Origin of the sequence: Stenotrophomonas sp. SBJS02 (assembly GCF_020428325.2) — a bacterium.
Lineage (GTDB): Bacteria > Pseudomonadota > Gammaproteobacteria > Xanthomonadales > Xanthomonadaceae > Stenotrophomonas > Stenotrophomonas africana.
This window is the reverse complement of sequence record NZ_CP109812.1, coordinates 2,937,723-2,994,561: the sequence shown is the minus strand read 5'-3', so window position 1 is coordinate 2,994,561 and position 56,839 is coordinate 2,937,723. Positions and strand designations below refer to the sequence as shown.

Genomic DNA, 56,839 nt, shown 5'->3' with positions numbered 1-56,839 from the left:
CCGGTGCAGGTCTTCCAGGCGGGACTGCGCGCGCTCGATGCGATTGCCGGCCACGCGCAGGTCGTTGCGTGCCTTCTGGGTGGGGCGGGTCGCCAGGGTGGCGTTGGCGATATCGCGCCGCTCGCGCTGGCGCGACAGCTCCGCCTCGAGATCCTGGCGTTCCTGCGCATGCCATTGCTGGATCTTTGCAACGATGTCACGGCCCTGCTCGGTGCGCGCAGCGGCAAAGCCGTCGTCCATGGCCTTGGGCGTCTTCGGGCGCTTCTTGCCGGGATCGTGTGCGTACAGCTCCGCGAATTCTTCCAACGACAGGATGGCGCCGAACTCGCGGACCAGCTTGGCGTAGTCGGCGCGGATCAGGGCGGAATAGCACATGGATGTTCTGCCGGCATGGGTCGCAGCGGCTGCGACGTGGATGCGGCAGGATAGCCCGACCTACAGGGAGATACTGCATGAACAATTCCATCGCCTGCCAATTCCGCGAGGGCGTGCCCACGGTCGAGGACTACTGCCAGCTGCGTGTACTGGCGGGCCTCAGCGCCAAGAGCCAGGAGGCGGCAACGCGCGCACTGCCCAATACGCTGTTTGGTGTCTGTGCGTACCAGGGCAGCGAGCTGGTGGCGATGGGGCGCATCGTGGGTGATGGCGGTTGCCACCTGCAGGTCTGCGATATCGCCGTGCTGCCACGGCTGCAGGGACAGGGGCTGGGCAAGGAGGTGATGCGCCGCCTGGATGGCTGGATGCAGGCGAACCTGCCGCCGTCGGCATACGTCAGCCTGCTCGCCGATGGTGAAGCGCATCGTTTGTACGCGCAGTTTGGTTTCGCGCCCACCGCGCCGGCATCGATCGGAATGTATCGCCGGTTCTGAGGTGTGGTCGAGGTGAGGCCATCCATGCATGGCGCGGATCTACTGCAGGAGCCCGGTAGATCCATGCCATGCATGGATAGGACGGTTTGACGGCAGATCGCAGGCAAAGAAAAACCCCGGCCGAAGCCGGGGTTTCAAATAATTGGCGTCCCCACGGGGATTCGAACCCCGGTCGCCACCGTGAAAGGGTGATGTCCTAGGCCTCTAGACGATGGGGACGCACGAAAACTTCAAGTTGTAGATGCTTCGACGGCCTAATGTCGAAGTGGTGGAGCCAAGCGGGATCGAACCGCTGACCTCCTGCATGCCATGCAGGCGCTCTCCCAGCTGAGCTATGGCCCCATGAAACTCCGGATGATCTGCCGGGAGCAGAGTCCGTTTTGAAACTGGCGTCCCCACGGGGATTCGAACCCCGGTCGCCACCGTGAAAGGGTGATGTCCTAGGCCTCTAGACGATGGGGACGCACGAAAAACTTCAAGTTGTAGAACCTTCGACGGCCTAATGTCGAAAGTGGTGGAGCCAAGCGGGATCGAACCGCTGACCTCCTGCATGCCATGCAGGCGCTCTCCCAGCTGAGCTATGGCCCCGTGTTACCGAGCCGCCTATCATACCTGCGTGTTCACGTTTGTGGAAGTCTTTTTTGAACTTTTTTTCGTTCCGGTTCAACCGCAACCACGAGGGCAGGGGAACCGCAACGCCACAAGCTGAATGCCGGTAGGCGGTGAACAAAAAAGACCCGGTTATCGGCCGGGTCCTCGTTGTTCGTGATGAGTGGCGTCCCCACGGGGATTCGAACCCCGGTCGCCACCGTGAAAGGGTGATGTCCTAGGCCTCTAGACGATGGGGACGCAATTCTCATCAATGTTCTTTAGCGACCTTTCGACGGCCTAATGTCGAAAGATTGGTGGAGCCAAGCGGGATCGAACCGCTGACCTCCTGCATGCCATGCAGGCGCTCTCCCAGCTGAGCTATGGCCCCACGTCGCTGAGGAGCGAAATAATAGCCTTGCCCCAGGGGGTTGGCAAGCATTTGTTGCACTTTTCTTCACGTGCGCCGCAACGCCGTTATCGGTCGTCCATGCTTATGCATTGTCGTCGGTCAGTGCCGCCAGAATCGGGCACTGGTCCAGCGAGCCGTGGCCGGGGCAGGCGTCGACCAGCTGTGACAGCGCGGCGTGCATGCGCTGCAGCTCGGCCATCCGTCGCGCGATGTCCTGCAGGCGGGCCTGCGCAGTGTCGCGCACGCTGCCCATGTCCTGCTGATGGCGATCGCTGAGTGCGAGCAGTTCGCCGATTTCCTCCAGGCTGAAGCCCAGCGCCTTGGCACGGCGGATGAAGCGCAGCCGGCGCAGGTCCGGCTCACCGAAGATGCGGTAGCCCCCGGCCGAGCGGGCCGCTGTCGGCAGCAGCTGCTGCCGCTCGTAGTAGCGCACCGTGTCGATCGGCACGCCCGCCTGGCGGGCCAGTTGTCCAATGTTCATCGCGGATTCCTGCGGATGCTGTGGCCATTGTGAAGCCTTGAGTCTGGTCGAGGGTCAAGGCTTTGCGCCGATGTGCGCATTCAGCGCACTTTGCAACTTTCTTCATAGCCCTGCCGTCGGACCAGTTCCTACCCTTCGCCTGAACCGGCCATTCAATGGCCTGCAACGAACCGAGGAGGTGGTCAGTGGATGGAATCAGGAACGAAGGATTCGTCGAGGTCGCGGTGGTCGAGTACCCGGGAGGCGACCCGTCCGCGGCATCGGTGCTGGCGGAAATGGCCCACGTCGCCAATCGCCTCGCCCAGCAGCAGCGCCGACCGTTCAAGCGCGTACTGGTTACGCGCTGGATCGTACCGGCCAGCCAGACCGGCGTGCATCGCATTGCCGGTGCGGAAATGCTCGAAGCCGCCATTCCTGCGGTGATCGCGGTTCCCGGCCAGATCAGTCCCGGAACCTGCCTGCGTGCCGAAGAAGTCCTGCTGGACTGGCTGCGTGCCCACTACGACGGTGGCAGCCTGCTGGCGGCCGCCAGCGATGGGGTGAGTGTGCTGGCGCGTGCCGGCCTGCTGGCCGGGCGAACGGTCAGCGGGCCCGATCTGGTGCGGCATCCCGGATTGCAGGCGCAGTCGATGAGCTGGGTACCCAGTGAGCGTGCGCTGGTTGACGATGGCGATCTGCTGACGGTCGGCGGTTTGCAGGCCTGGCGATTCCTGGGCCTGCGGCTGCTGTACCGGCTGCACGGGCAGGGGGTGGCGAGCGCGGTCGCGCAACAGCTGGGCATCACCGTGCCAGCGGGCATCCAGCAGGATCTGGAGCGTTTCAGTGCCAATTTCGCCCATGGCGATCGCGATGTGCTGAAGGCGCAGCGGTGGCTGCATACCACTGCGGCACGAGGCGCCACCCTGGCGGCCATCTGTGAGGTTTCCGGGTTGGAGCCGCGCACGCTGCAGCGACGTTTTCTCCGGGCCACCGGTCTGCGCCCGATCGAGTACTGCCAGCGGCTGCGCATTGCCAAGGCCCAGACCCTGCTGCAACAGGGGGCCGGTATCGACGAAGTTGCCTGGGGCGTGGGCTATGCCGATCAGAGCGCTTTCCGGCGCCTGTTCCTTCGTATCGTGGGCATGACGCCGGCCAACTATCGTCGCCACGTCAGCAGCAAGCGGCGAGAGAGGCCTCTGATGCCCTCGGTCGCAGGCAGTCTGCGCGGGTTGCAGGCACCGTCGGGCGTGCAGTTGGGGCGAAGTGCCGCGTGATGCCTGATATCGGGCGGCGCTTGCAACCTGGGCGCGACGCTTCGACCATGCAGGCAGTGGACGATTGAGCAGGTGGATTGATGTCGAGTGTTGGACCGGTACCCATGCCGGTGGTGTTGATCCTCGTTTGCATGTTGCTGGCGATGGCTGTGGCCCGTCTGTGGCCACGGAGGGAAGACGAAAGACCGCTGCCATCGGCAGCAAGCATGGTGTTGGACATGCTGCTGATCGGCCTGTTGTGTGGCCGCCTCAGTTTTGTCGCCCTGAACATCGCGCTCTATCGCGAAGCTCCCTGGAGCATTCTGCAGATCGCCGACGGTGGCTATCACCTGGTGGTGGTGCTGGTGGCAGGACTGGCATGGGGTTTGTGGCGCTTGCGGCCGTGGCCCACGCTGCGTATGCCGGTGCTGATCAGCGCTCTGATCGGCGTGCTGCTCTGGGCGGGTGGCGGTCAGGTGCTGTCGGCCTGGCAGGAGCGGCAGATGCCATTGCCGGTGTTGCAGGTAACGGACCTTCAAGGCGGCGAGGTCGATCTGCAGGAGTTCCGGGGCAAGCCGCTGGTGCTGAATCTGTGGGCCACATGGTGCGGGCCCTGCCGGCGCGAAATGCCCGTGTTGGCGGCGGCACAGCAGGCACATGCCGATGTGCAGTTCGTGTTCCTCAATCAGGGTGAAACCCTGGATGAGGTCCAAGGTTTCCTCGCCAGCGAACGACTGGCGCTGGGCAACGTGTTGCTGGACGATGACACTGCCGCTTCAACTGTGCTGGGCGTGCAGGCCTATCCTTCCACGCTCTTCTTCGATGCCGACGGGCGCCTGCGTGAACTGCACCTGGGCGAACTGACTGCGGCCGGTCTTGAACACAAACTGCGCCGGCTGCGGTAGCCTGCCCGGGCATCTCACTACGGAGTTCCCATGTTGTCGACTTCCATGCGCATCGCTCCGGCGGTGCTGTTGCTGCCGGTCATGCTGGCATTGGCCGCCTGCAGCCAGGCCCAGACCCCACCGGGCAAGGCGGCCCCGGCAGCAACTGCTCCGGCTGCTGCGACCAAGGGCGACCGTCCTGCCGTGCTGAAGGGTATCGAGAAGCACGGTTTCGAGGTGGTTGCCGAGTTCGATGCGCCGGGTGGCCTGCGTGGCTTTGCGGGCGTGGTGGGTGGCCAGCAACCGGCCGCGGCCTACGTCACCGCCGATGGCAAGCACGTACTGGTGGGTAGCCTGTTTGATGCCGAGGGCAATGACGTCGCGGCCGAAGCCGTGGAGAAACTGGTTGCCGCGCCGATGTCGGCCAAGATGTGGACCAAGCTGGAGACCAGTGCCTGGGTGCGTGACGGCAAGGCCGATGCGCCGCGCGTGGTCTATACCTTCAGTGATGCCAACTGTCCGTACTGTCACAAGTTCTGGGAAGCCGCACGGCCGTGGGTCGATGCCGGCAAGGTGCAGCTGCGTCACATCATGGTCGGCGTCATCCGCGAGGACAGCCCGGCCAAGGCGGCGGCCATCCTCGCTGCACGTGACCCGAGCGCGGCGCTGCTGCAGAACGAGCACGATTTTGATCGCGGTGGCATCAAGGCGCTGCCGAACATCAGTCGTGAGATCGCCGGCAAGCTCGACGCCAACCAGGTGTTGATGATCGAGATGGGCTTCCAGGGCACGCCGGGCATCCTGTTCCAGGACGCACAGGGCCAGGTGCAGCGTCGAGCTGGCCTGCCGCAGGGCGCTGACCTGCAGACGGTGCTGGGCCCGCGCTGAGTTGCGCCTTTCATCGTGAATGACCCACGGGCCCGCATGGCAGCATGCGGGCCTGTTGCTTTCCGTGATCAGGAACGGTGTGCGGCCTGCGCATCATTTGTTCGTCGTCACGTCTGAATAGTGACTGACATCAAGCCTCGCGCCTTGATTCCAATCAAGGCCAAAAACGACAGGTGAGCTAGCCTTTGACGCATGGATTACAGCGTCAACGCGCGATGGATGTCGCGCTCGCCAAGCCCTGATCGGGGCCGGTCGGCTCAGCCATTCACGACACTCTCACCCTGTGCTTGTTACCCAGACCGCTGCGGTCGCCACCTCTCTGGCAGCGCGGCCTTGATGGCGTCGACATCGGTACAGGCAGGGCAGTGTCACGGTCCTGTTGTCTGTCATGCGCAGGCTGGCCGGTGTCGTCGACGCAGTATCCGCATTTCCAGCAACAGCGGCGCGAAGCCGGGGTGGCACAGGCGTGCGTCCCGTCAGCGCGAATCAAGTGTTCGTCCAGGGAGGATGCAATGCGCGTGGCGGTACTGAGTCTGGCCTGCTTGACCGCACTGGCGATCACGCCGGCGTATGCACAGACAGTCGACAAGGAGGACGCACAGGCGCTGCGTCGTGAGATTGCGGCCATGCGCCAGGCGCTGGAGGGCATGCAGCAGCGGTTGGATCGCCTCGAGCAGCGCGATGGAACTGTTGGGCCCGCCACTGCGCAGGCGCCCGCATCCGTGGTCGCGCCCGCCAGCACTACCCATCTGCTGCATCCCACCCAGGTGCCGGGCGTGGCACAACCCGTACTGCCGCAACGCGAATCGGTGGCCGATCCGTCCACCGCCGCATCGCGACCGGACAGTGCGGCTGGTCCGACCGATCCTGACCTGAAGGGCTTCTTCGCCATTCCCGGTACCGACACGGTGATCCGCATCGGCGGCTACGCCAAGCTGGATGCCATTGCCGATTCGCGTGCAGCGGGTGACGAGGATCAGTTCATTCCCTCGTCGATGCCGGTGGGTGGCAGCCATCGCGATGTTTCCAACTTCAACATCCATGCCAAGCAGACCCGCTTCAGCTTCGAGGCGCGGCGCCCGACCACGCACGGCAACCTGCGCTTCTACCTCGAGAACGACTTCTTCGGCAGCAGTGACGGCTACGAATTCCGCCTGCGCCATGCCTATGGCCAGCTGGGCAATACCTACGCCGGTTACGGCTACTCCAGCTTCATGGATGCGGACAGCCTGCCCGACACTTTGGATTTCGCAGGGCCTGGCGGTGCTGGTTACCTGCTGGTGGCGGGCATTCACCACAGCTTTGCGATGGGCAAGGGCAACACCCTGACCGTCGCCGCCGAAGATCCGAAGACCGAACTGGCGGGTGCCAGCGATGAGCGGGCCGCGGTGAACCGGCTTCCTGATGTGACGGTGACGGCGCGTATGGAGCGCGAATGGGGCCACCTGCAGCTGGGTGCGGTGGCACGCAGCCTGGCCTATGACGGCGACGGCGAGCGTGACCGGCGCATGGCCGGCGGCCTGCAGCTCAGTGGTTCGGCATCGGCGGGCGAGCGCGACCTGGTGCTGTTTGGCGTACTCGGCGGGCGCGGCCTCAGCCGCTATACCGCCGACCTGACCGGCTCCGGGCTGGATGCGGTGGTCGGTGCCGATGGCCGCCTCGACGCGCTCGACCTGCACGGGGGCTTCGTCGGCTACACGCATTACTGGTCCGAGCTGTGGCGTTCGAACCTGATCTTCGGCCAGCTGACCCTGGAGCGGAATGCCGCGCTGGCGGCCGAGGCTTTCCGGCAGAGCCGCTACGGCGTGTTCAACCTGATCTGGAGCCCGGCGCCCTCGTGGACGATGGGCATGGAGCTGCTGTACGGCCGCCTGGAACAGCAGGGCGGCGCGCGCGGCGACACGGTCCGGGTGCAGGGGAGCCTGCAATACAACTTCATCAAATAGACGCCAGCGGTCGTACGCCAGCGTAACCCGTCCCCACGCCCGGCTGCACCGGGCTCATGCCTGTACAGGAGATTGTCATGGCAGAAGCAAAGAAAATCGGGGTGGTCGGAGCCACCTTCCTCGTCGCCGGCAACATGATGGGCTCAGGCGTGTTCCTGCTGCCATCCAGCCTGGCCAAGATCGGTACCGCCTCGATCTGGGGCTGGCTGATCACCACCGCCGGTGCGCTGCTGCTGGCCTTCGTGTTCGCCAAGCTGGGCAAGCTGGCCCCCAAGGCCGGCGGTCCCTATGCCTACGCACGTGACTGGTTCGGGCCATACATGGGCTTCCAGACCAATACCATCTACTGGTTCGCCAACTGGATCGGCAACGTCGCCATCCCGATCGCGGCGGTCGGCTATTTCAGCTACTTCTTCCCGATCCTGTCCGAGCCGCTGGTGCGCTGCATCGCGGTGCTGATCCTGGTGTGGGCGCTGAGCTTCGCCAACATGATCGGCCCGGCCTTCGTCAGCCGTGTGCAGACGGTCACCACCAGCTTTGCGCTGGTGCCGATCCTTGGCATCGCCATCTTCGGCTGGTTCTTCTTCGATGCCGACATCTTCAAGGGTGCCTACAACGTGTCCGGTGAGTCGAACTTCGGCGCGATCTCCAGTGCTGCAGCCCTCACCCTGTGGGCTTTCATTGGTGTCGAGTCGGCTTCGGTGACCGCTGGCGTGGTCGAGAACCCGGAAAAGAACGTGGCCCGCGCCACCCTGGCCGGTGTGTTCCTGGCCGCCGTCGCGTACATCGCCAGTTCCTCGGTGATCATGGGCATGGTGCCGAACTCGGAGCTGCAGGTGTCCGATGCGCCGTTCGCGCTGGCCGCGGCCAAGGCCGTGGGTGGCTGGGGCGGTGCGCTGGTCAGTCTGTGTGCCTTCATCGGTGCTGCCGGTTCGCTGGGCGGCTGGATCCTGCTGACCGCACAGAGTGCCAAGGCGGCCTCCGATGATGGCCTGTTCCCGAGCATCTTCAGCAAGACCAACAAGGACGACGTGCCGGTCAAGGGCGTGCTGATCGTTGCGGTGCTGATGACCCTGGCGGTGCTGGTCACTTCCACGTCGGAAACCGCGTCGGCCCAGTTCGACGTGATCACGTCGGCTGCCGTGGTGCTGACCCTGCTGCCTTACATCTACTCGTGCGTGGCCTGCTACTTCGTGGTCGAGCGCTCGCACACCCTCGTCCACACCGGTGCGTTCTGGACCCTGACCAGCCTGACCGTCGTGTACTGCCTGTGGGCGATCTACGGCTCGTCGGGAACCATCGTGCAGTATGCCTTCCTGTTCGTGCTGTTCATCACCGTGTTCTATCCCTTCTTCAGCGAGGAGCGCCGCCAGCAGCGGCAGCGCGCCCGCGAGGCATCGGCGATCAGCGCCGGCGCCCAGCGTTCCTGAGTTCGACAAGGAGAATCAACGTGTACTTCAAGTCCCTGGACTATCCGGTCATTGTCATCGACAACGACTACGAGTCGCCGCGCATCGGCGGCATCCTGATCCGCGCCCTGGTGGAAGAGCTGCGCAGCAACGACCAGCGCGTGCTGTGCGGCCTGAACCTGGACGATGCCCGCGCCGGCGCCCGCACCTACGTGGCGGCCTCGGCGGTGCTGATCTCGATCGATGGCAGCGAAGAGGTGGATGGCGAGTTCCAGCGCCTGACCGCCTTCCTGCGCGAGCAGAGCGCGCGCCGCGCCAACCTGCCGGTGTTCCTGTATGGCGAGCGCCGCACCATCGAAAAGGTGCCGAGCAAGCTGCTCAAGTACATCCACGGCTTCATCTTCCTGTTCGAAGACACCAAGAGCTTCATCTCGCGGCAGGTGATGCGCGCGGCCGAAGACTACATGAAGAATCTGCTGCCGCCGTTCTTCAAGGCGCTGATCCATCATGCGGCCGAGTCGAACTATTCCTGGCATACGCCGGGCCATGCCGGCGGCGTGGCGTTCACCAAGTCACCGGTCGGACGTGCATTCCACCAGTTCTACGGTGAGAACACCCTGCGCAGCGATCTGTCGATCTCGGTGCCAGAGCTGGGTTCGCTGCTCGACCACACCGGCCCGATCAAGGACGCCGAGGAAGAGGCAGCACGCAACTTCGGCGCCGACCATACCTTCTTCGTCACCAACGGCACCTCCACAGCCAACAAGATCGTCTGGCACGGTACAGTGGCCCGCGGCGACGTGGTGTTTGTCGACCGCAACTGCCACAAGTCGCTGCTGCATGCGCTGATCATGACCGGTGCGGTGCCGGTGTACTTCACTCCCAGCCGCAACGCGCACGGCATCATCGGCCCGATCAGCCTGGACCAGTTCACGCCGGAGTCGCTGCAGCAGCGCATCGCCGCCAATCCGCTGGCCAGCCAGGCCTACAAGGCCGGTTCCAAGCCGCGCATCGCGGTGGTGACCAATTCGACCTACGACGGCCTGTGCTACAACGCCGAGAAGATTGCCGACGAGATCGGCAGTGCGGTCGACTTCCTGCACTTCGACGAAGCGTGGTACGCCTACGCGGCGTTCCATCCGTTCTACGAGAACCACTACGGCATGGCCAAGGGCAAGCCGCGTGAGCAGGATGCGATCATCTTCACCACGCATTCCACCCACAAGCTGCTGGCGGCGTTCTCGCAGGCGTCGATGATCCACGTGCGCAACTCGGCACAGCGCAACCTGGACGCGGAGCGTTTCAATGAGTCGTTCATGATGCATACCTCGACCAGCCCGCATTACGGGGTGATCGCGGCCTGTGACGTGGCCTCGAAGATGATGGAAGGCGACGCCGGCCGCTCGCTGGTGCAGGAAATGCACGACGAAGCCATCGCCTTCCGCCGCGCGATGCTGCACGTCCGCGATGACCTGGGGCGCGACGACTGGTGGTTCAGCGTATGGCAGCCGACCAAGCTCGAGCGCAGTCTGGACAAGGGCGATACGCCGGCGCCGCTGGTGGCCAAGCGCGAAGAATGGTACCTGCAGCCGGACGCCCACTGGCATGGCTTCGAGAACCTGGTCGACGACTATGTGCTGATCGACCCGATCAAGGTGACCCTGCTGACCCCGGGTCTGGCGATGGACGGCAGCATGGGCAAGCTGGGCATCCCGGCAGCGGTGCTGAGCAAGTTCCTGTGGGGCCGCGGCATCACCGTGGAGAAGACCAACCTGTACTCGGTGCTGTTCCTGTTCTCGATGGGTATCACCAAGGGCAAGTGGAGCACCCTGGTCACCGAACTGATGGCGTTCAAGGAGTTGTACGACCGCAATGCGCCGCTGAGCCAGGCACTGCCGACGCTGGCCGCCGATTATCCGAATGCCTACGCCGGCTGGGGCCTGCGTGACCTGTGCGACGCGCTGCATGCGTTCAACCAGGAATTCGCGGTGGCCAAGGTGATGCGCGAGATGTACGTGGATCTGCCGACGCCGGTGATGACCCCGGCCGATGCCTACAACCACCTGGTGAAGGGCGAGATCGAGCGGGTCGACATCGAGCAGATCAGCGGCCGCATCGCCGCGACCATGCTGGTGCCGTACCCGCCGGGCATTCCGACCATCATGCCCGGCGAACGTTTCGGCGACAGCGACGAGCCGATCATCCAGTCGCTGCGTATCGCCCGCGAGCAGAACGCCCGTTTCCCGGGGTTCGAGTCGGACGTGCACGGGCTCATCATCGAGCAGGAGGGTGATGCGGTGTCGTACAAGGTGGAGGTGCTGAAGGCCTGACCGGCGACGGTCGGCTCCTTCGGAGAGCGATGGATACCGCGCGCGAGCAACGCATCCTGAAGTTCTCGATCGGGGTCACCCTGGCGGTGAGCGCGGTCGGCTTCGGCGGTGGCCTGCTGGTGGGATCGCAGGCCATCCTGTTCGATGGCGTGTACAGCCTGGTCGACGTCGCCCTGACCCTGGTGTCGTTGTCGGTGCTGCGGCTGGTGGCGCGGGAACAAAGCCCGCGCTTCCAGTACGGCTACTGGCACCTGGAGCCGATGGTCGAGGCACTCGGTGGGGTGATCCTGTCGCTGGCCTGCGTGTATGCGCTGGCCAACGCGGTGATTGGTTTGACCACGGGCGGGCACGAGGTGAAATTCGGGCCCGCGCTGTGGTGGGCGGCACTGCTGAGTGCCAGCAACCTGGCGATGGCCGCATTCGTCGCACAGCGTGCGCGACACCTGCGTTCCGCTCTGTTGTGGCTGGATGTGCGAGGCTGGCTGCTGGGTGGATTGATGAGCCTGGCGGTGGTGCTGGCCTTCGTGCTGGCGCTGGTCCTGCAGGGTGGTGAGTGGCACCACTGGGTGCCGTACCTGGATTCGATCGTGCTGGCGTTGATCAGCCTGGCGGTGTTGCCGGTGCCGGCGCGCAGTGCGTGGAAGGCCATGCGCGAAGTGCTGCAGGTGGCCCCGGACGATCTGGACCGGCGCGTGCAGCAGGTGATGCAGGCGTTCGTGGCCGAGCGCGGCTATGCCGGTTTCACCAGTCATGTGGCGAAGATGGGGCGGATGCGCTTCATCGAGATCCACGTGCTGGCCGACCCGGCCATGCCGTTGGGTTCAGTGGGCGAAGTCGATGCGATGCGCGACGAGATCGCGGTGCGGCTGGATGCGCGCGGCAGCACGTTCTGGCTGACCATCGATTTCACCGCAGACCCGGCGTGGACGTGAGCGGGGAACGGTAGAGCAGAGCCCATGCTCGGCTGCCATTCGCGCTGAGCAGCCGAGCGTGGGCTCGGCTCTACACGTGGGCACGATCGTTGCGCATGGCGGACCGGACTGTTGCAGCGGATCGGTTTGACCTCAACTCTGGTTGAGGTCGCAGACTGCTTCGCATCCCCCACGAGACATGCGGCATGAACCTGCTGACTACCCCGGACCTCAGTCATGGCCTGCTGGAGCTGTTCAATCCTCCCGGCCTCTACGACCCTTCCGCCAACGGGTACTCACACGTGGCCGTGGTGCGATTGCCGGCGCGGGTGATCCATATCGCCGGGCAGGGCGGTGAAGATGCCCAGGGCCGTCTCTCACCCAGCTTCGAAGAACAGGTCGGGCAGGCACTGGACAACCTGCAGACCGCGCTGCGCTCGGCGCAGGCAAGCCTGGCCGACGTGGTACGGCTGCGTATCCTGGTGGTCGACCACGACGAGGACCGGCTGGGCATCATCGCCCATCAGGTGCGGCGGCGCTGGCCTGACCGCGCGGCGCCCACCTGCACGCTGATCCCGGTGCCGCGGCTGGCGCTGGACGGCATGTTGTTCGAGATCGAGGCGGAGGCCTATGCCGCCTAGCGCAGGTAGTACTCCACTGGCACCACCAGTTCCTGTGGTGCCTTCAGTTCATCCGGAATGCGCGGCAGCGGCTGCGCGCGACGGAAGGTCTGCAGCGCTGCGTCATCCAGCATCGGCTGGCCACTGGACTGCTCCAGTCGCAGCGCCAGCAGGCGGCCGTCGCGGTCGATGCTGGCCCTGACCCAGGCGGTGCCTTGCTGCCGGCGCGAGCGCGCGGCGGCGGGGTAATAGCGATAGCGCTCCAGCCGCGCCATCAGGCGGGCTTCCCACTGGTCGCTGGCGGCGCCGGCCTGGAAGTCTGCCGGTGGTGCGTCTGGAGCGGGCGGCGCGGCCGTGATCGATGCCGGTGCGGGACTGGCATCGGTCGCGGCCGCAGGCGGGGCGGCCGGCAGCGGCTTTCGACCCGTCCCGCTTGTTTCGCTGGCGGCCAACTCGCCCTCGTGCGCGGCGGTGGGCTTCGGCGGCGGGGGCGACTTTGTCGGTTGCGACGCACGCGCGTGCTGCGCCTGGCTGGGGGTATCGGCCTGGCGCTCCTCCACGGGCTGCGGGGGCGTGGCCGGTGCCAGCAGGCGCAGGCTGATGCGCACGTCCTGTTCCGGTGGCGGGAGCATGGGCGGCGTCGCGACCCAACGCAACATCAGCAGCAAGGGCAGCAGATGCAGGCCGATGGTGATGGCAATCGCCTGCCAGTGTTGGCCGCGTTCACTCATCGGCCAGCACCCACAGCAGGTCGGCATCAATCGCATCGACGGTTTCACCCGGCGAGGCCAGTGCGATCACCAGCGCAGGCGTACCCGGTGACAGGTACCCCGGTACCCCGGTACCGCGCAGGACGTGCCACCGGCCCGCCACCAGCAGCGCTGCGCGGGCGCATCGACCAGTACCTGCGCCATGCGTGCGTCGCGGCCCTGCTGCACGGCCAGCATCCCATCCAGCATCGGTGCCCCGTCTGCATGCTGGGCCAGCACCACCGCCGACAGGCGCTGGCGGGCATCGGCCACCGGGAACTGCACGTCCTCAGTGGAGGCGAGCAGCAGGTTGACCTCGGCACGCGACAGGTTGCCGCCGAACAACGGCGTGCCTGCATCGGCAGCATCCTTGACCAGCCCGCCATACGCGGCCCACGGCCAGCGCGCATCCCAGTCCAGCAGCTCCTGCAGGCGTGCATCTTCGGCCCGGTTGCCCTTCGCCAGCCAGCGCTGCACCCGCTGCAGGCGTGGCTGGCGCTCGCTGGCGATCATTTCCAGCACCAGTGAACCCTGCGGACGCCGCCGCTGCAGGGCCTGCAGCAGCCAGCGCTGGGCGGCATGGTCTCCGGCGAGGTCATGGCGTTCACCCAGCAGCAGCCGCTGGGCGTCCCCCGCACGCGTCACGAATGCGGCTTCGTCCAAGCGCTGGCCGTTGGCCAGGTCGATCACCGTGCCAGGCATCCGCTGCGCGCTGGCCATTGCGGCCAGCGCGAGCAGGCACAGCGGCAGCCAGGGGCGGCTAGAACGCCACGTTGACGCCCATCGAGACGGTACGGCCACGGCCGTTGCCGCGGTCCAGGATCGGGCTGAAGATGCTGTCGATCGAGGCATTGTTGTCATAGGCTTTGTTCTGCAGGTTTTCGATGTTCAGCCACAGCGTGGTGTTGGCCTGGGGCTTGAAGCTGGCGTAGAAGTCCAGCAGCACGCCGGTGCCGCCGGTCTTGCGGGTCTGGAAGAAGTCGTAGCCTTCCTCGGTCGGCCCCGAGTACTCGGCGCGCAGGCCGGCCTGCACGCGCTGCTGCCGCCAGCGGCCGCCCACGTCCAGCGTCCAGTAGCGGTCGGGCAGGGCGGTGATGTCTTCCAGGTTGACGAATTCGATGGCGGGCGCACTGGTACGCGAGCGGGTCCAGCTCAGCGTGGCGTGGTAGCGCTCGCTGGCGTAGTGCGCTTCCAGCTCGATTCCGCGCATGCGCACCACGCCCGGGTGGTTCATCCAGCGCGTGGTGGTGCTGAAGTCCTCCACGTCCAGCGCATCGGTCCAGGCGGTGAGCTGCGGATCGCTGTCGATCGGTACCACCAAAGGCTCCACCTCCGGGGGGTGCACGATCAGCAGGTACTGCGGCTTGATGTAGTCGCGGATGCGGTTGTCGAAGCGGGTGACGCGCAGCTGCGCCAGATCACCGTCGGTCAGCAGCGAGGACGTGCTGAGGTTGGCGCCGAACTGCAGGTTGCGCGAGCGCTCGCGGCGCAGGAACGGATTGGCGCCAACGCCATCGGCATCGCTCATGCCTTCCAGTGGGATCTTTTCGAAGAACATCTCCTGCACACGCGGTGGGCGGGAGGTGCGCGAGACTTCGGCGAACAGCTGCAGCCAGCCAGTAGCCTGCCACGATACCGCCAGGCTGGGGCTGAGTACGCGCTGTGTGCGGCGCAGGTCGATGCCGCCGCCGTTGATTTCGGCGCACTGGCCGGGGACATCCGAGCACACCGGAACGTGGCCACGGATGCCATAACGATCCTGGCGCAGGCCTGCAGTCAACGCGTAGACGTCGTACTGAAGTTCCAGCGTGCTGAACACGCTGTCCAGCTGGCTGCGTCCCTGCGGGTTGGCACCGCGCAGGATGGGCGTATCGGCCACATAGATGTCGGACTGGTGCTTGATGCCGGTGTTCCAGCGCGCCTGCAGCGCGCCGACATCGAAGCGGCTGGTGTTGTCCACGGTCCAGCTGCTCAGGCTGCTGTGGGTGCGGCGGCCGATGTAGCTGGACGCCTCCACCGGCGGATAGAACAGCCGGGTCTTGTTGCTGGCAAAAGTCGCGCGCAGGTCGATCCAAGGCGAATAGGGCGTGTAGCGGTAGCTGGCGCGTTGGTTGCGCGCGGAAATCTGCCACGGGTAGTTGTGGTAGAAGTCGTTTTCGTAATGCATGTGGCTCAGGTCCAGCCGATGCTGGTCACTGGGCTGCAGGCGTGCTTTCAACAGCCAGCTGCTGGGTTGCTGGCTGCCCGGGTCGGCGGTGTTCTTCTGCCCACGTGCGGTGGCGTACTCGCTGCTGCGGCTGCTGCTGGCAGCGGCCAGCAGGCCGAACTGGCGGTCGCCCCCCTCTTCGCTGTGGCGCCAGGCACCGGCGAAGGTGCGGCCACTTCCGTAGCCGTTGTTGCCGTGGCGATAGCCTGCACGCAGGCCCCAGTCACGGCCCTCACCGAGCAGATCGTCGATATCCAGCGTGCGGAAGTTGGCACTGCCGGCCAGCGTGCCGGCGCCATCACCGCCGGCGACTGCACCGCGCTGCACGTCCACACCGGCCAGCAGGAACGGGTCGACATAGGCGAACGGGCCGCCTGAGCCATGCCCGGCATTGTTACGGAAGGTCTGGGTGACACCATCGATCATGGTGTTGACCCGGCCGGCACCGGTCATGCCGCGGATGTTGACCTGCAGGCCCGGCTGGCTGCGCGAATGGAAGCTGTGGGTGCCGGGCATCGAGCGCAGCAGGCTGTTGCCTTCCTGGCGTTCGGCCATCGCCACGCGCTCACTGCCGACCGAGGGCGCAAAGCCATCGCGGGTGGCCGGTACATATTGGCTGGCGCCGGCACCCGGTGCCTGGCCGTGCGCGGTAGTGCCCTGTACCCGCAGCGGACCGGTGCGGCGGCTGCCATCGGCGCGTTCGGCCGGCGCCGGTTCCAGAGCGGCACGACGCGCATCCACGAAGCGCGGGCGCAGACCGCTGCCCGCCAGCAGGCGCGTCAGGGCCTGCGCATCGTCGAAGTCACCGCGCAGAGCCGGCGCCGAATGACCGGCAGGCAGCGCCGCGCTGATCACCAGATCGACACCGGTCAGCCGGCTGTAGGCGTCCAGCGCGGCGGCCAGTGGCTGGGCGGGCAGATCGTAGCTTCGAGTGGCGGCCTGTGCGTGGGCGCTGTTTGGCAGCAGTGGGATGGTGCTGGCGCAGGCCAGCGACAGGGCGAGGACAAGAGGGCGGGGAAACAGCATCGGGGGCTCCAGGGGCTGACGCAGAGCGTCGTCATCCTGGGTAGACGCGGTGGTGGGCCCAATGTCAGGGTGCATCGCGCTGCTCCTCGCGCGGCGGCAACCACACCTGCATGCCCGCGCCGATACGCAGCACACGCACATGCAGCTGCGCGGCGAGCTGGTCGCGGTTGCTGGCGGCACCATCTGCATTGCCCAGTAGGGTGACCGGCCGTTGGCGAAGCCGTGCACCGACGATCCAGGTATGTCCGCCATGCCAACGGTCCAGCCCCTGGGTGACGTCGGCAAGCGGCGCCGAAACCCAATGCAGGCGCCGTTCGCGCCAGGCCAGGGTGCCGTCGTCTGCCGGATGTGCTGCAGCAGTCGCTTGTCCGTTGAAGCGTATCTGCTGCCCCTCACTGGCCTGCATGCTGGCGGTACCGCTTTCTACACGGACGCTGTGCTCGGTGACCGTGACCACGCTGTTGTCGCCCTGCACGGCCAGATCAAACGCGGTTCCCAGCGCAGTGACCGTGCCCTGTGGAGTGTGTACCTGGAATGGCCGGTCGGCATCGGCGGCGACCTTGAACCAGGCTTGCCCCCGCTGCAGCTGCAACTGGCGGCGCTGTGCATCGACGCGCACATGCACTTCGCTGCCCGGTGACAGCAGGACGTGCGAACCGTCTGGCAGGGCTTCGTCACGGATCTCGCCTGCGGCAGTGCGCAGTACCTGCGCGGCGGGTGGCGCGGCGGTGCGGCTGTACAGGCCGAGCGCGCACAGCAGCAGTACCGCAATGCCGGCCTCGCCCAGGCGCCGCCGCTGCCGCCGTTGCTGTTGCCGATGCAGACTGGGCAAGGTTGCACCGGCCTGCCATAGCTGCTGCAGATGCTGGTACTGCGCAACATGGCGCGGATCGGCCTGGCACCACTGGTCGAACGCGTTCTCGTCGCGGACGCCATCGTGTCCATCCAGCCACCAGCGTGCGGCTTCGCGCGCGATCGCGTCCTGGCTCATGCGCCGGGCACCTGCTGCAGGGCGACGAGGGCGCGCAGCAGATGGCCGTGCGCGGTCTGTCGGCTGATGCCGAGCTGGCGCCCGATCTCGGCCAGGGCCATCTGTTCCACACGTGCCAGCAGGAACACCTGGCGCGAGCGCGGTGGCAGCGCGGCGATGATCGCATCGAGATGGCGCAGCTGTTCGGCGTCGAGCAGGCGCTGCTCCGGTAGGGGTGCAGGATCGATGAGGGCGTGCAGCTGCGCCTCATCCAGCGCTTCCTCACGACGGCGCTGACGTTGCCGGAAGTGATCCGCGATCAGGTTGTGGGCAACGCGGTACAGGTACGCGCGGCCATTGCTCAGCAGGCCGCTGGTGGCGACCTTGACGACACGCAGCCAGGTTTCCTGGACGACGTCATCGGCGTCGCTGTGTTGCGGGAGTTTGCGGCGGACATGGGCGTGCAGCGGCCGGTAATGGGCCGCGCACAGCTGCGCGACATCCGTCGGTTCGACAGGCGTGGACACGGGGCGGGCGACAACTGGGAAAGGGAACAGCCCGCGGCGGCAAGGGCAGCGGCTGCACCTTACAGCAAAAGAGAATCATTTGCATCTTTGATGTGGTGCGCAGTGCGCAGGGGCCACCGCCGCGTCAGCACGGACGATAGTCGCAGTGGATCTGCAGGGCTTCGGTGGCGTTGTGATGCAGCTCGAAGCCGCACTGCTGCAGGCTGCGCTTCACCTGCGCGACGGCTTCGGAATGACGGGCAACGCGACGATCCTGCCAGCGCAGTGGGGTGAACACACCCAGGGGCAGCAGCCGCAGCCGCTTGCCGTGCAGTACCAGTGAGACATCGACATGACGGCCATCGATGTCGTGGCCGTTGGCACCGAAGATGGCATCGATCTCATCGCGGCGTTGCGGGTAGCAGGTGCGGAATGCTGCGATGCCGAGCCGTCGTACCGCGCGGCGGAAGCCACCGAGACGGCCGTGGCGGGGTTCGAAGCCACGGGTGAGCAGCAGGCGCAGCGCGGCAGGCAGCATCGCCTGCGCGTCGAGCAGGCGTTGCAGTACCTCTTCTTCCAGTTGGATGCGGGTGGAGGGCCAGCGCGGGGCGATGAGCAGTCCGTGGTGGTTGCCGCGTTGCAGGGTCAGCATGCGTGGAGCTTCGCACGCGGGCGAGCAGCCGCGGTAGTGCCGGCCGCTGGCCGGCAGATTCGGGTGCCGGCCAGCGGCCGGCACTACCATCGTCGTGTCAGATGTCGCGGTACTGGATCTGCGAAGCCAGTACGCGCAGGCCATCGGCAGTGCTGGACAGGATGCGCTCTTCGCCGACACCTTTCTGCCGTTTCAGCTGGAAGCCCTGATCGGCAGGCAGCTGTGCGGCGATGGCGTCCATGCGTCGCAGGGCATCGGGGCCGCTGCAGTCGAAGTGGCCCCAATGTGCGCCATCGCGGTGGATCTGCAGTCGGTAATTCATCGCGGTGTCTCCGGCAGGTCCTGCAGCCAATGGTCGAACATCGCGGTGGCGGCCGCAGCCAGCGGTGCGCCATAGCGACGTGCCTGCGCGCGCAGGTCGGTGGGATCGATGCCGGCCTGGGTCAGCTCCAGCGTGTGGCCGATCAGCCAGCGCTCGAACTGGCGGGCGTCCAGTTCCGGATGGCATTGCAGGGCCAGTGCGTGGTGGCCGATGGCGAACGCCTGGTGACGGCAGGCCGGCGTGCTGGCCAGGCGGCGTGCACCGGCCGGAAGTTCGAACGCCTCACCATGCCAATGCAGTACCGGAATGCCCTGCAGGCACTGCAGCGGTGAACGCTGGCCTTCATCGGTCAGCAGCAGTGGCGCAAAGCCGATTTCCTTGCCGCCACTGGGAGCAACGCTGGCACCGAGTGCTCGTGCCATCAACTGTGCACCCAGGCAGATGCCGAGAGTCGACCGCTGCTGCCGCAGGCGGCGCTGCAGCAGGGTGATGCTGTCGTTGACGAAGGGATAGATCTCTGTGTCATTGACGCTGATGGGGCCGCCCAGCACCACCAGCAGGTCAGCCGCTTCGGCCGGATCGAGTGCGTCTACACCAGCCTGCAGCACCTGCAGCTGCCAGCCCTGCGCCAGCAGCAACGGTTGCAGGGTGCCGAGGTCTTCGAAAGCCACATGTTGCAGGACGACCGCGTGCTTCATGCCGGGCCTCCACTGCTAGGCCAGTAGAAGCTGTCGGGGGTGGCACGTGCACCAAAGATGGCCTGGCCGACGCGGACCACGGTGGCACCTTCCTCGATGGCCACTTCGAAATCACCGGACATGCCCATAGACAACTGCGACAGGTCCAGGCCGGGCGGGGCGGTGCGTTGCAGCTGGTCGCGCAGTTCGCGCAGGCGCACAAAGCAGGCACGCACGCGCTCGACCTCGGGGGTGAAGATGGCCAGGGTCATCAGGCCGCGCACGTGCAGGCGATCAAAGGCCGGCAGCTGCTGCACGAAGGCCTCGACAGCATCGGGTTCCAGACCGTACTTGCTGGGTTCGGCGGACGTGTTGACCTGCACGAACACATCCAGCGTGCGGTCTTCCAGCTGCAGGCGCTGCTGCAGGGCCTCGGCTACGCGCAGGCTGTCCAAGGCCTGGAACTCGCTGGCAAAGCGCGCCACGTAGCGCGCCTTGTTGGTCTGCAGATGGCCGATCACCGACCAGTGCACGCCCAGGTCGGCCATTGTCTCGGCCTTGCGTTGTGCTTCCTGCACCTTGTTCTCGCCGAGTTCGTGGCAGCCGGCGGCCACCGCCATGCGGATGCGGGCTTCGTCGACGGTCTTGCTGACCGGCAGCAGGCGCACGCTGGCCGGATCCCGGCCGACGCGGGCGCACGCATCGGCGATGCGTTGACGCACCGTGACCAGGTTGGCGGCGATCTGTTCAACGGACTGGGCGACGGGCCAGTCGGCAGCGGCAAGGGGCATGCGGGCACCTCCAATGCAGGGCGGCCAGGGTGGGATACACTGGCACAGGACAAGATATATTTTGGCATAGGACAAAATGAAAATCACCGGGCACAGTGCCGAGTCGATCTTCGACAGCATCCGTGATGGCATTGGCAACGGCCGCCTGCCGGCGGGCAGCGTGCTGCCGCCGGTGCGTGAACTGGCCGAGCAGCTGGGAGTGAACCGCAACACCGTGGCTGCGGCCTACAAGCGCCTGGATGCGGCGGGCCTGGCCAGCACGGCGGGTCGCCGCGGTACGGTGGTGCGTGGCCTGCCGCCGACGCTGGCGCGCGAGGGCAGTACGCCCGGGCTGGCCCTGCAGGACCTGGCCGGTGGCAACCCGGATCCGCGCCTGCTGCCGAACCTGCGCCTGGCTCCGGCCGCACCTCGGCTGTATGGCGTGGGTACGGTCGACCCGAGGTTGCAGGCGCTGGCGCGCGCCTCGCTGGATGCGGACTGCCCTGAGGGCTATGCGCTGGAGCTGACCCATGGGGCGGTCGATGGCATTGAACGCCTGCTGGCGGCGTGGCTGCTGCCGGGGGATCGCATCGCGGTTGAGGATCCGTGCTTCCTCGGCAGCCTCAACGTGCTCAACGCCGTGGGTCATGCGCCGTTGCCAGTGGCGGTGGACGCGCATGGCATGCAGGTCGATTCGCTGCGACAGGCACTGGAGGCCGGTGCACGCGCGGTGCTGCTGACGCCGCGCGCGCACAACCCGACCGGCGCCAGCCTGGATGCGAAACGGGCAAGGGCGTTGCGCCAGTTGTTGGCGGCCTACCCGCAGGTGGCGGTGCTGATCGATGATCACTACGCGCTGCTCTCGCAGCAGGCCTATCACTCGGTGCTGCCGCTGGATGGCCGGCGCTGGGCGCTGCTGCGCTCGTTGTCCAAACCTCTCGGCCCGGACCTGCGGCTGGCCTGGCTGGCCTGCGATGAAGAAACCGCGATGCGGTTGCGGCTGCGATTGGCATCCGGTATCGGCTGGGTCAGTCACCTGCTGCAGGACGCGGCAACCTCGGTGCTGGCGTCGTCAACGCAGCGGGCGAAGATCGCCTCGGCAGGTGAGCGTTACCAGCAGCGACTGCGGTCGCTGCAGGAGCTGCTGCGCGCGCGCGGCATGCCGACGCCGCAGCCGATGGAAGGATTGAACCTGTGGCTGCCGTTGCAAACCGACAGCCATCCGCAGGTGCTGGCACTGGCGTCGCGCGGATGGCATGTGCGGGCGGGCGAAGTCTTCGCGGTGATGGCGCCGGGGCATGGCCTGCGTATCACCTGTGCGGCACTGGGGGCAGCGCAGCTGCGGCAGCTGGCCGATGACCTGGCGGCGGTGTGCGGTCTTTAGCGTCGCCCCATGCTCGACTTTGCTTCGCCTTTGTAGAGCCGAGCCATGCTCGGCTGCCGGTCATGTAGGGTCGAGCCATGCTCGACTGCCGTGCGTGTATAGGCGCTACAAAAGCAGATCAGGGCGCGGCATTGGCGCCGGGGCGCACGTAATAGGACTGACCGCTGTCATCGACGAACATCAGTTCCGGCTTGCCCTGCCAGGAGGTGAGCATGGCGCCGGTGTTGTTCTGGTGCTTGACCATCAGGCTGGCGCCGCGATCCGGGTTGGCCACCACCTTGAACACTTCGGTGGTGCCGGTGGCATCGTCCAGAGTCAACAAGGCTTCGCCGCCGCGGTCGCTGGTGCCGTAACCGCCGCGTTCGGAACCATCGGGGCCGAGCAGGATCAGGCCTGACAGGGCGGTGGCGCGCGGCCCCTGGGTACGGCCCTGGCTGAGCGGATCGGGAACCGGTGCGCCGAGGATCACCCGGGGCTGGCCGCTTGCATCGTGGATGACCAGCCCGCGTGCTTCGATGATGCGCTGTGGCGATTGGCTGCGATGCAGGCTCCAGGCGGTCCAGCCGGAAACCAGCAGGGCGAGGGTGGAGACCACCAGCGTGGTCAGCAGCAGTGCGCGGGGCATGGCGTCGTCCTTCCTTGGATGTGCCGACGATAGCGGATGCAAAAGGGGATGGGTAGAGTCGACTGTCAGTCGACTGCTGTTCGATCAGATCACGGAAATTCCCGCGCTGACGCGCGCAGGTCGACTGACAGTCGACTCTACCTCCACCTGGTCGACATCACCCAGTGGCCGTTACGCGGTGATTCCCGGCGTCAGTGGAAATCGCGGCTATGGCTGCGCAGTCCCTGCAGCAGCTCATCCAGGCAGTGCATGCGCTGCACGATGACATGCTGCACACCATCGACGCGTTCCAGGCGGCCATCGATCTGCATCAGCTGGGTATCGACCAGCACCCGGTGCTGGCGATCGGCCAGGTGCCGCCAGACCACGGCGTTGACCATGCCAGTCTCATCTTCGAGCGTGAGGAAGGTGACGCCGCTGGCGGTCTGCGGGCGCTGGCGCATGCGTATCAGGCCGGCGATGCGCACGCGACGGCCATGGCCATGCCCGGCCAGTTGTGCAGCGTCCAGACAGCCACGGCTGCGCAGCTGCGCACGCAGGAACGAGATCGGGTGGCGGCCAAGGGTGGTGCCGGTGCTGCGGTAATCGGCCTGCATGTCCTCCCATGCGCTGGGCAGCGGCAATGGCACGCGGGCTTCGGCGGTGGCGCGGGCCTGGTCGAACAGCGGCAGCCGGTTTTCCACGCCGGAGATATCCCAGCGTGCACGATGGCGATGGCCACTGAGCCCACGCAGCGCACCGGCATCGGCCAGCAGGCCCTGCTGGCGGCGATCCAGGGCGGTGCGCTGGCACAGGTCGCCCACATCGTCGAACGGGCGCCGCGCACGTTCGCGCATGATGGCCTGCACGGCTGCTTCATTGCAGCCTTCGACCAGGCGCAGGCCGAGCCGGATCGCCGCCGGGCCCTTGCTGAAATCCAACGAGCAGTCCCAGCCGCTGTGGCGCACGTCCACCGGCAACACCGTGATGCCATGCCGGCGCGCATCCTGCAGCAGCTGGTCGGGGCTGTAGAAACCCAGTGGCTGGCTGTTGATCAGGCTGGCAGTGAACGCGGCCGGGTGATGGCACTTCAGCCAGCAGCTGGCATAGGTGAGCAGGGCGAAGCTGGCCGCGTGGCTTTCCGGGAAACCGTAATCACCGAACCCCTTGATCTGCTCGAACAGGTGCTCGCCGTATTCCAGGCTGAAGCCGTTTTTCAACATGCCCGTCAGCAGCTTTTCGCGATGCGGTTCCAAGCCGCCACGACGCTTCCAGGCGGCCATCGAGCGGCGCAATGCATCGGCTTCGCCGGGTTCATAACCAGCTGCTTCCACTGCCAGCTGCATCACCTGTTCCTGGAACAGCGGCACGCCCAGCGTGCGTGCGAACACGCGTTCCAGCTGTGGTGGGTAGAGCGGATTGTCCGGGTCGTTCAACGCGTCCGGTCCCTGTTCGCGCAGGATCCGCCGCCGCTCAAGGTAGGGATGGACCATGTCACCCTGGATCGGGCCGGGTCGCACGATCGCCACCTCGATCACCAGGTCATAGAACTCGCGTGGCTGCATGCGCGGCAGCATCGCCATCTGCGCGCGCGACTCGATCTGGAACACGCCGATGGTGTCGGCGGCGCAGATCATGTCGTAGGTCGGGCCGTCTTCATCGGGGATCGCATCCATGCGTCCTTCATGCAGGCCATGCTGTTTCAGCATCGCCAGGCACTTGCGGATGGCGGTGAGCATGCCCAGCGCCAGGCAGTCGACCTTCATCAGGCCGGTGGCATCCAGATCGTCCTTGTCCCACTGGATGACGGTGCGGTCGGCCATCGCCGCGTTTTCTACCGGCACCAGGGTCGACAGCGGATGCTCGGAGATGACGAAACCGCCCGGATGCTGAGACAGGTGGCGTGGGAAGTCGATCAGCTCGGCGGTCAATGCCAGCAGCCGCCGCATCAAGGGTGTGTCCGGATCGAAACCGCGCTCGCGGAGGGTTTCCGGCAGTGGGATGTTGCCGCCCCAATGATCCATTGCCGCGCCCAGTTCGTTGACCTGGTCCATCGGCAGGCCGAGCGCACGGGCCACGTCGCGGATCGCGCTGCGGCCACGGTAGCTGATCGCCACCGCGGTCAGTGCGGCGCGTTCGCGGCCGTAGCGCTTGAACACGTACTGCAGTACTTCTTCGCGGCGCTCGTGCTCGAAATCGATGTCGATATCCGGTGGTTCATCGCGCTCAGCGGAGATGAAGCGCTCGAACAGCAGGTTGCTGCGTGCCGGGTCGATCTCGGTTACGCCCAGCACGAAGCACACCGCGGAGTTGGCCGCCGAGCCGCGGCCCTGGCAGAGGATGTCCTGGCTGCGCGCGAAGCGCACGATGTCCTGCACGGTGAGGAAGTAGGAGGCGTAGTTCTTCTGCCTGATCAACGCCAGTTCGTGCTCGATCTGTTTGCGTTGCGCCGGTTCGATGCCGCCTTTCCAGCGCCACGGGATGCCACGCTCGACCAGCACGCGCAGCCAGCTGTCCGGGTCGTGGCCTTCGGGCACCAGCTCGCGCGGATAGGTGTACTGCAGCTGCTCCAGCGTGAAGTGGCAGCGTTCGGCGATGCGCAGGGTCTCGGCCAGCAGTTCGGCGGGATACAGCTGGGCCAGCGCGGTGCGCGGGCGCAGGTGGCGCTCGCCGTTGGGAAACAGGCGCCAGCCGGCTTCGGCCACGCTGCAATGATGGCGGATCGCGGTCAGCGTGTCCTGCAGGGCGCGGCGGCGTCGCACGTGCATGTGCACATCGCCACTGGCGACCAGCGTCAGGCGGTGACGTTCGCCGAAGGCCTGCAGCTGCTGCAGGCGGCGTGCGTCGTCGTGTTCGTGGTGCAGTTCCACCGCCAGCCACAGGCGATCGCCGAAGCCGGCGCGCAGCAGTTCCAGATCGGTGGCCGCCGGTTGCCGGTCCAGCCATAGGCACAGCAGGCCGTCGGGCAGGCCGAGCAGGTCCTCGCGCAGGCAGCGGTACTCGCCCTTGGCCGCGCGCCGCCGGCAGGTGGTGATCAACTGGCAGAGCCCTGCATAGGCGGCCTGGTCGGTGCACAGCAGGGCCAGCTTGGGTCCGTCCTCGACCTGGAATTCGGCGCCGACGATCAGCGCCACGCCATGCGTCTTCGCCGCCTGCCAGGCACGCACGATGCCGGCCAGCGAGCATTCGTCGGTGATCGCCAACGCGCGATAGCCTTGGCCGGCGGCGCGTGCGAACAGTTCTTCGGCGATCGAAGCACCGCGCTGGAAGCTGAAGGCCGACAGGCAGTGCAGTTCGGCGTAGCCGGGCAGTTCGCTGTGCATGGCGGCTCAGCCGAACCAGCCGTGCAGCATCCACGGCGCATGTGGATTGTTGCGGTCACGGAAAGCCCAGCCGCGCTGGCCATGCGCTGTTTCCACCACGTAGTAGTCGCGGCGCGCGTCGGCCTGGTCCCACCAGCCCGATTCGATCCGCTCCGGTCCGGTGACGATGCGCAGCCTCGGATCACGCAGCGGTTGCGGCGCATCCAGCAACCAGCCGGGGCGCAGTGGCCAGTACGACGGGGGCTTGGCCGGTGGCTGGGTGCCACTGGCGCGTTCGGGGCGATGGTCGGCCTGCACCGCCAGCGGCTGCACGGCGTCATCACCCAGCCGCGCACGCAGGCGCTCGCGCAGCTGGTTCCAGGGCATCGCCTGCGCCGGCCGGGTATCGAACAGGTCGCGCGCGGCGGGCACGAATGGTGGCAGCTGCTCGGCCTGCAGGCGCAGTGCGCGGCTGCCGGCCGGCAGGGCGAACGCTTCCATGCGGTTGCGTGCGATCTCGAACAGCAGCGCAGGATCGCGTTCGGGGGCCAGCAGGCCGATGGTCAGCACGCTGGCCGGCAGCAGGTCGTGCTCGAAATGCAGGTCGAAGCGCTGCACGCCGCCATCGCGCGAACACAGGAAGGCGGCCAGGTCCAGCAGCAGGCGGCGCAGCGGGAACAGCAGGGCCTGGCTGGATTCGATCTCGTATTCGAATTCGATGCGCGCATCGAAACGGTCCGGTGGCTGGTAGTAGCGCAGCGGCGCGGTGGGCAGGCCGCGCAGTGCATCCAGCTGCTGCAGTACCTCCGGTGCGAAGCGCCGGGCCAGGCTGTCACGCGGCAGCTCGAGCACCGCACCCAGCGTGCGCAGGCCGGAACGGCCGAGCACGGTCACCGCGTCGCTGGGCAGGCCGCAGCGCGGCAAGGGTAGCTGCGCCAGTGCCGCTGGCAGTTGCTGTGCATCGATGCCGAGGCCGTCGTGGACGTTGGCCAGCACGCGCGCGGCCTGTGGGGTCGGTGCGGCCACCAGACGGTGACGGAAGCCGAGTTCGTGCAGTTCGTTGCGCAGCCGCTGCTGGATCGTCAGCCAGTCACCGAACAGGGCGCGGCTGGCGCCGATCTCCAGCACCAGTGCATGCGGGAAATCGAGGCTGACCTGCGAGCTGTAGGCGTAGGCCCAGCTGGCCAGCAGCTGCCGGGTGTGCTGTTCGGCATTGGGATCGTAATCGTGCAGGTGCATGTCCTGCACCAGCACCTGCGCAGCCGACAGCAGCATGCCCGGACGCAGCCCCGCTGCGCGTGCCGACGGGCTGACCGCACGCAGTACGCGACGCTGTGCCGGCCCCTGCAGCAGCACCAGTGGCCGCTGCGGATCCGGCTGCAGGCGCAGCACGCTGTCCAGCGCCAGCTGCGGCAACAACAGGCAGGCCCAGTGCATGGCGCGACCTCAGTGGGCGATGGCCAGCGGCAACGGCTGCGCCGGCGGCAGGCCGCCTCGGCACTTCAGCACCCGCACCTGGCCGTGGTCGAGCTGCAGGCGCAGGCTGGCCGGGGAGGGGTTGCGCGCTGCCTGCGCCTCGCGGAACAACGAAGCCCAGGCACTGGCCGCTGTCGGCGGCGACCTGCAGCCGGCGCAGGGCGCGATCGTCGGCCTGGTGCGGCCAGCACAGCACCGCCGCGCAGGCGGCAGAGCGCAGGCATTGTTCGGCGGCCCACAGCGCCTGCTTCGGCGCAGCGTGGATGATCTGCAGCTGGGCCAGATCCAGCCCGGCCGCGGCCCAGGCCGGGGCATGCGGGCGATAGGGGGGGGCGACCAGCACGATCGGGCGGTCGCGCTGGCTCAGCCTGGCCAGCGCTGGCCAGACCAGCGCCAGCTCACCGACGCCGGGCGCCGCCTGCAGTACCTCGCATAGCCCGCTGGTGGGCCAGCCACCGCCGGGCAGGCGTGCGTCCAGTGCCGGGTGGCCGCTGGCCAAGTGGTCGCTGGCCGGCCCCTGGCGGGCCGGGCCGCGCCACAGTTGGCGCCCGTCCAGCAACCGGTCGAGGGCGACGACCGCACCCATCAGCGGTCCTCCAGAGGAGGCGCCGGGTGGGCTGGAAGCGGCAGGAACGGGCGGAAACGGCGGGCATGGCGCGAGTATCGACAGGCCGGTATCAGGGGCTGAGACCGGACATGCTACTCGCCTTGTGAGTAGAATTACTAATGAAATCGGAGGGTCCGGTTTCAGGTTGCTGAAGGGGGTAAGGAGTGCCGACCAGGGTCGGCACCCACAGGCCCGGTTACGGGCGGACTGGCAGCGCCACCGGACGCAGCGGCGCGGCATCGCCACCGCGGATCTTCAGTGGGCCGCCGATGAAGGCGAACTCGTAGACCTTGTCGCGGGCCAGTTCGTCCAGCGCCACCAGCTCGATGATCGGCGCGCCCTGCTGGGCCAGCAGGTAGGTGTGCAGCGGCACGTAGTCGTCGGACACCTCCGAGGGGAAGGTCTCAAAGCTGAGGTTGTCGGCACCGACGATCATCGCGCCGCTGTCCTCGACCAGGAAGCGTGCCGCGTCCAGACCCATGCCCGGCGGGTTGGCCATGTAGGCCTTGGGCTGTTCGAACAGGCGCATGCGGCCGGTGCGGATCAGCACCACGTCGCCCTGCTGCAGTTTCACCTTCTGGCGTGCCAGCGCATCCTTCAGGTCCTGGCGGGTGACGCGGTAGCTGTCCGGCAGCATGTCCACGCCCTTGGCGGCGGCCACGTCGATCAGCACGCCACGCGCGATCAGCGGCGGGAACTTCTCGATGCCGGTGACATTCCAGCCACGGTCGCCAAGATGCTTGTCGGCCTCGAAGCCGTTCCAGATCTTTCCGTGGATGCCGAAGTGGTTCAGCGCATCGATGTGGGTGCCGGTATGGCTGTACATCGAGAACGCGGTGCCGGTGTAGCTGCGGGTGAGGTTCATGGTTTCACCCACGCCCATCGGATCATCCATCACCGTGCCGCGCGGGGTGTGGGTCATCCAGAACTGGTAGTGCGGGTCGCCGGCATCCTGCCAGCTGGGCATGCCGACGTAGTAGTCGGTGGCCAGGTCATAGGCCTTGCCGCCGCTGACCCGCGACAGGATCGCCGCACGCGAGGCTTCGGTGATCAGGTTGAGGCGGCCGATCTCGTCCTTCGGCCCCCAGGGGCTGGTGCCGACCTGCTGGCCGGAGGGAACGCGTTCGTGCGCGGACACGGTGGTGGAAGCGGTGGTGCCGGCCAGCAGCAGGGCCAGCGCGGTGACCAGGGTACGTGGGGTCATGGGGAATCTCCTTGCAGGGTGGGGGAGGGTGCGGCTCAGGCCGCGACCAGGTGCGCCAGGGCCTGGCGCAGGTGTGGCAGCGGCAGGGTCTGCAGGCGCAGGCCGTTGCCGCCGATCACGGTGGGTATGGAACGGATGCCGAGGGCAGCGGCTTCGGCGCGATCGACCTGCACGCGCTGGCGTACTGCGTCGCTGCGCATGTGGTCAGCGAAGGCGCCACGCGGGTGGCCCAGCGCTTCGGCGATATCCAGCAGGACTTCGGCGTCGCCGATGTTGCGGTGCTGGTGCAGGTGCGCCCACTGCACGGCATCGAACATCGCGCCATGGGCGTCGTTGCCACCGAGCATGCCGGCGGCCTGGCAGGCCAGTGCGCCGAGCCAGCCGGAGGGATACTCGAAGTCCTGCGCGCGCATGCCTTCGATATCGATGCGCGCGGTGTCTTCATGCGCGGCGCAGTCGGTCCAGTGGCGCAGGATGATCGCCTTGGCGCGCTCCATCGAGCCGAACACCTCGACCATCTGTGCGCGCGAGTCCTGCAGCACGAAGCTGCGGTGGCGCACCTGGATGCCGAGTTCGGCGGAGACCTGCTTCAGGCGCGGGGCCAGCACGAAGCACCAGCCGCAGACCACGTCGTGGAAGAAATCGACCACCGGCGCGGCGGTGGCGGGGGAAGGAACGGAAGACATCTGCCTGCCATCGGTGAGAGGGGAGGCGGCAGATTAGGCAGCGCGGCGTGGCCGAAACATCACGCCGCGGGCAGCTCAGTTTTCGCTGGCGGTTACGAATCCAGGCCGGCGCAACCGGGCAGCTCGGCGTGCAGGAAATCGATGAAGGCGCGTACCTTGGGCTGCAGATGGCGCGATGTGGGGTAGACCGCATGCACGAAGCGCGGCGGATAGCGGTGGTCGGGCAGCACCTGCTGCAGTTCGCCCTGGGCCAGTGCCGGCGCGGCCAGGAACGAGGGCAGGGCACCGATGCCCATGCCGGCCACCAGCAGGTCGCGCAGCAGCAAGCTGTTGTTGACGGTGACGCGCGCGGGCAGTGTGATGGTCACCTGGCCATCGGGACCGAGCAGCGGCCAGCTGCCGGGGGAGTCGGACAGGCTGTAGGCCAGCACGCTGTGCGCCTGCAGATCGTCCACCGCCTGCGGTGCCGGATGCTGCCGCAGGTAGGACGGGGCCGCGCACAGCACCTGCTGCAGCGACGCCAGCCGGCGCGCCACCAGGCGTGAATCATCCAGTTCGGCACGCAGCCGCAGCGACACATCGAAACCCTCACCGACTGCATCGAGCAGGCGATCTTCCATCACCAGGTCCAGCGACAACTGTGGATGCTGCTGCAGGAAGCGCGGCAGCAGCGGCGACAGTGTGCTCAGTGCGAATGACTGCGGCGCGTTCACGCGCAGGCGCCCGGCCACCTCGCCGCGCTGTTCGGCGATGCCGCGTTCCAGCGCTTCCAGCTCGTCGAGCAGGCGGCAGCATTCGCGGTAATAGGCGTGGCCGGTTTCGGTCAGGCTCATGCGCCGCGTGGTCCGCTGCAGCAGCACCACGCCCAGGTGCGTTTCCAGCGTGCGCAACTGCTTGCTCAGGCCGGCCGGCGACATGCCCAGGTCTTCGGCGGCACGAGCGAGCCCGCCGCGTTCGACGATGCGGCGGAAGGCGCGCATCAGGTTGAAGGAGTCCATGCCGGTCCCGGGCGCGATGAGGGCGCCATTGTAGAGCCGCGCCGTGCGTGGATACAGGAACACGGCGCCGACCAAGCTCGGCATCCACCCGCGGCACGCGCTTGCGCCGTTTGTTCAAGCCGCCAACCCGCATGCCACGCCAGCATGCAGGCCCCTCACTTTCCGGGTTGCCCATGAAGCACTGGATGCTCCGCCTGTATGCCCCACTGTTCCTGCTGGGTTTCGTTGCCACTGCCGTCGTCTGGGTCGGCCACTGTCACGGTGATCCGTTGTGGCTGCTGGCCTTGCTGGCCTTGCTGGCGGCCGCCATCGCGGTCTCGTTCGTCGCCGAGCGGGCCTGGCCGTACGATCCCGCGTTCAACCACGACCACGGCGACAGCCTGCGTGACACCCTGCATGCACTGGTCAATGAAAGCCTGAACCTGCTGTCGATCACGGCGGTGCCGCTGCTGGCGGCAATCATTCCATGGCAGGCCTGGCCGCTGCAGTGGCCATTCGCGCTGCAGGTGCTGCTGGCCATCGTCTGCGCTGATCTCGGCATCACCCTGGTGCACTACGCCAGCCATCGCATCGGCTGGCTATGGCGGCTGCATGCCGTGCATCACAGCGTCACCCGCATGTACGGCTTCAACGGCCTGATGAAACACCCGCTGCACCAGGCGGCCGAAGCGGTGGGCGGCGTAATGCCGCTGCTGCTGTTGGGCCTGCCGATGCCGGTGGCTGCGGTGCTGGCCTTCGCCATTGCCATCCAGCTGCTGCTGCAGCACTCCAACGTGGACATGCGTCCCGGCATGCTGGGACGGGTGATGGCATGGGCACCACTGCATCGCTTCCACCACATGCGCTACGGCACCGCCGGCGATGTCAATTTCGGTTTGTTCCTGACCGTGTGGGACCACTTGCTGGGGACCGCCTTCGATGCACCGGGCTACCGCCTGGGCCGGCCTGACCTGGGCATCGGCAGCCAGCCGGACTATCCGCACGATTATCCCGGGCAGCTGATGGCACCGTTCCGTGAACTGCCGCATGGCGAGGTGCCGGAGCTGCCGGAAGGCCTGCGCAGGCGTGGGTGATCGAGCGTGTCAGGTCGCGTGCAGCTGCAGGCCCTGAAGCTGCGCGGCACCGATGCCGAACATGCGGCGCAGGCTGCGTGACAGATGGGCGAGGTCGGCAAAACCGGCCGCATGCGCGCTGTCGGTCAGGTTGTGTCCGCGCAGATGATGCATGAGCGCGTTGCGCAGCCGTTGCCACAGTACCCAGCCGCGAAGGGTCACCGCCAGCTCGGACTGGAAACGCCGGTGCAGCTGGCTGGTCGACAGGTGCGCCGCTTCGGCGATATCAGCAGCCGGCACCGGGCCGGGCAGGTGCTCGGCGATACGGGACAGCGCGGCCTGCACGCGGCGGTCCAACGGCTGCGGGCGACTCAGCCTTGGCAGCCAGTCGTGCAGCTCCAGCGCGTTGCCCGGCAGCGCGAGCAGGTGCTGCCGGATCTGGTTGGGATCGGCATGCGCCGGTTCCAGGAACACCGTGCAGCCCGCTTCCGGCGCCGACAGGATTGCGTGCGGCTGGAATGACGGCAGCCACAGCCGTTGGCCCTGCTGCCGTACGCCGTCGATCTCGACCTGCCAGGGAGCGGCTTCGCTCAGCAACAGTTGATGGGCGTAGTGCGCGTGCGTATCGCTGCCACCAGCGTGGCCTTGCAGCACCGCCACGTGAGCATCCAGCAGCAGCGTGCCATTCCAGGGCAGGGCGGGAGAGGACATGGAGGGATTGTAGATCCACGTCATACGTGGATGAATCTCCATCGAAATCGAATATTCCGACAGTTGAACGAAGAGCAGCCGAGCATGGGCTCGGCTCTACAGCAGGCTGTGCAGGGAATTGTCGAAGGCGGGGTGGGTCCGGTTGCGGGGGCGTGAGCGCCATGGATGGCGCGACCGAGGCTACATGGACGTACTTGCGCCGTCCCCCGCAACCGGACCCACCCCGCCACCCCACAGGAGCCCAGCTTTCGCTTCTGCTGTTGCTTCGGCCGTTGCCTCTGCGGGTGCCGGGCGCAGCCCGGCCGTGCGTACCCTCACCGCCCGTGCGGGTCGGGCCGGTGATGCACGTACTCGACCACCGTGCCATCGGGATGTACCGCATTGAACGCCGCTCCGGTCGGTACCACCTGCAACGGGAAGATGATCTCGGCGCCAGCCGCGACCAGTTTGTCGTGATAGGGCCGAACGTCATCGACCAGCAGTGTCCCCGTGGTCGAAGTGAACGGCGCCAGCGCCGCCTCGCTGCCCTCGATCAGCAGGAACGCACCGACCATCGCCAGACGTAGCCCGGCCTCCGGAAACGGGAACCCCGCATCGGCCACCACGCCTTGCAGCTGCTCGTAGAAGGCCACACTGCGTTCCAGCTCACCGGGGGCCACGAACACCCGGATCAGCACGCGCGGCGCACGCTGGCTGGATGTATCGCAGCGGTCGCGCCAGAGATGGTCGAAGTCGCGGTGGACGGTCATGGGCTCGGTTCGTGGCCAGGGATCTCCATTATCGGCAGCCCCACGCGGCCTGCTGATGACCGCCGGTGATGGCCTGATAACTGCTGGCCGGGTTGCCCCTGTGACTTAGGTCCTGTTGACAGGTGTGAACGCCCTCGCACAATCTTCACAGGATTGGGTCGCCCTGCGCGGCCCGGACAGGCAGGTTGTCACGCCGGGAGGAGGGTCCCAGGCGCAGACCGGCCCGTCCTTCGGCCTGTGGGACGTTGCCTGGCAACCCCTGCGCGGCATGAACGCTGCACCCTTCGGCGGCACTTTCCCTGGACCGATTGCCTTGGCAACGGAATTACGCCTGCCGATGAAAACGTTTACAAAGCCGCTTGCACTGTCCCTGGCCCTGTCTGCCGCACTGGCCGCTCCGGCCTGGGCCGACCCCGCCGCGTTCACTGTGCTGACCCTGGAACAGGCGCCCAACGCCGAGGCGATGCCGGCCCTGGCCGCGCAGCTGAAGAGCCTGAACGTGGACGCGGTGAGCGTGCGCCAGGTGCAGCGCGGCATCGGTCAGGTCGATCCGCTGCAGGTGCTGGCCGATGGCCTGGGCTACGAGTACCGCTTCATTGCTGCCGGCAAGGATGATGGCCAGACCCAGCGCGGCCAGGCCGTGCTGACCCGGCTGCCGATCGCCGCTGAATCCGGCCCCGACCAGCCGGGCCTGAACTACCTGCGCCTGGATGATGGGCGCCACACGGTGGCGGTCTATACCGATGCCGGTGCAGGCGCCGCGCAGTTGCCGGCACTGGTCACCCGTTCGCGGCTGGGTGCACCGGCGGTGCTGCTCGGCGCGGTGGCCGGTGAATCGGCCAAGGCCGCAGGCTTCGATCCGGCGCGTGTGGCGCTGGAAGCCGACGCAAGCTATTTCAGCGATGGCTTCCAGGCCGCCAGCAGCGCACCGTTCAAGGTGGAAGGCAGCACCCTGCACGCCACCCTGCTGACCTTGGCTTATGCCGCCGACAAGCACAGCGAAAAGCCCTGGATGGACACCACCCTCAATGCCGACGCACGCGCTGCGCTGCTGTTGAAGGCGATGACCGAGGATGAGAAGTTCCAGATGCTGCACAGCTACTTCGGGCTGGGCAAGGACGGTGGCCCGTTGCCGGAAGGTGCGGTCGGTTCGGCCGGCTTCGTGCCGGCAGTGCCGCGCCTGGGCATCCCGTCGCAGCAGTCGGCCGATGCCGGCGTCGGCGTGACCAATCCCGGTGGTATCCGTCCGGGTGACTTCGCCACCGCCATGCCGTCCGGCCCGTCCACCGCCTCCAGCTGGAACCGCGAAGTGGCCTTCGCCGGTGGCGCCACGATGGGCCGTGAGGCATGGCAGCAGCGCTTCAACATCCTGCTGTCAGGCAGCGTCAACCTGCAGCGCGACCCGCGCAACGGCCGCAATTTCGAATACGCCGGTGAAGACCCGCTGCTGGCCGGTTCGATGGTCGGCGCGCTGATCCAGGGCGTGCAGAGCCAGCACGTGATCTCCTCGATGAAGCACTTCGCGCTGAACGACATGGAGACCCGCCGCAACTTCCACGACGTGCGCATCGGCGAACAGGCCATGCACGAGTCGGACCTGCTGGCGTTCGAAATCGCGCTGGAAGCCGGCCGCCCGGGCGTGGCGATGTGCTCGTACAACAAGATCAACGGCACCTACGGCTGCGAAAACGGCTACCTGATGAACCAGGTGCTGAAGCAGGAATGGAAGTTCCCCGGTTTCGTGATGTCCGACTGGGGCGGCGTGCACAGCGGTTCGAAGGCGGCGCTGGCCGGCCTGGACCAGCAGTCGGCCGGTGAAGTGTTCGATGCGGCGGTGTTCTTCGATGAGCCGCTGCGCCTGGCCGTGCACGGCGGTGTGGTGCCGCAGGCGCGCCTGAACGACATGGTGGCGCGCATCCTGCGCACGATGTTCCTGCACGGCAATTTCGACAACCCGCCGCAGCACCAGAAGGTCGATGCCGAGGCCGGTTTCGCCGTCGCCCAGCGGACGGTGGAAGAGGGCAGCGTGCTGTTGCGCAATGAAGGCAGCCTGCTGCCGCTGGCCGACAGCGTGAAGCGCATCGTCATCATCGGCGGCCACGCCGACAAGGGCGTGATCGGTGGCGGTGGTTCGTCGATGGTGGGCGTGACCGCCAAGGGCACCAACGCGGTACCGGGCGTGATGCCGACCACCTGGCCGGGCCCGGTGATCTTCCACCCGTCCTCGCCGCTGGAATCGCTGCGTGCGGCGCGCCCGGACGCGACCATTGCGTATGTGGATGGCACCAATGCCGCCGCTGCGGCCGAGGCAGCAGCACAGGCCGACGTGGCCATCGTGTTCGCTACCCAGTGGGCCGCCGAATCGGTGGACCTGCCGGACATGCAGCTGCCTGACAACCAGGACGCGCTGATCTCGGCGGTGGCCAAGGCCAACCCGAAGACCGTGCTGGTGCTGGAAACCAATGGCCCGGTGCGCACGCCGTGGCTGGCGCAGGTGCCGGCGATGCTGCAGGCCTGGTACCCGGGCATCCGCGGTGGCGAAGGCATCGCCGCGCTGCTGACCGGCCAGGTCAATCCGTCGGGCCGCCTGCCGGTGACCTGGGTGACGGACGAATCGCAGCTGCCGCGCCCGCACATCGACGGCCTCGGTTTCAAGCCGGCCAAGCCGTTCGGTGATGTGTTCGATTTCGATATCGAGGGCGCCAACGTCGGCTACAAGTGGATGGCGGCCAAGGGCCTGACGCCCACCTTCGCGTTCGGTCATGGCCTGTCCTACACCTCGTTCGCCTATGACAACCTGAAGGTGAGCGTGGAAGGCTCGCGCCTGGTTGCCAGCGTCGACATCCGCAACACCGGCAAGCGCGCCGGTGCCGATGTGGCCCAGCTGTACCTGAAGCTGCCCGCCGGCAGCACCACGCCGATCCGCCTGATCGGCTATGACAAGGTGAACCTGCAGCCGGGCGAACAGCGCCGCATCCGCATCGAAGCCGAGCCGAAGACCCTGGCCCACTACGATGCACAGGCGCGCCAGTGGAAGATCGACGGCGGCACCTACCAGGTGCAGCTGTCGCGCAATGCGGCCGAGCCACTGCAGACAGTGGACGTGCAGCTGGTGGAGCAGGTGCTGCGCTGATGCCTGAAGACACGGCCCGCACAGGGCCGTGTCTGTTTGTGCTGCTTCTGTAGAGCCGAGCCAACGCTCGGCTGATGAACAGTGAAGGCTGAGCCGACGAGCAGCCGAGCATGGGCTCGGCTCTACACCGGCGGGCTGACAAACCGGTCGCGCAGGAAATCGATCAGCTGCCGTATCTTCGGTGAGGGCTGCGCGCTGTGCGGGTAAACCGCGTACACGCTCTGCTGCGGGAAGCGGTGCTGGCGCAGTACCGGGCGCAGCCGGTCCTGGGCCAGGTCGTCCTCGATCAGCCAGCGTGGCAGCACGGTGACCCCGGCGCCGGCCACGGCGAAGGCACGCAGGCTGCTGGCACCATCTACGCGCACCACCGCATTGCCCGGGTTGGTGGCGAACAATGCGTCGCTGCCATCCGGCGCCACCACCGGTACATCGGCCAGGCGCGGGTAGCCGAGGCGGGGCAGGGCGCCCAGCTGCACCGGGTCATCGGCTGCATCCGCGGAGGGCAGCCGGGCCAGCAACGAGGGCGCGGCCACCGCGCACAGCGGATGCCGTTCCAGTTCGCTGGCATGCAGGCCTGAATCCGGCAGGCGGCCCAGGCGGATGGCCAGGTCGAAACGTTCGGGAATCAGGTCGGCCGGTGCCGGTGAGGTCGACAGGTGCAGCTGCAGCGCCGGGTGCCGCGCACGGAAGGCCTCCAGCGCTGCGATCAGGCGCAGCTGCGCGTATTCCGGAGTAGTGGTCAGGCGCAGCACGCCCTGCAGCTGATGCTGGTCGCGGCGCGCGGCATCGATGGCTGCCTGTGCGGCATCCAGTGCCTGCACGCAGTGCTGCAGGAACTGTTCACCGGCCTCGGTCAGCGCCAGATGGCGGGTACTGCGCAGCAGCAGGGTCACGCCCAGCTCCTGTTCCAGCCGCTTCAGGTTGAAGCTGACCACCGCGCGGCTGAGCCCGAGGCGATCGGCGGCGGCGGTCAGGCTGCCGGCCTCGACCACGGCGCGGAAGATATCGAAGCGGTCGAGGCTGACCATGGCGATCCATTGTCAAAACAGATTTGACAGTGTTGCAGCTGTCGTCGTGTTTTTCCAACAAGGCCCGCACGGCATGCTGGCGACTTCTCCGCTGGAGCGCCGCCGATGCCGTCCCCCCGCCTGCGCCATGAGGCGATCTTCCTGCTGGTGTTCGCACTGGATCTGGTCAACATGTTCATCGCCACGGTGGCCTATCCGGCACTGGCAGCGGAACTGCACGCTGATGTCGGTACCCTGGCATGGGTCGGCACCGCCTACATGCTGGGCCTGAGCGTGGTGATTCCGCTGGCGCCCTGGCTGGCTGCGCGCTGCGGCGAGCGTCGCCTGCTGCTGGTGGCGTTGCTGTTGTTCGCGGTTGCCGCTGCGCTGGCCGGCGCAGCACCGGGGATCGGCTGGCTGCTGGGCTGGCGCCTGCTGCAGGGGCTGGCCGGCGGCCTGCTGATTCCAGTGGCCCAGGCCGCGGCCTACCGCCAGTGCACGCCCGAGCAGCGTGGCGCGTTGACCCGGCGCATCCTGCTGGTGGCGCTGCTGGTGCCGGCACTGGCGCCCGCGCTGGGCGGGCTGCTGGTGCAGTGGTTGTCCTGGCGCGGCGTGCTCTGGGCCAGCCTGCCCGTGGCGGTGGTGGCGATCGGGTTGGTGCTGGCCTGGATGCCGACCGATGGCGCGCGCAGTGCGCCGCGCCTGCAGGCCTATGCGCTGTCCACCGCGATGCTGGCGCTGGGCGTGCTGCTGCTGGCGTTGACCTGGCTGGGTGAACCCGGCCATCGGGCCGCCGGTGCCGTACTGCTGTTGATCGCAATGCTGTTGGCGGCGGCCCACCTGCGACATGCACGGCAGCAGGCGCAGCCACTGCTGCGCTGGTCGCTGTTGTCCCATCGCGGGCTGCGGCTGGCGATGCTGATCTATCTGGCCGTACCCGGTGTATTCATCGGCAGCCAGCTGGTCAGTACCCTGCAGCTGCACCAGGCCGGCTACAGCGCGGCACGCATCGGCGCGTTGATGCTGCCGTGGGCGCTGGCCTCGGCCATTGCGATCACCGCCAGCAAGCGCCTGCTGGCTCGCTTCGGCCCGGCCACGCTACTGCGTGCCGGCATGCTGCTGCAGGCCAGCGGCCTGCTGTTGATGGCGCTGTTGCCGCAGCCGGCCTTCGCCTTGGCTGCGCTGTTGTTCGCGCTGATGGGCGCCGGTGGCAGCCTGTGCAGCAGTACCGCGCAGACACTGGCTTTCCACGGCGTGGAGGGTGAAGCGCTGGGCGATGCCAGTGCCCTTTGGAACCTCAACCGTCAGCTCAGTTTCTGCCTTGGTACTGCCGCCATTGCGCTGTTGCTGGCGCTGGCCATGCAGTGGCTGCCAGCACGCGCCACCAGCGTGGCGCTGGGTCTTGCCGCCGCAATGACGCTGTTGCCGATGGCGCTGTTGCGCCACTCGCACTCTGTTTCCCTTTCGCAACCCGAGAATGCCTGATGGATATCACCGCAGAACATGAAGTCCACCACCTGCACGACAAGCTGCAGGCCTGGTTCCGTGCCGATGTCGGCGCCGATGCGCTGGCGGATCTGATGGCGCACTTCTGTGCAGACTTCAGCATGGTCGGCATCGCGGGTCGCAGGCTGGACCGGAAGGCCGTGCAGGCACTGTTCGCGGGCGGTCATGGCGCGCGTCCAGGACTGCAGATTTCCATCGACGCCGTGCAGGCGGTGGAAGCGCCATCACCGCTGGCGGTGCTGCGCTATCGCGAAGGGCATTCGCTCGATAGCGGTCAGCTCACATGGCGCGAATCGTTGGCCGTGCTGCGGCAGGAGCAGGGTCGCTGGCGCTGGTTGGCGCTGCATGAAGTGCCGGTGGCCTGACCGGTAGTGCCGGCCGCTGGCCGGCAACCGCGTAACGCACCCCGGGATCATGAAGTTGCCGGCCAACGGCCGGCACTACTGGTCTTCGGTGAGCGCAGCGGCACCGGGGGCACATGTGCCATCAGTCCTGCCTGCATCCGCCCCAGAATGCAAAGCCCGCCCACACTTCACGGCTCGGGGCAGGAGTAGGCTTGAGGCTTTCCTGCCGGGAGGGGTTGTCCATGCATGTGCGTGCCGTCGCTGTAGCCATTGCCCTTTGCCTGTCCAGCACCGTGCTGGCCGCCGATACCCCGCCGATGACCCCGGACATCAGCGGCAAGCCCTTCGTTGCCCCCGATGTCGGTCGTGACTACGACAAGCGCGTGGTGATGGTGCCGATGCGTGATGGCACCAAGCTGCATACCGTGATCGTGGTGCCCAAGGGTGCCCGCAACGCGCCGATCCTGCTGACCCGTACGCCTTACGATGCCGCTGGCCGCGCCAGCCGCAGTGATTCGCCGCGCATGCGCGACCTGCTGCCGCAGGGCGACGAGGTGTTCGTCGACGGCGGTTACATCCGCGTGTTCCAGGACATCCGTGGCAAGTACGGCTCCGAAGGCGATTACGTGATGACCCGGCGCTGCGCGGGCCGTTGAACAACACCAAAGTCGACCACTGCACCGACGCCTGGGACACCATCGACTGGCTGGTGAAGAACGTGCCGGAGAGCAATGGCAAGGTCGGCATGCTCGGCTCGTCGTACGAGGGTTTCACCGTGGTGATGGCGCTGACCGACCCGCATCCGGCGCTGAAGGTGGCGGCACCGCAGAGCCCGATGGTCGATGGCTGGATGGGGGACGACTGGCTCAACTACGGCGCGTTCCGCCAGGTCAACTTCAACTATTTCGCGATGCAGACCGAGAAGCGCGGCAAGGGTACGCCGCTGCCCAGCCTCGGCTACGACGACTACAGCACGTTCCTCCGGATCGGTTCGGCTGGCGACTACGCGCGCTTCACCGGCGTGGACCAGCTGACCTGGTGGAAGAAGCTGGTCGAGCACCCGGCCTATGACGGCTTCTGGCAGGGCCAGGCGTTGGACGCGGTGATGGCGAAAACACCGTTGAAGGTGCCGACCATGTGGCTGCAGGGCCTGTGGGACCAGGAGGACATGTGGGGTGCCAACCACGCCTACCAGGCCATGGAAGGGCGCGACAGTGGCAACAACCGCAATTACCTGGTGATGGGCCCGTGGCGGCACAGCCAGGTGAACTACAGCGGCAGCGAGCTGGGCGCGCTGAAGTTCGACGGCGATACCGCGCTGCAGTTCCGCCGTGATGTACTCAAGCCGTTCTTCGACCAGTACCTGGTGGACGGTGCGCCGAAGGCCGACACGCCGCCGGTGCTGATCTACAACACCGGCGAGAACCACTGGGATCGCCTGAAGGGTTGGCCGCGCAGCTGCGACAAGGGCTGTGCCGCCAGCAGCAAGCCGCTGTACCTGCGGGCCGGCGGCAAGCTGGCATTCCAGGCGCCGGCGGCGGGCGAGGGCGACTTCGAGGAGTACGTGTCCGACCCGGCCAAGCCGGTGCCGTTCGTGCCGCGTCCGGTCCGCTTCGGTGACCGCGACATGTGGACCACCTGGCTGGTCAAGGACCAGCGCTTTGTCGATGGTCGCCCGGACGTATTGACCTTCATCACTGAACCGCTGACCGCGCCGCTGCGCATCGGCGGCGCGCCAGTGGTGCATCTGCAGGCCTCGACCAGTGGCACCGACAGCGACTGGGTGGTGAAGCTGATCGACGTGTATCCGGACCAGGAAGCGTCGACGCCGGAGATGGGGGGCTATGAGCTGCCGGTGTCGTTGGCGATCTTCCGCGGCCGCTACCGCGAGAGCTTCAGCGATCCGAAGCCGCTGGCGGCCAACCAGGTGCTGCCGTATCGCTTCGACCTGCCCAACGCCAACCACACGTTCCAGAAGGGGCATCGGGTGATGGTGCAGGTGCAGTCCAGCCTGTTCCCGTTGTACGACCGCAACCCGCAGACCTACGTGCCTAACGTCTACCTGGCCAAGCCAGGCGATTACCAGAAGGCCACGCAGCGGGTCTGGCATAGCGCGGCGCAGGCCAGTTACATCGATCTGCCGGTGTACTGAGGCGGAGAGGACGACGCCGGGCATAGCCCGGCAGCACGTGGTAGTGCCGGCCGCTGGCCGGCATCCGCGATGGGGCAGGAGCGTGTCGACCAAGGTCGACACCTACCAGAACACCAGCCTTCAGCCCACCTTCGAGGGGCCCGTGCGCCAGCGGCTGGGCACCAGGCCGAAACGCTTGCGGAATGCAGCCGCGAAGTTGCTGGGGTGGCGGTAACCGCTGGCGGCGGCGGCCTGTTCAACCGTCCATCCGTCCTCGCGCAGGCCCTGTTCGGCGTGGCGCATGCGTTGTTCGTGCAGGTAATCGAACACGGAGCAGCCGTACTGCTGGGCAAAATGGCGGCGCAGCGAGCTGGGGCTCATGCAGGCCAGCTGGGCCAGTTCGACCAGGCTGTGGGCATGGCTGGGGTCATCATGCAGGTAGGCACGCACACGTTCCAGCCGCTCGCGCTGGCCGGCCCGCAGCGTTCGTACAGGGTCGGTCTGCAGATCCTCGGCCTTCAGGCCAACGGCCAGCAGCTGCAGTGCGACGCCTTCGCGCCACAACGCGTCGATGCCGTCCTCCCATGGGCTGTCGAACAGCTGGCCCAGCACCGGCAGCAGGGTATGCGGAATGGCCCAATGGCGGCATTCCAGGTGGGTGTTGAGCGCGGTCTCCAGCTGCGGCAGATGGAACAGGTCCGGATCGATCTTGCCGGGCACCATGACGCTGACGCCGCGCATGCGCGTTTCGCCGGGATGCGTACCAGTCATCTCGACCTCCTCGCGGTGGTGTGCGGTCATCGCCGTGCCAGCGCGAAGGGTGAAACCAGCGCGTCGCGGAACGCGCACATCGACCTCGCCCAGCAGCATCACGCGGATGGCCAGGCCGGGACTCTGCTGGGCCGTGGCGACATATGGAAAGCGATTATGGACGTCGGAGGCGATCAGACTCATGCCGCCGCGCAGGAACTGCTCGTTGACCTCGCCATGGCCGGCCCACTGGTCGTCGCGCAGGTGTTCCGGGTCGGCGCGGTAATCGAAGCCATGACGGTGGCCGAAGCGGCGGTAATCGGCAAAAGTGAAATATCGGGACATCGCTCGGCACGTGCTTTGGAGGTGGACGCTGGCATTACCTCGCCCACGCGCTCTGCAACGCAGATGCAGATCCGGTCATTACCCGTGCAGACGTGCTGGAAGGCAGTGGCGTGGGCACTCCGGATGGTGGGGGAACACCAGATTGAATGGAATGTGTCGCAGAAACTGGAAACGTTTCACATTGTCGCCTCGATTCGCGCGCTTTTGATTTAAATAGGGTCAAAACGATTGACGATTACGGCCAAAGTGAAAATGCCGCCGAACATACGCCGGCGTTTTGCATGCATATCCGTACGCAATTCCATACATCAACTTGAGTTGAGGTTTCATGGCTGGAACGATCATCTGTAGGCGCGATGTCAGCCAGGTCATCACGGGCGCACGCGTAGGGTGGGGCAGTTGGCTGTTGCAGGCCACTTCGATACCCCCACTGATGGAGAACGCAGATGATTGACTACCAGCTCACCGGCAAGACCGCGATCGTGACCGGCGGCGTATCTGGAATCGGCCTGGCCGTGGCGCAGACGCTGGCCGCGTCCGGCGCGCGGATCTCGGTCTGGGACCTGAAGGAGGATGCGGTCGATGCGACCGTGGCGCAGTTGCGCGATGCCGGTGCGCAGGCCATCGGCATCGCGCTGGACGTCACCGACGACGCTGCGGTGGAGGCAGCGGTGCAGCGCACGATCAAGGAGCTCGACGGCCTGCATGTGGCGGTCAACAACGCCGGTATCGGTGGGCCAGCCGCCAGCAGCGGTGACTATCCGATCGATGGCTGGCAGCGCGTGATCGACGTCAACCTCACCAGCGTGTTCCTGTGTCAGCGTGCGCAGATCCAGGCAATGCGCGCTGCTGGAACCGGCGGCAGCATCATCAACATGGCCTCGATCCTGGGCCAGGTGGGCTATGCCGGTTCCACCGCTTATGCGGCGGCCAAGCACGGCGTGGTCGGGCTGACCCAGACCGCCGCGTGGGAGCATGCCGCCGACGGCATCCGTGTCAACGCGGTCGGTCCAGGCTTCATCAGCACACCGCTGCTGGAGAAGATGGACCCGAAGGTGCGCGCCACGCTGGAAGGCCGCCACGCCTTGAAGCGGCTGGGTACGGCCGAGGAAGTGGCGGCGCTGGTGGCCTGGCTGGCCAGCGACGATGCCTCGTTCGCGACCGGCGCGTACTACGCCATCGATGGTGGCTATCTGGCGCAATGATGCGGTGATCGCAGGCGACGATGACGCCGGGCATGCCTGGCGCTATCAGGTGAACGCGCTGTGGTGCCACCTTCACCGTTGTGCCACGGCTGCCGAGCGACGCTCCGGGAAAATCCCGGAGCTTTCCCATGGAACTTACCCAGGACGTCTCGATCCTGCTGCGCGTGGCCACAGCCATGTTGTTCGGCGGCGTGCTCGGCGTCGAGCGCGAGATGGGCAAGCACGCCGCCGGCCTGCGCACGCACATGCTGATCGCGGGGGCTGCCGCGTTGATCGTCGGCCTGGGCGACTCGGTGGCCGAGCACTTCCAGCAGGAGCGCTACCGTGACCTGCTGCAGGTCGACCCGGTGCGCCTGATTGAAGCAGTGGTTGCCTGTGTGGGCTTCGTCGCCGCCGGCACCATCCTGCGCGGCTCACGCGAGGACCAGGTCAGCGGCCTGACCACGGCCAGCTCGCTGATCATGGCGGCGGCCATCGGGATTGCGGTGGGGATCAGCAAGTACGTGATCGCCATCGGGGTGAGCGTGCTGTGCGTGCTGGTGCTGGCGGTGATGCGGCGGTTGGAGAAAAGGATTTCTTAGGGAAGCCCGAGTTGCCGGGCAGAGGCCGGCCCTACGGTGACCACCCTAATGGTCGTACCAATATGCCATCTAGCTCTATGGTCTAATAGGCTCTTCGTCGGAGTGGCGGTTAAATCCGCTGCAAGTGGTCTGATCGAAATCATTATTGGTAGTACCAATAATGGGTGACCACGGCGATCCACCGCCTGCGGTGGGGCACCTTCCGCATCCAGTCGAGAGTCTTCATGCAGCCCTGGCAACACCTGTACGACCCCGCCGGCAACCTGTGGTTGTCCAGCCTGATCGCGCTGCTGCCGATCGCGTTCTTCTTCGTTGCCCTGGCCGTGCTGCGCATGAAGGGCTGGCTGGCCGGCACGATCACCGTGGCCATCGCGCTTGGCGTGGCCCTGTTGTTCTACCGCATGCCGTTGACCCAGGCGCTGGGTGCGGCCGGCTTCGGCTTCGTCTACGGCCTGTGGCCGATCGCCTGGATCATCATCGGCGCGGTGTTCCTCTACAAGGTCTCGGTCAAGACCGGTCAGTTCGACATCATCCGGGCTTCGATCCTGTCGGTCACCGAAGACCAGCGCCTGCAGATGCTGATGGTCGGCTTCGCCTTCGGTGCCTTCCTGGAGGGCGCGGCCGGTTTCGGTGCGCCGGTGGCGATCACCGCGGCATTGCTGGTCGGGTTGGGCTTCAAGCCGCTGTATGCCGCCGGCCTGTGCCTGATCGTCAACACCGCGCCAGTGGCGTTCGGCGCGATGGGCATTCCGATCATCGTGGCCGGGCAGGTCACCGGCCTGGATGCATTCGAGATCGGCCAGATGGCCGGTCGCCAGCTGCCGTTCCTGACCCTCATCGTGCTGTTCTGGATCATGGCGATCATGGACGGCTGGCGTGGCATCAAGGAAACCTGGCCGGCAGTGCTGGTGGCCGGTGGCTCGTTCGCCATCGCGCAGTACCTGACCTCGAACTTCATCGGCCCGGAGCTGCCGGACATCACCGCTTCGCTGGCGTCGCTGGTCTGCCTGACCCTGTTCCTGCGCCGCTGGAAGCCGGTACGGATCTTCCGCTTCGATACCGAAACCAGCGCCGAGGCGGCCGCACAGGCACTGGAGGCGCCGCGCTACAGCGTGGGCCAGATCGCCAAGGCGTGGTCGCCGTTCCTGATCCTCACCGCGATGGTCACGCTGTGGAGCATCAAGCCGTTCAAGTCGCTGTTCGCGGCGGGCGGCCCGCTGGAAAGCTGGGTGCTGAAGCTCCCGGTGCCCGGCCTCGACCAGAGGGTGCAGAAGATGCCGCCGATCGTGGACGCGCCGCTCAGCTATGAGGCGGTCTATAAATTCGACTGGTTCTCGGCCACCGGCACCTCGATCATCCTCGCCGCAGTGATCGCGATCATCGCGCTGCGCATGCCGGCGCGGTCGGCACTGCAGACCTTCGGCGAAACCGTGCGTGAGCTGCGCATGCCGATCTACTCGATCGGCATGGTGCTCGCGTTTGCCTTCATCGCCAACTATTCGGGCCTGTCGGCAACGCTGGCGCTGGCATTGGCGCACACCGGTGACGCGTTCCCGTTCTTCTCGCCGTTCCTGGGCTGGCTGGGCGTGTTCCTGACCGGCTCGGATACCTCGTCCAATGCGCTGTTTTCGGCCCTTCAGGCAACCACTGCGCAGCAGATCGGCGTGTCCGACGTGCTGCTGGTGGCGGCCAACACCACCGGCGGCGTCACCGGCAAGATGATCTCGCCGCAGTCGATCGCCATTGCCTGTGCTGCGGTCGGCCTGGCCGGCAAGGAATCGGACCTGTTCCGCTTCACGGTCAAGCACAGCCTGATCTTCACTACGATGGTCGGCCTGATCACCCTGGCCCAGGCCTACTGGCTGACCTGGATGATTCCCTGAGCCATGCCGCGCGGCCTGACCCTCTGTTACGCGCTTCGGGCCACAATGGCGCCATGAGCACGCAACGTATTTCGGACAAGGTGGCCGCGCAGCTGCGCGGCCTGGTGCAGGAACAGCGGCTGCAGCCGGGCGACCGGCTGCCGGCCGAGCGCGCCCTGGCGGTGCAGCTGGGGGTCTCGCGCACCGCGCTGCGCGAGGCCATCGCGCAGCTGGCCAGCCAGGGTCTGCTGACCGCACGGGTTGGTGGCGGTACCTACGTGGCCGAACCTGCGGCGCGCGCGCGGCAGGCGCTGGATGAACCGCTGGCGCCGTATCTGCCGCTGTTCCAGGGCGACCCGGAGTATCGCTTCGACGTGCTGGAGATCCGTCACGCGCTGGAGGGTGCCACTGCATGGCATGCAGCGTTGCGTGCCACCGACGAGGACCGCACGCGCATCGCGCAGGCCTTCCAGACCATGATGGACGCGCACGGCAAGGACGACCCCACCGGTGAAGCGGAGGCCGACGCGGCCTTCCACCTGTCCATCGCCGAGGCCTCGCACAACCTGGTCCTTCTGCAGGTGATGCGCGGCCTGTTCGAACTGCTGCAGACCAACATCTCGCAGAGCCGCGAAAAGCTCTACACGTCGGCGAGGACCTTCTCGCCGCTGTCCGACCAGCACCGCGAGATGATGGACGCGGTGCTGGCCGGCGACCCCGAACGCGCGCGCGCCGCCGCGCATGCCCACCTCGAGTTCGTGCACACCACGCTGCGCACCCTCGATGACAACGAAGCCCGGCGTGCGCGGGCCTCGCGTCTACCTTCCCCACACGGTTGACCCCATGATCATCTCCGCCTCCACCGATTACCGTGCCGCAGCGCAACGCCGGCTGCCGCCGTTCCTGTTCCACTACATCGATGGCGGCGCGTATGCCGAGCACACGCTGAAGCGCAACGTTTCCGATCTGTCCGACATCGCGCTGCGCCAGCGCATCCTGCGCAACATGTCCGACCTGAGCCTGGAAACCGAGCTGTTCGGCGAAAAGCTGGCGATGCCGGTGGCGCTGGCGCCGGTCGGCCTGACCGGCATGTATGCCCGGCGTGGTGAGGTACAGGCGGCGCGCGCGGCCGACAGCCGCGGCATCCCGTTCACCCTGTCCACCGTATCGGTGTGCCCGATCGAGGAAGTGGCCCCGGCCATCCAGCGGCCGATGTGGTTCCAGCTGTATGTGCTGCGCGATCGTGGCTTCATGCGCAACGCGCTGGAGCGGGCGCAGGCCGCGGGCGTGACCACGCTGGTGTTCACCGTGGACATGCCGGTGCCGGGCGCGCGCTACCGCGATGCACACTCCGGCATGAGCGGCCCGAATGCCTCGCTGCGCCGTATCGGCCAGGCCATCACCCATCCGCACTGGGCGTGGGACGTGGGTCTGTTCGGCCGTCCGCATGACCTGGGCAACATCTCCACCTACCGTGGCAACCCGACCGGGCTGGAGGATTACATCGGCTGGCTGGGCAGCAACTTCGATCCCTCCATTTCCTGGAAGGACCTGGAGTGGATCCGCGAATTCTGGAAGGGCCCGATGGTGATCAAGGGCATCCTCGACCCGGATGACGCGCGTGATGCGGTCACGTTCGGTGCCGATGGCATCGTGGTCTCCAACCACGGTGGCCGCCAGCTGGACGGCGTGCTGTCCACCGCACGCGCACTGCCGGCCATCGCCGACGCGGTACAGGGCGATCTGAAGATTCTCGCCGATTCGGGCATCCGTACCGGCCTGGACGTGGTGCGCATGCTGGCGCTGGGTGCCGATACCGTGCTGCTGGGCCGCGCCTTCGTCTATGCGCTGGCCGCGCAGGGCGAGGCCGGCGTGGCCAACCTGCTGGATCTGATCGCCAAGGAAATGCGCGTGGCGATGACACTGACCGGCGCGCGCCGCATCGCCGACATCGGCCGCGATTCGCTGGTCAACCTGCCATGAATGGCCACGACGCCGTGCTGGCACAGTTGCGCGACGCAGTCGGCAGCCGCCATGTACTGACTGGCGACAAGGCCACGCGCCGCTTCCGGCGTGGCTACCGATTCGGCGACGGTCCGGTGCTGGCGGTGGTGCGCCCGGGCACCTTGCTGGAACTGTGGCACGTGCTGCAGGTGGCGGTGCAGGGTGGGGCGGCGATCATCCTGCAGGCGGCCAATACCGGCCTGACCGGCGGCTCGACCCCGGACGGCAACGACTATGGGCGGCCGATCGTGCTGGTCAGCACGCTGCGGCTGACCGGCATCCAGCTGTTGAATGAGGGCCGCCAGGTGCTGTGCCTGCCGGGCGCCACGCTGGACCGCCTGGAGCAGACGCTGGCCCCGCTGGGCCGTGAACCGCATTCGGTGATCGGCTCGTCCTGCATCGGCGCCTCGGTGCTGGGCGGCATCTGCAACAACTCCGGCGGCGCGTTGGTGCGCCGTGGCCCTGCCTACACCGAGCTGGCCCTGTACGCGCAGGTCGATGCGCAGGGCCAACTGCAGCTGGTCAACCATCTCGGCATCGCGCTGGGCGATACACCCGAGCAGATCCTGCAGCGCCTGCAGGCTGGCGACTACAGTGCCGCTGACGTGGGTGACGGCGACGGCCGCGCCGCCTCCGATCCACGCTACGCCGACGAAGTGCGCCGGATCGACGCCGATACCCCGGCGCGCTTCAACGCTGACCCCAGCCGCCACTACGAGGCTGCCGGTTCGGCCGGCAAGCTGGCGGTGTTCGCGGTGCGCCTGGATACCTTCGAAAAGGAGGCCGCCGAGGTCTTCTACATCGGCAGCAACCGCACCGACAGCCTCACCGCGATCCGGCGCCAGCTGCTGACCGGATTCGAGCGCCTGCCGATTGCCGGTGAGTACATCCACCGCGATGCCTATGACATCGGCGAACGCTACGGCAAGGACAGCTTCCTGCTGATCGACCGCCTCGGCACCGCACGTGTACCTGCCGCGTTCGCACTGAAGAGCCGCGTCGACGGCTGGTTCGAACGGCTGGGCCTGCGTGGGGTGACCGACCGGGTGATGCAGGTGCTGACCGGCCTGCTGCCTTCGCATCTGCCCAAGCGCATGGGCGAGTTCCGCCAGCGTTATGAGCATCATCTGTTGCTGAAGGTCTCCGCGCAGGATGCAGCAGAAACCGAGGCCTGGCTGCGCGACTTCTTCGCTGGCCACGAAGGTGGCTATTTCCACTGCACGGCGGAGGAGGGGCGCAAGGCGTTCCTGCATCGCTTCGCCGTGGCCGGTGCCGCGGTGCGTTACCGCGAAGTGCATCGCGACCAGGTGCAGGACATCGTGGCGCTGGACATTGCCCTCCGCCGAGATGATGCCGACTGGTTCGAGCAGTTGCCGGCCGATATCGACGGCCGCCTGCTGCACAAGCTGTACTACGGGCACTTCCTGTGCCACGTGTTCCACCAGGACTACATCGCGCGCAAGGGCGAAGACCCGATGGCGATCGAGCACGCGATGTGGGCGCTGCTGGACCGGCGTGGCGCCGAGTATCCGGCCGAGCACAACGTCGGCCACCTGTACCCGGCCAAGCCCGCATTGGCCGGGTTCTACAAGCAGCTGGACCCGAGCAATACCTTTAATCCGGGCATCGGCCAGACGTCGAAAGCCAAGGGCTGGGGGAGCTGCGACTGCGGATGATGTAGAGCCGAGCCTATGCTCGGCTGCTCTTCCCGACAAACAGCAGTCGAGCATGGCTCGACTCTACAAAGGTGATGGCGGGCAACGGTTACCATCGAAAGCCCAGCCGCAGGAGCCATCCATGCCCACCGCTACCGCCCGTGCCACCCTGTACGCTGCACTGCTGGCTACCCCGGTGCTGGTGCTGGCCCAAGGCTCGATCCTGCCGCAGCAGCGCGATGCCGCCGGCAACGTGATGGAGCCGCTGGGGCAGGTGCTGATCGCGAGTGAGACCGGGCCGTCGGGGCTTTATGACTGCACGCGGGACGGCAACTGGTGCGTGCGCGTGCAGCCGGTCGCCGAGGAGGGTGACCGGCCGAGCGTGCTGGAAGTGCTTGAGAAGGTGCCGGGCCAGGGCAAGCCGCACACCTACCACGTCAGCATCGACGTGCCGCAGGAAAGCGAGCTGTCACTGTGGCCGTGGATCGTGCGCCTGGCCCCAGGCGTGGGCAGCGGTGAACCAGTGACCGATCCGCAGCAGCGCACCCGCCAGAATGTGCTGGTGGGTGGCATCGTCACGTTCAGCACCATGAACTCCGGTGGAGGTGCTGACGCGTCCACCCTGCAGCTGGCACGCGTACGCCACCTGCAGGACGACATTCAGGTGGACGACGACGTGCTGACCGTGCCATGGCTGGGCAATGCGATGATCCGCGCCTGTTTCAGCGAGCAGGACGTGAAACAGCGCGCGGGTGCCTGCCACGACGAATACGGCTTCTCGGCGAAGCTGGCGCTGGATACGGCTGCCGAGGGCATGCCGGTGCTGCGCTACCAGACCGTGGCGACCCGGTTCCCTGCCGGCGCTTCACGCTTCGAGGATTCGCTGGCCAAGGGCCCGCTGAAGAAGCAGGATCTGCGCAGCGAGCAGGACCCGGCGTGCACCTACACGCGGCTGTTCCGCTTCGGGGAGGGAATGTTCCACCCTGACCAGGCGCTGCCGGACTGTGCCGGCTATACCGAACCCTGAAATGTAGAGTCGAGCCATGCTCGACTGGTCTTTGGATGGGCCGCGCGAAAAGCCAGTCGAGCACGGCTCGACTCTACAAGAGCGGTGGCGGCGCTTACTCGCAGCGGGTGGCGGTGATGATGTTGTCCTTGTCCACGAACACGCGCAGGCGGTCCTGGCGGATGTCCTTGGTGGTGATGGTGCTGGGGCCGATCGGGTTGACCAGGCCGGCACCGCTCTCGCGGGACAGGCGGCGGATGTTGGGTTCATTGGCTGGCTGGCCGATCGCCCAGCCGAGCTGGCTGGCGTCGCAGCGGCCGCTGCCTTTGACTTCCGGGCCAGGCGTGCTGACACAGGCCGACAGCAGCAGGGCAGAGGCCGGCAGCAACAGGGACAGACGGAATGCAGACATGCGAGCGCTCCTGCGCAGGGAAGATGGCGGGAACGATAGCACCGAGCGTGCGAAAGGCGTCAGCGTCCCGGTCATTGCCGGCACAGCGTGGTCATTGCATAGTGGGAGGAATGGCTGGCAGTACGCCAGCGGGCAGGCCGGGCCTTTCCGGCGCAGGTGTTGGATACGGTATGACGGCAGGCAGTTTCCGCGGCAAAGACAGGACGATGACGGCGCTGGTGTTGTCGTTGCTGGGCGTGGCGTTTGCCGCCTCCGCTGCCGATCCGGAACCCGCGCCGCTCGAAACCCCGGTATTCGGTGCCTGGCGCAACCTGCAGACCGAAGCGGGCTACGAGCCTGCGCAGCGCAACCTGGCGTTTGCCATGCTGCCGCAGGCGGCGACCCGAGGCGATCGTTTCGCCATCCTCGACCGTGAAGGCAAGCGGACGGTGTGCTGCCTGCAGGTGGCCAGTCCCTCGCTGGGCGTGGCTGCGCTGCGTGAGCAGTACCACCTGCCGCAGGCCTGGGTGACCGACCTGAGCAATGGCCGCAGCCCCGCACGCCCCTATGTGCCGCACGTCTATGCGATGCAGCGGGTGGACGAGCTGGCCGACTACAGCTTCGCCGATGTGCCTGGCGCGTACAGCGATCTGGGCGGGCTGCTGATTCCGGAAGGCGCCGCGCTGGAGGCCGACGGCAGCGCCGTGCGCCTGGGGGACACCCGCTACCCGCTGCATTTCCAGCGCCAGCCGCACGCCGACGACGACGGCGCGCTGGACCGCTACAGCCTGCAGGCCGGCGAGGGTGCCGCCCCGATCGTGGTTGAAGTGCCGTTCGGCACCTACTGATTGCAGCATTGCACTGGCTAGAATGCAGCGCGGCGCTGTCTGCCGTGCCTGCTCCGTGAGTCGTTTCCGTGTCCCTGCGCTCCTTCCTGCTGCCGTCCCTGCTGCTGTTGTCCGCCTGTGCCAGCGCGCCACCGCCGGCGCCGGCCCATTCCGATGCATTGTGGCGATTGATCGAACGTGACTGCCGGGGCGCCGAAGGTCCACGCGGCGACTGCCTGCGCGTGGAGACGGCCGCAGACCGCCGCGATGTGCTGGTCAAGGACGCGCACGGCGACTACCAGTTCCTGCTGATGCCGCTGGACAAGGTCAGCGGTATCGAGAACCGCCGCCTGTACCAGCGTGGTGCACCGAACTACTTCGCTGCAGCCTGGCAGGCGCGCAGCCACACCGAACAGGCCTTGCGGCAACCGCTGCCGCGCAACGTCGCCAGCCTGGCATTGAACTCGCCGCACGGCCGTTCGCAGCACCAGCTGCATATCCATGTGGATTGCCTGCGTGCCGACGTGCTGCGGGCGCTGGACACGCATGCTGCCGCCGTCGGCAGCCGCTGGGCACCGTTGCCGGTGCTGCTGCGCGGCCATCAGTACCAGGCCCGCCTGCTGCCGGGCGAGGAACTGACCGCCAATCCGCTCAATCTGCTGGCCTATGACCTCGCTGGCGTGGACGACGTGGGCCAGTGGAGCCTGGTCGTGGCCGGCCGGGACGCCGTGCAGGGCGGTCCGGGCTTCATTCTGCTGGCCACCCGCGTGGACGCCGGAACCGGCAACGAGGCCAGCGCTGAAGAACTGCAGGACCACGCGTGTTCGGTGCTGACCGGTGCCGGCAATGCGCTGGAGCGGGTGCGCTAGTCCAGCACGCGATGTTGGCCGCGCCACATCGGCGCGGTCAATGCCAGCAGCTGGCGATCCTGCCAGCCATCCAGATCCAGATGATGGTCGCGCAGCAGGCCTTCCTGCTCGAAGCCGAAGGCGTGCAGCGCAGTGGCGAACGGGTCATTGCAGTCTGGTGGCAGCATCACGAACAGGCGATGCAGGCCGACATCCTCGAACAGGAACGGGCACAGCGCCCGCAGCGCGGCGTCGGTATGCGGGTGCCAGTGCTGCAGCGACAGCAACTCGGCACTGCGCGCGTGCAGCGACTGCAGGCGGATATGCAGCTGATCCAGCACCGTGCCGTGTTCGTCGTCGAACACCCCCAGAAGCAGCTGATCGTTGTCCTGCTCCAGCCGTGAGCGATGCATGTGGGCGAGAAAGCGTGCCTCCTCGTCGATGTCGCCGGGTTGACGGCGGCCGCGCCGGCGGCGGTCATCGAACAAGCGCCAGCGTGGCAGATCGGTGCGTAGGAATGGACGCAAGGTGACCGGCGCCGCCTGCAGTTGCAGCAGATGGCGGCGCTGCACCGGGCGCAGCGGGGGAAGAGCGGGGGGAGGGTACGGGGTCGTCATCCCAGCAACGATGACCGTGCCAGCAGCGCCAGACCATTCAAAACATTGCAAAAACATGCCGGGCATCGGGCCGGCCCTGATTCGGTTCAGGCATAAGCCCATCAGGGCTGGTCATTTCCGTTGAAACCATCCATTCAGGACACTTTCGTTACGGGATCGTTATGCGCCGCTCAGGCCGCTGCTCCCGTACCACCACCACCCACTCCCCCAGGAAGCCCATGTCCGCCTTTCACAAGGCGCTGCGCCCGCGTCCGCTGGTGCTCGCGCTGTCGTCCCTGATGCTGGTCTCGTTGCCGGCCTTCGCGCAGGAAAGCGCACCCGTCTCACTGCAGGAAGTGAAGGTCACCGGCTCGCGCATTCCACGTGCCAGTGTCGAGGGACCGTCGCCGGTGACGGTGATCAGCCGCGAGCAGATCGACGCGCAGGGTTACCGCAACGCCTTCGATGCGCTGAGCGCGCTGACCGAGAATACCGGCAACGTGCAGGGCGAGGACTTCGGCAATACCTTCACCCCGGCCGCCAACACCATCAACCTGCGCGGGCTGGGCCCGAACCGCACGCTGGTGCTGGTCAACGGCCGCCGCCAGGCCGACTACCCGCTGGCCTACGAGGGCTCGGTGAACGTGGTCAACCTGGCCAACATTCCCAGCGCGCTGATCGAGCGCATCGAGGTGCTGGCTGCGGGTGCGTCGGCGGTGTACGGCTCCGATGCCATCGCCGGCGTGGTCAACATCATCCTCAAGGACCGCTTTGAGGGTGTGGACGTGAACGTGCGCGCCGGCGGCACCCAGCAGGGCGGTGGTGACAACCAGCGCGCGCAGGTGGTCGGTGGCAGTTCCGGCGAGCGTTGGGATGCATTGTTCGGCTTCGAGTTCGATGTGCGCAAGGCGATCCATGCGCGCCAGCGCGACTTCATGGATTCGCTGGATGATGACCCGGCCGGCAAGGCGCCGCAGGCGACCGCGATCGCCTATCGCCGCAATGCTGCCACCGGTCGCAACATCGATCCGGGCGTCAACGGCTGCGAGGCAGCGTCGGACATCTATGGCGGCAGTGTGTTCCGCGCCAACAACCCGCGCCAGGGCTGGTACTGCGGCAGCAATGAGGCAGCGGCCAGCTACTGGACGGTGCAGACCGAGAAGCGCAACCTCAACGGCTACGGCCTGTTGACCTTCCACGTCAACGAGACCACCGACCTGTTCGCCGATGTCGCCGTGGGCAGCGCGCGGATCTACAACAACACGCGTGCACCGACCTGGACCTCGGCCCGCAACTACTTCTACAACCAGACCACCGGCAACCTGGAAAGCTGGTATCGCCGCTTCGCGCCGGAGGAAATCGGCGGCCTGCCGCGCAATGCCAACCGCTTCCTGGAAAACTCGTGGTCGTTCAATGTCGGCGCACGTGGCCAGATCGGCGACAGTGGCTGGGACTATGAGGCGGTCTACAGCCGCTCGCGTTACGAGAACCGCACCCGCCGCCCGGTGCTGCTGGCTGGCATCAACGAATACCTGCTCGGCCCGAAGCTGGGCGTACGCAACGGCGTTGAGATCTATGCGCCCGACCCGGCACGCCTGTTCAAACCGTTGACCCCGAACGAGTACGAGGGGCTGTCCGACTACCAGGAAAGCCGCAATGCGGCATGGCTGCAGACCTTCAGCGCCAGCGTCAACGGCCGCCTGTTCGCGCTGCCTGGGGGCGACGCTGCATTGGCAGCGGTGGTCGAAGCCGGCAGCCAGGGCTACCGCAACCGCCCGGACCCGCGCCTGGGCAGCGGCGAGTTCTGGAATACCAGCGCCGGTATCGGTGCCGGCGGCGAGCGTGACCGCTATGCCGCAGGTGTGGAACTTCAGCTGCCGCTGCTGCAGTCGCTGACCACCACGCTGGCCGGTCGCTATGACCAGTACCGTGCTGGTGGCGAGCACATCGGCAAGGCGACCTGGAGCTTCGGCGTCGAGTTCCGTCCGGTCGAGAGCCTGCTGATCCGCGGTACGGCGGCGACCAGTTTCCGTGCGCCGGACATGAACTACGTGTTCGCCACCGAAACCCGCGGCTACAACCCGGGCATGACCGACTACTGGCGCTGCCGCACCGCAGGCCAGTCGTACGACAACTGCGACTACAACGGCCTGTCGATCGATTACAGCAACCGCGCCAATGCGCAGCTGCAGCCGGAATCTGCCAAGTCGTATGGCTTCGGCGTGGTCTGGTCGCCGCTGTCCGGCCTGGATTTCAGCGCCGACTACTACGACATCCGCATCGACAACGAGGTGACCAGCCTCGATACCAGCCGCATCCTGCGTGACGAGGCCGATTGCCGCCTGGGCCGCACGCTGGGCGGCGAAGCGCGCGATATCGGTTCACCGCTGTGCCAGGACGCGCTGTCGCGGGTGATCCGCAACCCGTCCAATGCGACCGTGCAGCCGGACCAGGTGACCCGTGTGCTGATCAACCCGATCAACGCCGCCTCCGAATCGGTGCGCGGCCTGGACCTGAAGGGCAACTGGCGTTTCGATGCCGGCCGCTACGGCCGCTTCACCACGCGCCTGGCCTACACCGTGGTGCTGGAGCACAAATACCGGCAGTTCTCCGATGATCCGGAGCGTGACATCCGCAACTCGCTGGATGACTACCAGTGGCGCAGCAAGGCCAACGGCAGCATCACCTGGAACAAGGGTGACTGGACCACAACGCTGTACGGCAACCGCTTCGGCTCGCTGCCGAAGACCGATGGCAGTGGCCGCATCGCGCCGTACATGACCTACAACGCCAGCGTGTTCCGCCAGTTCGGCGAGAACCTGTCGGTGGGCGTGATCGTCAACAACCTGCGTGACAGCCGCCCGCCGGCGGACAAGAACGGTGGCGGCTGGCCGTTCTACCCGGTCGGCAACTACGACCCGTATGGCCGCCAGTACTGGGTGCAGCTGGACTACCGGTTCCGCTGATCCGGCAGGCGAACGAAAGGCCCGGCATTGCCGGGCTTTTCTTTGTGCGATGCACGTGTGCGAAGGCGCGCGAGCTGGCATGCTTCGGCCATCAAGACCAAGGATGGCAGTCATGGGCGCAGGAAGAGCGTGTTTACTGGCGGGGGTGCTGTTGGTGACAGCGGGGTGCAGCGGTGACAATGCCGGGGCGGCCGTAGACAGTGCTGATGTTGCCGCGGCGCCGGTATCGGCAACAGCCGTTGCGTCGAAGGCACCGTTGGGCAACATGCCCGATGCGGGACCGGCGGCTTCGGCGCAGGCAGCAGACCAGACGCTCAGTGCTGCATCACCTGCATTGACCGCCCATGGCAGGAAGCCCACGACACGGGGGAGTCTGGACGGTGAAAACATGCTGATGAGTGAGGGTGCACTGTCCGACCAGGAGGCCGGCAAGGTCATCGGTTCCAGCAAGGCCTATGCTC

At 66.8% G+C, this 56,839-nt stretch carries 47 protein-coding genes, 6 tRNA genes and 3 pseudogenes (2 of these 56 only partly in view); 26 read left to right on the top strand and 30 right to left on the bottom strand.

The genetic code is table 11. The features are described 5' to 3' along the window. A protein-coding gene (locus tag FQS62_RS13900) for an SOS response-associated peptidase family protein (RefSeq protein ID WP_049443547.1) crosses the window boundary here: on the bottom strand, window positions 1–375 show its 5' portion. The gene continues 582 nt to the left of window position 1, outside the view; 375 of the gene's 957 nt are visible here — the first part of the coding sequence; its start codon is at window positions 373–375; its stop codon lies beyond the left edge, outside the window. Between the two features lie 77 nt (window positions 376–452). Here FQS62_RS13900 and FQS62_RS13895 point away from each other — a divergent pair, with 77 nt between their 5' ends. Then, a complete protein-coding gene (locus FQS62_RS13895) occupies window positions 453–869 on the top strand; it encodes a GNAT family N-acetyltransferase (RefSeq protein ID WP_049443549.1) in 417 nt (138 codons plus the stop codon). Between the two features lie 143 nt (window positions 870–1,012). On the opposite strand, the gene FQS62_RS13890 is transcribed toward FQS62_RS13895, so the two are convergent. The 7 genes from FQS62_RS13890 to FQS62_RS13860 all read right to left on the bottom strand — a co-directional run bounded on the left by FQS62_RS13890 (window position 1,013) and on the right by FQS62_RS13860 (window position 2,350). Next, window positions 1,013–1,088 (bottom strand) — tRNA-Glu (locus tag FQS62_RS13890). 47 nt (window positions 1,089–1,135) lie between these two features. Beyond that, window positions 1,136–1,211, bottom strand: a tRNA-Ala gene (locus FQS62_RS13885). Window positions 1,212–1,256: 45 nt separating this feature from the next. Continuing rightward, window positions 1,257–1,332: transfer RNA gene (locus FQS62_RS13880), tRNA-Glu, on the bottom strand. A gap of 49 nt (window positions 1,333–1,381) precedes the next feature. Continuing rightward, window positions 1,382–1,457: transfer RNA gene (locus FQS62_RS13875), tRNA-Ala, on the bottom strand. Between the two features lie 185 nt (window positions 1,458–1,642). Further along, a tRNA-Glu gene (locus FQS62_RS13870) sits at window positions 1,643–1,718 on the bottom strand. A 54-nt stretch (window positions 1,719–1,772) separates the two neighbouring features. After that, a tRNA-Ala gene (locus FQS62_RS13865) sits at window positions 1,773–1,848 on the bottom strand. A 103-nt stretch (window positions 1,849–1,951) separates the two neighbouring features. Beyond that, window positions 1,952–2,350, bottom strand: coding sequence for a heavy metal-responsive transcriptional regulator (locus FQS62_RS13860; protein WP_049449287.1), 399 nt, complete (start codon window positions 2,348–2,350; stop codon window positions 1,952–1,954). A gap of 185 nt (window positions 2,351–2,535) precedes the next feature. Here FQS62_RS13860 and FQS62_RS13855 point away from each other — a divergent pair, with 185 nt between their 5' ends. From FQS62_RS13855 to FQS62_RS13820, 8 genes are all read left to right on the top strand, one after another. Further along, window positions 2,536–3,603, top strand: a complete 1,068-nt coding sequence (locus tag FQS62_RS13855) for a GlxA family transcriptional regulator (RefSeq protein WP_049449285.1) — start codon at window positions 2,536–2,538, stop codon at window positions 3,601–3,603. A gap of 80 nt (window positions 3,604–3,683) precedes the next feature. Next, on the top strand, window positions 3,684–4,487 hold the full coding sequence (locus FQS62_RS13850) for a TlpA disulfide reductase family protein (RefSeq protein WP_208042859.1): 804 nt from the start codon (window positions 3,684–3,686) through the stop codon (window positions 4,485–4,487). Between the two features lie 30 nt (window positions 4,488–4,517). Continuing rightward, window positions 4,518–5,354, top strand: coding sequence for a thiol:disulfide interchange protein DsbG (dsbG, locus tag FQS62_RS13845; RefSeq protein ID WP_088480931.1), 837 nt, complete (start codon window positions 4,518–4,520; stop codon window positions 5,352–5,354). 512 nt (window positions 5,355–5,866) lie between these two features. Then, entirely contained in the window at window positions 5,867–7,300 is a 1,434-nt protein-coding gene (locus FQS62_RS13840; protein ID WP_099589154.1) for a DcaP family trimeric outer membrane transporter, read from the top strand. Between the two features lie 77 nt (window positions 7,301–7,377). Further along, window positions 7,378–8,730, top strand: a complete 1,353-nt coding sequence (gene adiC / locus FQS62_RS13835; RefSeq protein ID WP_049449277.1) for an arginine/agmatine antiporter — start codon at window positions 7,378–7,380, stop codon at window positions 8,728–8,730. 20 nt (window positions 8,731–8,750) lie between these two features. Next, window positions 8,751–11,039: an Orn/Lys/Arg family decarboxylase gene (locus tag FQS62_RS13830; RefSeq protein ID WP_049449274.1), complete on the top strand. Its 2,289-nt coding sequence runs from the start codon at window positions 8,751–8,753 to the stop codon at window positions 11,037–11,039. A 29-nt stretch (window positions 11,040–11,068) separates the two neighbouring features. Next, on the top strand, window positions 11,069–11,971 hold the full coding sequence (locus tag FQS62_RS13825) for a cation diffusion facilitator family transporter (RefSeq protein WP_088480934.1): 903 nt from the start codon (window positions 11,069–11,071) through the stop codon (window positions 11,969–11,971). A 185-nt stretch (window positions 11,972–12,156) separates the two neighbouring features. Continuing rightward, complete coding sequence (locus tag FQS62_RS13820) at window positions 12,157–12,591, top strand: RidA family protein (protein WP_049449270.1); 435 nt, start codon at window positions 12,157–12,159, stop codon at window positions 12,589–12,591. Here FQS62_RS13820 and FQS62_RS13815 read toward each other — a convergent pair. The 9 genes and pseudogenes from FQS62_RS13815 to FQS62_RS13775 form a co-directional block, all read right to left on the bottom strand. Continuing rightward, on the bottom strand, window positions 12,588–13,301 hold the full coding sequence (locus FQS62_RS13815; RefSeq protein ID WP_208042860.1) for an energy transducer TonB family protein: 714 nt from the start codon (window positions 13,299–13,301) through the stop codon (window positions 12,588–12,590). The two genes, FQS62_RS13820 and FQS62_RS13815, sit on opposite strands and share 4 nt — an antisense overlap. Next, a pseudogene (locus FQS62_RS13810) lies at window positions 13,294–14,039 on the bottom strand (ChaN family lipoprotein). The gene FQS62_RS13815 and the pseudogene FQS62_RS13810 overlap by 8 nt, the downstream one beginning before the upstream one ends. 40 nt (window positions 14,040–14,079) lie before the next feature. After that, window positions 14,080–16,551 (bottom strand): TonB-dependent receptor, encoded by a 2,472-nt coding sequence (locus FQS62_RS13805; protein ID WP_208043835.1) that lies wholly within the window; start codon window positions 16,549–16,551, stop codon window positions 14,080–14,082. 64 nt (window positions 16,552–16,615) lie between these two features. Continuing rightward, complete coding sequence (locus tag FQS62_RS13800) at window positions 16,616–17,542, bottom strand: FecR family protein (protein WP_099589159.1); 927 nt, start codon at window positions 17,540–17,542, stop codon at window positions 16,616–16,618. Beyond that, a complete protein-coding gene (locus FQS62_RS13795) occupies window positions 17,539–18,048 on the bottom strand; it encodes an RNA polymerase sigma factor (RefSeq protein WP_049449262.1) in 510 nt (169 codons plus the stop codon). Before FQS62_RS13795 ends, FQS62_RS13800 begins: the two co-directional genes overlap by 4 nt. Window positions 18,049–18,172: 124 nt before the next feature. Beyond that, complete coding sequence (locus tag FQS62_RS13790; protein WP_099589174.1) at window positions 18,173–18,679, bottom strand: hypothetical protein; 507 nt, start codon at window positions 18,677–18,679, stop codon at window positions 18,173–18,175. A 97-nt stretch (window positions 18,680–18,776) separates the two neighbouring features. After that, window positions 18,777–19,001 carry a hypothetical protein gene (locus FQS62_RS13785; RefSeq protein WP_049449260.1) on the bottom strand — a complete coding sequence of 75 codons (225 nt, stop codon included), beginning with the start codon at window positions 18,999–19,001 and terminating at the stop codon, window positions 18,777–18,779. Next, entirely contained in the window at window positions 18,998–19,699 is a 702-nt protein-coding gene (locus tag FQS62_RS13780; RefSeq protein ID WP_049449258.1) for a glutamine amidotransferase, read from the bottom strand. Before FQS62_RS13780 ends, FQS62_RS13785 begins: the two co-directional genes overlap by 4 nt. Then, on the bottom strand, window positions 19,696–20,469 hold the full coding sequence (locus FQS62_RS13775) for a YggS family pyridoxal phosphate-dependent enzyme (RefSeq protein ID WP_107379783.1): 774 nt from the start codon (window positions 20,467–20,469) through the stop codon (window positions 19,696–19,698). Before FQS62_RS13775 ends, FQS62_RS13780 begins: the two co-directional genes overlap by 4 nt. Before the next feature lie 76 nt (window positions 20,470–20,545). On the opposite strand from FQS62_RS13775, the gene ptsJ reads away from it, so the two are divergent. Then, window positions 20,546–21,832: a MocR-like B6 salvage transcription factor PtsJ gene (gene ptsJ, locus FQS62_RS13770; RefSeq protein ID WP_164158944.1), complete on the top strand. Its 1,287-nt coding sequence runs from the start codon at window positions 20,546–20,548 to the stop codon at window positions 21,830–21,832. A 118-nt stretch (window positions 21,833–21,950) separates the two neighbouring features. Here ptsJ and FQS62_RS13765 read toward each other — a convergent pair whose 3' ends face one another. The 7 genes and pseudogenes from FQS62_RS13765 to FQS62_RS13735 form a co-directional block, all read right to left on the bottom strand. Beyond that, window positions 21,951–22,457: a hypothetical protein gene (locus FQS62_RS13765; protein WP_019336451.1), complete on the bottom strand. Its 507-nt coding sequence runs from the start codon at window positions 22,455–22,457 to the stop codon at window positions 21,951–21,953. A gap of 191 nt (window positions 22,458–22,648) precedes the next feature. Beyond that, complete coding sequence (locus FQS62_RS13760) at window positions 22,649–25,759, bottom strand: error-prone DNA polymerase (protein WP_208043340.1); 3,111 nt, start codon at window positions 25,757–25,759, stop codon at window positions 22,649–22,651. Between the two features lie 6 nt (window positions 25,760–25,765). Further along, window positions 25,766–27,175, bottom strand: coding sequence for a Y-family DNA polymerase (locus tag FQS62_RS13755; RefSeq protein WP_208043341.1), 1,410 nt, complete (start codon window positions 27,173–27,175; stop codon window positions 25,766–25,768). A gap of 9 nt (window positions 27,176–27,184) precedes the next feature. Then, window positions 27,185–27,800: pseudogene (imuA, locus tag FQS62_RS13750) on the bottom strand (translesion DNA synthesis-associated protein ImuA). A gap of 217 nt (window positions 27,801–28,017) precedes the next feature. Next, a complete protein-coding gene (locus tag FQS62_RS13745; protein ID WP_208043342.1) occupies window positions 28,018–29,025 on the bottom strand; it encodes a cyclase family protein in 1,008 nt (335 codons plus the stop codon). Between the two features lie 35 nt (window positions 29,026–29,060). Further along, complete coding sequence (locus FQS62_RS13740; RefSeq protein ID WP_010485027.1) at window positions 29,061–29,711, bottom strand: DsbA family oxidoreductase; 651 nt, start codon at window positions 29,709–29,711, stop codon at window positions 29,061–29,063. Between the two features lie 92 nt (window positions 29,712–29,803). Continuing rightward, a complete protein-coding gene (locus tag FQS62_RS13735) occupies window positions 29,804–30,709 on the bottom strand; it encodes a LysR family transcriptional regulator (protein ID WP_029379984.1) in 906 nt (301 codons plus the stop codon). A 185-nt stretch (window positions 30,710–30,894) separates the two neighbouring features. On the opposite strand from FQS62_RS13735, the gene FQS62_RS13730 reads away from it, so the two are divergent. Then, window positions 30,895–31,782, top strand: a complete 888-nt coding sequence (locus tag FQS62_RS13730) for a sterol desaturase family protein (RefSeq protein WP_226053635.1) — start codon at window positions 30,895–30,897, stop codon at window positions 31,780–31,782. 9 nt (window positions 31,783–31,791) lie between these two features. Here the strand turns inward: FQS62_RS13730 and FQS62_RS13725 are convergent, their stop codons facing one another. Both FQS62_RS13725 and FQS62_RS13720 read right to left on the bottom strand, forming a co-directional pair. Continuing rightward, window positions 31,792–32,496: an AraC family transcriptional regulator gene (locus tag FQS62_RS13725; RefSeq protein ID WP_046984660.1), complete on the bottom strand. Its 705-nt coding sequence runs from the start codon at window positions 32,494–32,496 to the stop codon at window positions 31,792–31,794. Between the two features lie 290 nt (window positions 32,497–32,786). Further along, window positions 32,787–33,221 (bottom strand): VOC family protein, encoded by a 435-nt coding sequence (locus FQS62_RS13720; protein ID WP_021204492.1) that lies wholly within the window; start codon window positions 33,219–33,221, stop codon window positions 32,787–32,789. Between the two features lie 337 nt (window positions 33,222–33,558). Between FQS62_RS13720 and FQS62_RS13715 the strand changes: the two genes are divergently transcribed. Next, complete coding sequence (locus FQS62_RS13715) at window positions 33,559–36,354, top strand: beta-glucosidase family protein (RefSeq protein ID WP_080354830.1); 2,796 nt, start codon at window positions 33,559–33,561, stop codon at window positions 36,352–36,354. 122 nt (window positions 36,355–36,476) lie between these two features. Here FQS62_RS13715 and FQS62_RS13710 read toward each other — a convergent pair whose 3' ends face one another. Continuing rightward, window positions 36,477–37,382, bottom strand: coding sequence for a LysR family transcriptional regulator (locus FQS62_RS13710; protein ID WP_049445912.1), 906 nt, complete (start codon window positions 37,380–37,382; stop codon window positions 36,477–36,479). A 105-nt stretch (window positions 37,383–37,487) separates the two neighbouring features. Here FQS62_RS13710 and FQS62_RS13705 point away from each other — a divergent pair, with 105 nt between their 5' ends. From FQS62_RS13705 to FQS62_RS13695, 3 genes and pseudogenes are all read left to right on the top strand, one after another. Further along, window positions 37,488–38,846 (top strand): MFS transporter, encoded by a 1,359-nt coding sequence (locus FQS62_RS13705; RefSeq protein ID WP_164159011.1) that lies wholly within the window; start codon window positions 37,488–37,490, stop codon window positions 38,844–38,846. After that, on the top strand, window positions 38,846–39,232 hold the full coding sequence (locus tag FQS62_RS13700; RefSeq protein WP_049445908.1) for a DUF4440 domain-containing protein: 387 nt from the start codon (window positions 38,846–38,848) through the stop codon (window positions 39,230–39,232). The genes FQS62_RS13705 and FQS62_RS13700 overlap by 1 nt, the downstream gene beginning before the upstream one ends. 221 nt (window positions 39,233–39,453) lie before the next feature. Further along, window positions 39,454–41,363 (top strand): annotated as a pseudogene (locus FQS62_RS13695) (CocE/NonD family hydrolase). A 120-nt stretch (window positions 41,364–41,483) separates the two neighbouring features. Here the strand turns inward: FQS62_RS13695 and FQS62_RS13690 are convergent. Continuing rightward, complete coding sequence (locus tag FQS62_RS13690; protein WP_049445903.1) at window positions 41,484–42,437, bottom strand: helix-turn-helix transcriptional regulator; 954 nt, start codon at window positions 42,435–42,437, stop codon at window positions 41,484–41,486. Window positions 42,438–42,883: 446 nt separating this feature from the next. Here FQS62_RS13690 and FQS62_RS13685 point away from each other — a divergent pair, with 446 nt between their 5' ends. The 7 genes from FQS62_RS13685 to FQS62_RS13655 all read left to right on the top strand — a co-directional run bounded on the left by FQS62_RS13685 (window position 42,884) and on the right by FQS62_RS13655 (window position 50,771). Further along, window positions 42,884–43,642, top strand: a complete 759-nt coding sequence (locus FQS62_RS13685; protein ID WP_049445901.1) for an SDR family NAD(P)-dependent oxidoreductase — start codon at window positions 42,884–42,886, stop codon at window positions 43,640–43,642. A 128-nt stretch (window positions 43,643–43,770) separates the two neighbouring features. Then, the gene (locus FQS62_RS13680; RefSeq protein ID WP_049445899.1) at window positions 43,771–44,223 is read left to right on the top strand and encodes an MgtC/SapB family protein; all 453 of its coding nucleotides are present in this window, start codon (window positions 43,771–43,773) and stop codon (window positions 44,221–44,223) included. 224 nt (window positions 44,224–44,447) lie between these two features. Further along, window positions 44,448–46,106 carry an L-lactate permease gene (gene lldP / locus FQS62_RS13675; RefSeq protein WP_049445917.1) on the top strand — a complete coding sequence of 553 codons (1,659 nt, stop codon included), beginning with the start codon at window positions 44,448–44,450 and terminating at the stop codon, window positions 46,104–46,106. Window positions 46,107–46,159: 53 nt separating this feature from the next. Then, on the top strand, window positions 46,160–46,924 hold the full coding sequence (lldR, locus tag FQS62_RS13670; protein WP_008264563.1) for a transcriptional regulator LldR: 765 nt from the start codon (window positions 46,160–46,162) through the stop codon (window positions 46,922–46,924). 4 nt (window positions 46,925–46,928) lie between these two features. Next, complete coding sequence (lldD, locus tag FQS62_RS13665; protein WP_088479053.1) at window positions 46,929–48,068, top strand: FMN-dependent L-lactate dehydrogenase LldD; 1,140 nt, start codon at window positions 46,929–46,931, stop codon at window positions 48,066–48,068. Next, complete coding sequence (dld, locus tag FQS62_RS13660) at window positions 48,065–49,765, top strand: D-lactate dehydrogenase (protein ID WP_208044184.1); 1,701 nt, start codon at window positions 48,065–48,067, stop codon at window positions 49,763–49,765. Before lldD ends, dld begins: the two co-directional genes overlap by 4 nt. A 121-nt stretch (window positions 49,766–49,886) precedes the next feature. Further along, on the top strand, window positions 49,887–50,771 hold the full coding sequence (locus FQS62_RS13655) for a hypothetical protein (RefSeq protein WP_099589944.1): 885 nt from the start codon (window positions 49,887–49,889) through the stop codon (window positions 50,769–50,771). A gap of 94 nt (window positions 50,772–50,865) precedes the next feature. On the opposite strand, the gene FQS62_RS13650 is transcribed toward FQS62_RS13655, so the two are convergent. Next, window positions 50,866–51,162, bottom strand: a complete 297-nt coding sequence (locus tag FQS62_RS13650; protein ID WP_049437761.1) for an I78 family peptidase inhibitor — start codon at window positions 51,160–51,162, stop codon at window positions 50,866–50,868. 170 nt (window positions 51,163–51,332) lie between these two features. On the opposite strand from FQS62_RS13650, the gene FQS62_RS13645 reads away from it, so the two are divergent. Both FQS62_RS13645 and FQS62_RS13640 read left to right on the top strand, forming a co-directional pair. After that, on the top strand, window positions 51,333–51,989 hold the full coding sequence (locus FQS62_RS13645; RefSeq protein WP_049445893.1) for a decarboxylase: 657 nt from the start codon (window positions 51,333–51,335) through the stop codon (window positions 51,987–51,989). A 68-nt stretch (window positions 51,990–52,057) separates the two neighbouring features. Further along, a complete protein-coding gene (locus FQS62_RS13640; protein WP_208044185.1) occupies window positions 52,058–52,837 on the top strand; it encodes a CDP-diacylglycerol diphosphatase in 780 nt (259 codons plus the stop codon). Here the strand turns inward: FQS62_RS13640 and FQS62_RS13635 are convergent. After that, entirely contained in the window at window positions 52,834–53,433 is a 600-nt protein-coding gene (locus FQS62_RS13635) for a GNAT family N-acetyltransferase (RefSeq protein ID WP_099589942.1), read from the bottom strand. The two genes, FQS62_RS13640 and FQS62_RS13635, sit on opposite strands and share 4 nt — an antisense overlap. 218 nt (window positions 53,434–53,651) lie before the next feature. On the opposite strand from FQS62_RS13635, the gene FQS62_RS13630 reads away from it, so the two are divergent. After that, complete coding sequence (locus FQS62_RS13630) at window positions 53,652–56,378, top strand: TonB-dependent receptor plug domain-containing protein (RefSeq protein ID WP_099589941.1); 2,727 nt, start codon at window positions 53,652–53,654, stop codon at window positions 56,376–56,378. Between the two features lie 112 nt (window positions 56,379–56,490). After that, on the top strand, window positions 56,491–56,839 hold the 5' portion of the coding sequence (locus FQS62_RS13625; protein WP_088480981.1) for a hypothetical protein. The gene runs 323 nt beyond the window's last position; the window shows 349 of its 672 coding nt (coding positions 1–349); it begins with the start codon at window positions 56,491–56,493; the stop codon falls past the right edge of the window.

Excerpts from the sequence above, each read along its gene's own strand:
- FQS62_RS13895 (WP_049443549.1), top strand. The coding sequence starts at position 453 with ATGAACAATTCCATCGCCTGCCAATTCCGCGAGGGCGTGCCCACGGTC.
- FQS62_RS13860 (WP_049449287.1), bottom strand. The coding sequence starts at position 2,350 with ATGAACATTGGACAACTGGCCCGCCAGGCGGGCGTGCCGATCGACACG.
- FQS62_RS13850 (WP_208042859.1), top strand. The coding sequence starts at position 3,684 with ATGTCGAGTGTTGGACCGGTACCCATGCCGGTGGTGTTGATCCTCGTT.
- dsbG (WP_088480931.1), top strand. The coding sequence starts at position 4,518 with ATGTTGTCGACTTCCATGCGCATCGCTCCGGCGGTGCTGTTGCTGCCG.
- FQS62_RS13840 (WP_099589154.1), top strand. The coding sequence starts at position 5,867 with ATGCGCGTGGCGGTACTGAGTCTGGCCTGCTTGACCGCACTGGCGATC.
- adiC (WP_049449277.1), top strand. The coding sequence starts at position 7,378 with ATGGCAGAAGCAAAGAAAATCGGGGTGGTCGGAGCCACCTTCCTCGTC.
- FQS62_RS13825 (WP_088480934.1), top strand. The coding sequence starts at position 11,069 with ATGGATACCGCGCGCGAGCAACGCATCCTGAAGTTCTCGATCGGGGTC.
- FQS62_RS13820 (WP_049449270.1), top strand. The coding sequence starts at position 12,157 with ATGAACCTGCTGACTACCCCGGACCTCAGTCATGGCCTGCTGGAGCTG.
- FQS62_RS13815 (WP_208042860.1), bottom strand. The coding sequence starts at position 13,301 with ATGAGTGAACGCGGCCAACACTGGCAGGCGATTGCCATCACCATCGGC.
- FQS62_RS13805 (WP_208043835.1), bottom strand. The coding sequence starts at position 16,551 with ATGCTGTTTCCCCGCCCTCTTGTCCTCGCCCTGTCGCTGGCCTGCGCC.
- FQS62_RS13800 (WP_099589159.1), bottom strand. The coding sequence starts at position 17,542 with ATGAGCCAGGACGCGATCGCGCGCGAAGCCGCACGCTGGTGGCTGGAT.
- FQS62_RS13790 (WP_099589174.1), bottom strand. The coding sequence starts at position 18,679 with ATGCTGACCCTGCAACGCGGCAACCACCACGGACTGCTCATCGCCCCG.
- FQS62_RS13785 (WP_049449260.1), bottom strand. The coding sequence starts at position 19,001 with ATGAATTACCGACTGCAGATCCACCGCGATGGCGCACATTGGGGCCAC.
- FQS62_RS13780 (WP_049449258.1), bottom strand. The coding sequence starts at position 19,699 with ATGAAGCACGCGGTCGTCCTGCAACATGTGGCTTTCGAAGACCTCGGC.
- FQS62_RS13775 (WP_107379783.1), bottom strand. The coding sequence starts at position 20,469 with ATGCCCCTTGCCGCTGCCGACTGGCCCGTCGCCCAGTCCGTTGAACAG.
- ptsJ (WP_164158944.1), top strand. The coding sequence starts at position 20,546 with ATGAAAATCACCGGGCACAGTGCCGAGTCGATCTTCGACAGCATCCGT.
- FQS62_RS13765 (WP_019336451.1), bottom strand. The coding sequence starts at position 22,457 with ATGCCCCGCGCACTGCTGCTGACCACGCTGGTGGTCTCCACCCTCGCC.
- FQS62_RS13760 (WP_208043340.1), bottom strand. The coding sequence starts at position 25,759 with ATGCACAGCGAACTGCCCGGCTACGCCGAACTGCACTGCCTGTCGGCC.
- FQS62_RS13755 (WP_208043341.1), bottom strand. The coding sequence starts at position 27,175 with ATGCACTGGGCCTGCCTGTTGTTGCCGCAGCTGGCGCTGGACAGCGTG.
- FQS62_RS13745 (WP_208043342.1), bottom strand. The coding sequence starts at position 29,025 with ATGACCCCACGTACCCTGGTCACCGCGCTGGCCCTGCTGCTGGCCGGC.
- FQS62_RS13740 (WP_010485027.1), bottom strand. The coding sequence starts at position 29,711 with ATGTCTTCCGTTCCTTCCCCCGCCACCGCCGCGCCGGTGGTCGATTTC.
- FQS62_RS13735 (WP_029379984.1), bottom strand. The coding sequence starts at position 30,709 with ATGGACTCCTTCAACCTGATGCGCGCCTTCCGCCGCATCGTCGAACGC.
- FQS62_RS13730 (WP_226053635.1), top strand. The coding sequence starts at position 30,895 with ATGCTCCGCCTGTATGCCCCACTGTTCCTGCTGGGTTTCGTTGCCACT.
- FQS62_RS13725 (WP_046984660.1), bottom strand. The coding sequence starts at position 32,496 with ATGACGTGGATCTACAATCCCTCCATGTCCTCTCCCGCCCTGCCCTGG.
- FQS62_RS13720 (WP_021204492.1), bottom strand. The coding sequence starts at position 33,221 with ATGACCGTCCACCGCGACTTCGACCATCTCTGGCGCGACCGCTGCGAT.
- FQS62_RS13715 (WP_080354830.1), top strand. The coding sequence starts at position 33,559 with ATGAAAACGTTTACAAAGCCGCTTGCACTGTCCCTGGCCCTGTCTGCC.
- FQS62_RS13710 (WP_049445912.1), bottom strand. The coding sequence starts at position 37,382 with ATGGTCAGCCTCGACCGCTTCGATATCTTCCGCGCCGTGGTCGAGGCC.
- FQS62_RS13705 (WP_164159011.1), top strand. The coding sequence starts at position 37,488 with ATGCCGTCCCCCCGCCTGCGCCATGAGGCGATCTTCCTGCTGGTGTTC.
- FQS62_RS13700 (WP_049445908.1), top strand. The coding sequence starts at position 38,846 with ATGGATATCACCGCAGAACATGAAGTCCACCACCTGCACGACAAGCTG.
- FQS62_RS13690 (WP_049445903.1), bottom strand. The coding sequence starts at position 42,437 with ATGTCCCGATATTTCACTTTTGCCGATTACCGCCGCTTCGGCCACCGT.
- FQS62_RS13685 (WP_049445901.1), top strand. The coding sequence starts at position 42,884 with ATGATTGACTACCAGCTCACCGGCAAGACCGCGATCGTGACCGGCGGC.
- FQS62_RS13680 (WP_049445899.1), top strand. The coding sequence starts at position 43,771 with ATGGAACTTACCCAGGACGTCTCGATCCTGCTGCGCGTGGCCACAGCC.
- lldP (WP_049445917.1), top strand. The coding sequence starts at position 44,448 with ATGCAGCCCTGGCAACACCTGTACGACCCCGCCGGCAACCTGTGGTTG.
- lldR (WP_008264563.1), top strand. The coding sequence starts at position 46,160 with ATGAGCACGCAACGTATTTCGGACAAGGTGGCCGCGCAGCTGCGCGGC.
- lldD (WP_088479053.1), top strand. The coding sequence starts at position 46,929 with ATGATCATCTCCGCCTCCACCGATTACCGTGCCGCAGCGCAACGCCGG.
- dld (WP_208044184.1), top strand. The coding sequence starts at position 48,065 with ATGAATGGCCACGACGCCGTGCTGGCACAGTTGCGCGACGCAGTCGGC.
- FQS62_RS13655 (WP_099589944.1), top strand. The coding sequence starts at position 49,887 with ATGCCCACCGCTACCGCCCGTGCCACCCTGTACGCTGCACTGCTGGCT.
- FQS62_RS13650 (WP_049437761.1), bottom strand. The coding sequence starts at position 51,162 with ATGTCTGCATTCCGTCTGTCCCTGTTGCTGCCGGCCTCTGCCCTGCTG.
- FQS62_RS13645 (WP_049445893.1), top strand. The coding sequence starts at position 51,333 with ATGACGGCAGGCAGTTTCCGCGGCAAAGACAGGACGATGACGGCGCTG.
- FQS62_RS13635 (WP_099589942.1), bottom strand. The coding sequence starts at position 53,433 with ATGACGACCCCGTACCCTCCCCCCGCTCTTCCCCCGCTGCGCCCGGTG.
- FQS62_RS13630 (WP_099589941.1), top strand. The coding sequence starts at position 53,652 with ATGTCCGCCTTTCACAAGGCGCTGCGCCCGCGTCCGCTGGTGCTCGCG.